Source organism: Kutzneria chonburiensis, assembly GCF_028622115.1.
Classification (GTDB): Bacteria; Actinomycetota; Actinomycetes; order Mycobacteriales; family Pseudonocardiaceae; genus Kutzneria; species Kutzneria chonburiensis.
In genome coordinates, this window is the sequence record NZ_CP097263.1 from 3,480,714 (window position 1) to 3,537,628 (window position 56,915).

General features: G+C 70.3%; 49 protein-coding genes and 3 pseudogenes (2 of these 52 cut by a window edge). 26 read left to right on the top strand and 26 right to left on the bottom strand.

Annotated features, from left to right (window positions below):
- The 3 genes in view from M3Q35_RS15545 to M3Q35_RS15555 are tightly spaced (at most 57 nt apart) and all read right to left on the bottom strand, a layout consistent with a single transcriptional unit that may run on beyond the window.
- On the bottom strand, nucleotides 1-1,889 hold the 5' portion of the coding sequence (locus M3Q35_RS15545) for an MMPL family transporter (RefSeq protein ID WP_273942485.1). 589 nt of this gene lie to the left of the window's left edge; the window shows 1,889 of its 2,478 coding nt (coding positions 1-1,889); it begins with the start codon at nucleotides 1,887-1,889; its stop codon lies beyond the left edge, outside the window.
- 31 nt (nucleotides 1,890-1,920) lie between these two features.
- Nucleotides 1,921-2,556, bottom strand: coding sequence for a TetR/AcrR family transcriptional regulator (locus M3Q35_RS15550; protein WP_273942486.1), 636 nt, complete (start codon nucleotides 2,554-2,556; stop codon nucleotides 1,921-1,923).
- Nucleotides 2,557-2,613: 57 nt separating this feature from the next.
- Nucleotides 2,614-3,897, bottom strand: coding sequence for an ArgE/DapE family deacylase (locus tag M3Q35_RS15555; RefSeq protein WP_273942487.1), 1,284 nt, complete (start codon nucleotides 3,895-3,897; stop codon nucleotides 2,614-2,616).
- A gap of 148 nt (nucleotides 3,898-4,045) precedes the next feature.
- Here M3Q35_RS15555 and M3Q35_RS15560 point away from each other — a divergent pair, with 148 nt between their 5' ends.
- The 5 genes and pseudogenes from M3Q35_RS15560 (at nucleotide 4,046) to M3Q35_RS15580 (ending at nucleotide 9,197) form a co-directional block, all read left to right on the top strand.
- Nucleotides 4,046-4,483 carry an Lrp/AsnC family transcriptional regulator gene (locus tag M3Q35_RS15560; protein ID WP_273942488.1) on the top strand — a complete coding sequence of 146 codons (438 nt, stop codon included), beginning with the start codon at nucleotides 4,046-4,048 and terminating at the stop codon, nucleotides 4,481-4,483.
- A 39-nt stretch (nucleotides 4,484-4,522) separates the two neighbouring features.
- A complete protein-coding gene (locus M3Q35_RS15565; protein ID WP_273942489.1) occupies nucleotides 4,523-5,065 on the top strand; it encodes a winged helix-turn-helix transcriptional regulator in 543 nt (180 codons plus the stop codon).
- Between the two features lie 397 nt (nucleotides 5,066-5,462).
- Nucleotides 5,463-7,001, top strand: a complete 1,539-nt coding sequence (locus M3Q35_RS15570) for a discoidin domain-containing protein (protein ID WP_273942490.1) — start codon at nucleotides 5,463-5,465, stop codon at nucleotides 6,999-7,001.
- A gap of 8 nt (nucleotides 7,002-7,009) precedes the next feature.
- Nucleotides 7,010-8,241 (top strand): annotated as a pseudogene (locus tag M3Q35_RS15575) (MFS transporter).
- A gap of 11 nt (nucleotides 8,242-8,252) precedes the next feature.
- Complete coding sequence (locus tag M3Q35_RS15580; RefSeq protein WP_273944359.1) at nucleotides 8,253-9,197, top strand: hypothetical protein; 945 nt, start codon at nucleotides 8,253-8,255, stop codon at nucleotides 9,195-9,197.
- Nucleotides 9,198-9,200: 3 nt separating this feature from the next.
- Here M3Q35_RS15580 and M3Q35_RS15585 read toward each other — a convergent pair whose 3' ends face one another.
- Nucleotides 9,201-10,244, bottom strand: coding sequence for an aldo/keto reductase (locus M3Q35_RS15585; RefSeq protein WP_273942492.1), 1,044 nt, complete (start codon nucleotides 10,242-10,244; stop codon nucleotides 9,201-9,203).
- 239 nt (nucleotides 10,245-10,483) lie between these two features.
- Between M3Q35_RS15585 and M3Q35_RS15590 the strand changes: the two genes are divergently transcribed.
- Together M3Q35_RS15590 and M3Q35_RS15595 are read left to right on the top strand one after the other, a co-directional pair.
- A complete protein-coding gene (locus M3Q35_RS15590; RefSeq protein ID WP_273942493.1) occupies nucleotides 10,484-12,202 on the top strand; it encodes a PHP domain-containing protein in 1,719 nt (572 codons plus the stop codon).
- Entirely contained in the window at nucleotides 12,199-12,723 is a 525-nt protein-coding gene (locus M3Q35_RS15595; RefSeq protein WP_273942494.1) for a hypothetical protein, read from the top strand. The genes M3Q35_RS15590 and M3Q35_RS15595 overlap by 4 nt, the downstream gene beginning before the upstream one ends.
- On the opposite strand, the gene M3Q35_RS15600 is transcribed toward M3Q35_RS15595, so the two are convergent.
- Nucleotides 12,717-13,355 carry a response regulator gene (locus tag M3Q35_RS15600; protein ID WP_273942495.1) on the bottom strand — a complete coding sequence of 213 codons (639 nt, stop codon included), beginning with the start codon at nucleotides 13,353-13,355 and terminating at the stop codon, nucleotides 12,717-12,719. The genes M3Q35_RS15595 and M3Q35_RS15600 overlap by 7 nt on opposite strands.
- Nucleotides 13,352-14,263: a sensor histidine kinase gene (locus M3Q35_RS15605; RefSeq protein ID WP_273942496.1), complete on the bottom strand. Its 912-nt coding sequence runs from the start codon at nucleotides 14,261-14,263 to the stop codon at nucleotides 13,352-13,354. Before M3Q35_RS15605 ends, M3Q35_RS15600 begins: the two co-directional genes overlap by 4 nt.
- 324 nt (nucleotides 14,264-14,587) lie before the next feature.
- Between M3Q35_RS15605 and M3Q35_RS15610 the strand changes: the two genes are divergently transcribed.
- Genes M3Q35_RS15610 through M3Q35_RS15620 form a run of 3 tightly spaced genes read left to right on the top strand, consistent with a single transcriptional unit; the run spans nucleotide 14,588 to nucleotide 16,158 of the window.
- A complete protein-coding gene (locus M3Q35_RS15610; RefSeq protein WP_273942497.1) occupies nucleotides 14,588-14,794 on the top strand; it encodes a hypothetical protein in 207 nt (68 codons plus the stop codon).
- Entirely contained in the window at nucleotides 14,791-15,198 is a 408-nt protein-coding gene (locus M3Q35_RS15615; RefSeq protein ID WP_273942498.1) for a hypothetical protein, read from the top strand. The genes M3Q35_RS15610 and M3Q35_RS15615 overlap by 4 nt, the downstream gene beginning before the upstream one ends.
- A gap of 36 nt (nucleotides 15,199-15,234) precedes the next feature.
- A complete protein-coding gene (locus M3Q35_RS15620) occupies nucleotides 15,235-16,158 on the top strand; it encodes an aldo/keto reductase (RefSeq protein ID WP_273942499.1) in 924 nt (307 codons plus the stop codon).
- 76 nt (nucleotides 16,159-16,234) lie between these two features.
- Here the strand turns inward: M3Q35_RS15620 and M3Q35_RS15625 are convergent, their stop codons facing one another.
- On the bottom strand, nucleotides 16,235-16,660 hold the full coding sequence (locus M3Q35_RS15625; protein WP_273942500.1) for an OsmC family peroxiredoxin: 426 nt from the start codon (nucleotides 16,658-16,660) through the stop codon (nucleotides 16,235-16,237).
- Between the two features lie 305 nt (nucleotides 16,661-16,965).
- Here M3Q35_RS15625 and M3Q35_RS15630 point away from each other — a divergent pair.
- Nucleotides 16,966-17,454: pseudogene (locus tag M3Q35_RS15630) on the top strand (YbhB/YbcL family Raf kinase inhibitor-like protein); the annotation flags it as partial.
- Here M3Q35_RS15630 and M3Q35_RS15635 read toward each other — a convergent pair.
- Nucleotides 17,451-17,711: a hypothetical protein gene (locus tag M3Q35_RS15635; protein WP_273942502.1), complete on the bottom strand. Its 261-nt coding sequence runs from the start codon at nucleotides 17,709-17,711 to the stop codon at nucleotides 17,451-17,453. The pseudogene M3Q35_RS15630 and the gene M3Q35_RS15635 overlap by 4 nt on opposite strands.
- A gap of 92 nt (nucleotides 17,712-17,803) precedes the next feature.
- Here M3Q35_RS15635 and M3Q35_RS15640 point away from each other — a divergent pair, with 92 nt between their 5' ends.
- Nucleotides 17,804-19,237, top strand: coding sequence for a serine/threonine-protein kinase (locus tag M3Q35_RS15640; protein WP_273942503.1), 1,434 nt, complete (start codon nucleotides 17,804-17,806; stop codon nucleotides 19,235-19,237).
- On the opposite strand, the gene M3Q35_RS15645 is transcribed toward M3Q35_RS15640, so the two are convergent.
- Nucleotides 19,238-21,718: a Xaa-Pro dipeptidyl-peptidase gene (locus tag M3Q35_RS15645; RefSeq protein ID WP_273942505.1), complete on the bottom strand. Its 2,481-nt coding sequence runs from the start codon at nucleotides 21,716-21,718 to the stop codon at nucleotides 19,238-19,240.
- 80 nt (nucleotides 21,719-21,798) lie between these two features.
- Nucleotides 21,799-25,443 (bottom strand): nSTAND1 domain-containing NTPase, encoded by a 3,645-nt coding sequence (locus M3Q35_RS15650; protein WP_273942506.1) that lies wholly within the window; start codon nucleotides 25,441-25,443, stop codon nucleotides 21,799-21,801.
- Nucleotides 25,444-25,602: 159 nt separating this feature from the next.
- Between M3Q35_RS15650 and M3Q35_RS15655 the strand changes: the two genes are divergently transcribed.
- From M3Q35_RS15655 to M3Q35_RS15665, 3 genes are all read left to right on the top strand, one after another.
- The gene (locus M3Q35_RS15655) at nucleotides 25,603-26,607 is read left to right on the top strand and encodes a hypothetical protein (RefSeq protein WP_273942507.1); all 1,005 of its coding nucleotides are present in this window, start codon (nucleotides 25,603-25,605) and stop codon (nucleotides 26,605-26,607) included.
- Nucleotides 26,604-27,935: a tachylectin-related carbohydrate-binding protein gene (locus M3Q35_RS15660; RefSeq protein ID WP_273942508.1), complete on the top strand. Its 1,332-nt coding sequence runs from the start codon at nucleotides 26,604-26,606 to the stop codon at nucleotides 27,933-27,935. The genes M3Q35_RS15655 and M3Q35_RS15660 overlap by 4 nt, the downstream gene beginning before the upstream one ends.
- 64 nt (nucleotides 27,936-27,999) lie before the next feature.
- The gene (locus tag M3Q35_RS15665) at nucleotides 28,000-29,319 is read left to right on the top strand and encodes a tachylectin-related carbohydrate-binding protein (RefSeq protein WP_273942509.1); all 1,320 of its coding nucleotides are present in this window, start codon (nucleotides 28,000-28,002) and stop codon (nucleotides 29,317-29,319) included.
- A gap of 3 nt (nucleotides 29,320-29,322) precedes the next feature.
- Here M3Q35_RS15665 and M3Q35_RS15670 read toward each other — a convergent pair whose 3' ends face one another.
- Together M3Q35_RS15670 and M3Q35_RS15675 are read right to left on the bottom strand one after the other, a co-directional pair.
- Nucleotides 29,323-30,150, bottom strand: coding sequence for an alpha/beta fold hydrolase (locus M3Q35_RS15670; RefSeq protein WP_273942510.1), 828 nt, complete (start codon nucleotides 30,148-30,150; stop codon nucleotides 29,323-29,325).
- Nucleotides 30,135-31,088, bottom strand: coding sequence for a patatin-like phospholipase family protein (locus M3Q35_RS15675; protein WP_273942511.1), 954 nt, complete (start codon nucleotides 31,086-31,088; stop codon nucleotides 30,135-30,137). Before M3Q35_RS15675 ends, M3Q35_RS15670 begins: the two co-directional genes overlap by 16 nt.
- Nucleotides 31,089-31,297: 209 nt before the next feature.
- Here M3Q35_RS15675 and M3Q35_RS15680 point away from each other — a divergent pair, with 209 nt between their 5' ends.
- Nucleotides 31,298-31,576: an ATP-binding protein gene (locus tag M3Q35_RS15680; RefSeq protein ID WP_273942512.1), complete on the top strand. Its 279-nt coding sequence runs from the start codon at nucleotides 31,298-31,300 to the stop codon at nucleotides 31,574-31,576.
- On the opposite strand, the gene M3Q35_RS15685 is transcribed toward M3Q35_RS15680, so the two are convergent.
- Both M3Q35_RS15685 and M3Q35_RS15690 read right to left on the bottom strand, forming a co-directional pair.
- Complete coding sequence (locus M3Q35_RS15685) at nucleotides 31,573-32,376, bottom strand: thioesterase family protein (protein WP_273942513.1); 804 nt, start codon at nucleotides 32,374-32,376, stop codon at nucleotides 31,573-31,575. The genes M3Q35_RS15680 and M3Q35_RS15685 overlap by 4 nt on opposite strands.
- Before the next feature lie 45 nt (nucleotides 32,377-32,421).
- Nucleotides 32,422-32,961 carry a VOC family protein gene (locus M3Q35_RS15690; RefSeq protein WP_273942515.1) on the bottom strand — a complete coding sequence of 180 codons (540 nt, stop codon included), beginning with the start codon at nucleotides 32,959-32,961 and terminating at the stop codon, nucleotides 32,422-32,424.
- 161 nt (nucleotides 32,962-33,122) lie between these two features.
- Between M3Q35_RS15690 and M3Q35_RS15695 the strand changes: the two genes are divergently transcribed.
- Nucleotides 33,123-34,412, top strand: a complete 1,290-nt coding sequence (locus tag M3Q35_RS15695) for an alkaline phosphatase family protein (protein WP_273942516.1) — start codon at nucleotides 33,123-33,125, stop codon at nucleotides 34,410-34,412.
- On the opposite strand, the gene M3Q35_RS15700 is transcribed toward M3Q35_RS15695, so the two are convergent.
- Genes M3Q35_RS15700 through M3Q35_RS15710 form a run of 3 tightly spaced genes read right to left on the bottom strand, consistent with a single transcriptional unit; the run spans nucleotide 34,383 to nucleotide 37,335 of the window.
- Nucleotides 34,383-35,549: a glycosyltransferase gene (locus M3Q35_RS15700; RefSeq protein ID WP_273942517.1), complete on the bottom strand. Its 1,167-nt coding sequence runs from the start codon at nucleotides 35,547-35,549 to the stop codon at nucleotides 34,383-34,385. The genes M3Q35_RS15695 and M3Q35_RS15700 overlap by 30 nt on opposite strands.
- 14 nt (nucleotides 35,550-35,563) lie before the next feature.
- Nucleotides 35,564-36,217, bottom strand: coding sequence for a response regulator (locus tag M3Q35_RS15705; RefSeq protein ID WP_273942518.1), 654 nt, complete (start codon nucleotides 36,215-36,217; stop codon nucleotides 35,564-35,566).
- Complete coding sequence (locus M3Q35_RS15710; protein ID WP_273942519.1) at nucleotides 36,214-37,335, bottom strand: sensor histidine kinase; 1,122 nt, start codon at nucleotides 37,333-37,335, stop codon at nucleotides 36,214-36,216. Before M3Q35_RS15710 ends, M3Q35_RS15705 begins: the two co-directional genes overlap by 4 nt.
- Before the next feature lie 99 nt (nucleotides 37,336-37,434).
- On the opposite strand from M3Q35_RS15710, the gene M3Q35_RS15715 reads away from it, so the two are divergent.
- Nucleotides 37,435-38,847 (top strand): alpha/beta fold hydrolase, encoded by a 1,413-nt coding sequence (locus M3Q35_RS15715; RefSeq protein ID WP_273942520.1) that lies wholly within the window; start codon nucleotides 37,435-37,437, stop codon nucleotides 38,845-38,847.
- 129 nt (nucleotides 38,848-38,976) lie between these two features.
- Here the strand turns inward: M3Q35_RS15715 and M3Q35_RS15720 are convergent.
- A pseudogene (locus tag M3Q35_RS15720) lies at nucleotides 38,977-39,105 on the bottom strand (Orn/Lys/Arg family decarboxylase); the annotation flags it as partial.
- A gap of 506 nt (nucleotides 39,106-39,611) precedes the next feature.
- Between M3Q35_RS15720 and M3Q35_RS15725 the strand changes: the two are divergent.
- Nucleotides 39,612-41,498, top strand: coding sequence for an RICIN domain-containing protein (locus M3Q35_RS15725; RefSeq protein WP_273942521.1), 1,887 nt, complete (start codon nucleotides 39,612-39,614; stop codon nucleotides 41,496-41,498).
- 60 nt (nucleotides 41,499-41,558) lie between these two features.
- On the opposite strand, the gene M3Q35_RS15730 is transcribed toward M3Q35_RS15725, so the two are convergent.
- Nucleotides 41,559-42,155 carry a TetR/AcrR family transcriptional regulator gene (locus M3Q35_RS15730; RefSeq protein ID WP_273942522.1) on the bottom strand — a complete coding sequence of 199 codons (597 nt, stop codon included), beginning with the start codon at nucleotides 42,153-42,155 and terminating at the stop codon, nucleotides 41,559-41,561.
- 85 nt (nucleotides 42,156-42,240) lie between these two features.
- Between M3Q35_RS15730 and M3Q35_RS15735 the strand changes: the two genes are divergently transcribed.
- On the top strand, nucleotides 42,241-43,212 hold the full coding sequence (locus tag M3Q35_RS15735) for an LLM class flavin-dependent oxidoreductase (protein WP_273942523.1): 972 nt from the start codon (nucleotides 42,241-42,243) through the stop codon (nucleotides 43,210-43,212).
- Here M3Q35_RS15735 and M3Q35_RS15740 read toward each other — a convergent pair.
- Both M3Q35_RS15740 and M3Q35_RS15745 read right to left on the bottom strand, forming a co-directional pair.
- A complete protein-coding gene (locus tag M3Q35_RS15740; RefSeq protein WP_273942524.1) occupies nucleotides 43,161-44,429 on the bottom strand; it encodes a helix-turn-helix domain-containing protein in 1,269 nt (422 codons plus the stop codon). The genes M3Q35_RS15735 and M3Q35_RS15740 overlap by 52 nt on opposite strands.
- A 44-nt stretch (nucleotides 44,430-44,473) precedes the next feature.
- Complete coding sequence (locus tag M3Q35_RS15745) at nucleotides 44,474-46,609, bottom strand: tetratricopeptide repeat protein (protein ID WP_273942525.1); 2,136 nt, start codon at nucleotides 46,607-46,609, stop codon at nucleotides 44,474-44,476.
- A 100-nt stretch (nucleotides 46,610-46,709) separates the two neighbouring features.
- On the opposite strand from M3Q35_RS15745, the gene M3Q35_RS15750 reads away from it, so the two are divergent.
- Nucleotides 46,710-47,162, top strand: coding sequence for a nuclear transport factor 2 family protein (locus tag M3Q35_RS15750; RefSeq protein ID WP_273942526.1), 453 nt, complete (start codon nucleotides 46,710-46,712; stop codon nucleotides 47,160-47,162).
- Nucleotides 47,163-47,167: 5 nt separating this feature from the next.
- Here the strand turns inward: M3Q35_RS15750 and M3Q35_RS15755 are convergent, their stop codons facing one another.
- Nucleotides 47,168-47,629 (bottom strand): DUF4913 domain-containing protein, encoded by a 462-nt coding sequence (locus M3Q35_RS15755; protein WP_273942527.1) that lies wholly within the window; start codon nucleotides 47,627-47,629, stop codon nucleotides 47,168-47,170.
- Nucleotides 47,630-49,738 (bottom strand): hypothetical protein, encoded by a 2,109-nt coding sequence (locus tag M3Q35_RS15760; protein ID WP_273942528.1) that lies wholly within the window; start codon nucleotides 49,736-49,738, stop codon nucleotides 47,630-47,632.
- A 325-nt stretch (nucleotides 49,739-50,063) separates the two neighbouring features.
- Here M3Q35_RS15760 and M3Q35_RS15765 point away from each other — a divergent pair, with 325 nt between their 5' ends.
- The gene (locus tag M3Q35_RS15765; RefSeq protein ID WP_273942529.1) at nucleotides 50,064-51,056 is read left to right on the top strand and encodes a LacI family DNA-binding transcriptional regulator; all 993 of its coding nucleotides are present in this window, start codon (nucleotides 50,064-50,066) and stop codon (nucleotides 51,054-51,056) included.
- Here M3Q35_RS15765 and M3Q35_RS15770 read toward each other — a convergent pair.
- On the bottom strand, nucleotides 51,053-51,490 hold the full coding sequence (locus M3Q35_RS15770) for a GNAT family N-acetyltransferase (protein WP_273942530.1): 438 nt from the start codon (nucleotides 51,488-51,490) through the stop codon (nucleotides 51,053-51,055). The genes M3Q35_RS15765 and M3Q35_RS15770 overlap by 4 nt on opposite strands.
- A 144-nt stretch (nucleotides 51,491-51,634) precedes the next feature.
- On the opposite strand from M3Q35_RS15770, the gene M3Q35_RS15775 reads away from it, so the two are divergent.
- Nucleotides 51,635-53,155 (top strand): alpha-L-arabinofuranosidase B, encoded by a 1,521-nt coding sequence (locus M3Q35_RS15775; RefSeq protein ID WP_273942531.1) that lies wholly within the window; start codon nucleotides 51,635-51,637, stop codon nucleotides 53,153-53,155.
- Between the two features lie 46 nt (nucleotides 53,156-53,201).
- On the opposite strand, the gene M3Q35_RS15780 is transcribed toward M3Q35_RS15775, so the two are convergent.
- Nucleotides 53,202-54,581, bottom strand: a complete 1,380-nt coding sequence (locus tag M3Q35_RS15780; RefSeq protein ID WP_273942532.1) for a polysaccharide lyase 6 family protein — start codon at nucleotides 54,579-54,581, stop codon at nucleotides 53,202-53,204.
- A 120-nt stretch (nucleotides 54,582-54,701) separates the two neighbouring features.
- Complete coding sequence (locus M3Q35_RS15785; protein WP_273942533.1) at nucleotides 54,702-54,932, bottom strand: winged helix-turn-helix transcriptional regulator; 231 nt, start codon at nucleotides 54,930-54,932, stop codon at nucleotides 54,702-54,704.
- On the opposite strand from M3Q35_RS15785, the gene M3Q35_RS15790 reads away from it, so the two are divergent.
- The 3 genes in view from M3Q35_RS15790 to M3Q35_RS15800 are tightly spaced (at most 37 nt apart) and all read left to right on the top strand, a layout consistent with a single transcriptional unit that may run on beyond the window.
- The gene (locus M3Q35_RS15790; RefSeq protein WP_273942534.1) at nucleotides 54,874-55,137 is read left to right on the top strand and encodes a Cif family virulence factor; all 264 of its coding nucleotides are present in this window, start codon (nucleotides 54,874-54,876) and stop codon (nucleotides 55,135-55,137) included. The genes M3Q35_RS15785 and M3Q35_RS15790 overlap by 59 nt on opposite strands.
- Before the next feature lie 37 nt (nucleotides 55,138-55,174).
- The gene (locus tag M3Q35_RS15795) at nucleotides 55,175-56,569 is read left to right on the top strand and encodes an MFS transporter (RefSeq protein ID WP_273942536.1); all 1,395 of its coding nucleotides are present in this window, start codon (nucleotides 55,175-55,177) and stop codon (nucleotides 56,567-56,569) included.
- A protein-coding gene (locus M3Q35_RS15800; RefSeq protein WP_273942537.1) for a winged helix-turn-helix transcriptional regulator crosses the window boundary here: on the top strand, nucleotides 56,566-56,915 show its 5' portion. It continues 112 nt past the right edge of the window; 350 of the gene's 462 nt are visible here — the first part of the coding sequence; its start codon is at nucleotides 56,566-56,568; its stop codon lies beyond the right edge, outside the window. The genes M3Q35_RS15795 and M3Q35_RS15800 overlap by 4 nt, the downstream gene beginning before the upstream one ends.

A 56,915-nucleotide genomic window follows, 5' to 3' on the forward strand; every position in this document is an offset into this window, starting at 1 on the left:
CGGAACACGACGATCATGATGAGCAGCGACAGCCCGACCACGACGATCAGGTACAGCGGCAGCACGTCGAGCAGCTTGTCGGAGACGTCGATGTTGGCGCTGGCCGAGCCGGCGACGCCGAGCGTGATGTCCCCGGACAGCGGCGGCAGCGCGCGGAGCCGGGTCACCAGGTCCGAAGTGGACACACTGGTCGGACCGCCGGCCGGAATGACCTGGAAGGCGAAGAAGTCCTTGCTGTCGGCGACGGCCGCCGGGGCGACCGCGACGACGTCGGGCTGCTTGCTCAGCTCGCCGGCGATGGCGACCTGGGTGGCCAGCACGTCGTCGACCGGCTTGGGGGTCTGCGCGGTGATCAGCAGCGGGCCGTTGACCCCGGTGCCGAACTCGGCCTCGACGGTCTTGAACGTCCGGTACGCGGTGGAATTCGTGGCCTGGGCCGAACCGTCGGGCAGACCGAGTCGCATGGACAGCGCGGGGGCGGCGATCACCAGCAGGGCGCCGATGGCCAGCGCGGCGGTGACCAGGGCGCGCCAGGTCGGCATCGGCTTCGGCGCGGTCTCGGTGTGCTCGTCCCGCCCGATGGTCGCACGGGCGCGCTTGGTCAGCAGGCGCGTCCCGACCAGCCGCATCAGGCCGGCCGGCAGGGTGATCGCGACCAGCACGGCGATGGCCACGCAGACCGCGCCGACGTCGCCCATCACGCCAAGGAACGGGATCCCGGTGACATTGAGCGCCAGCAGCGCGACGATGACCGTGGCGCCGGCGAACACGACCGCGCCGCCGGCGGTGCCGTTGGCCAGGCCGATCGACTCGTGCAGGTCCATGCCGGCCCGCAGCTGCCGGCGATGCCGGTTGATGATGAACAGCGAATAGTCGATGCCGACGGCCAGGCCGAGCATCAGGCCCAGCACCGGCGTCACCGAAGCCATGTCGACCACACCGGAGAAGGCCATCGCACCGGCCACACCGACACCGACGCCGATGAGCGAGGAGATCAACGGCAGCATGGTGGCCAGCAGCGTGCGCAGCATCAGCAGCAGCACGAGGGCGGCCACGATCAGACCGGTGATCTCGCCGGGACCGACGATGCCGTCGGTGGTCTGGGCGATCTCGGCCGAGTAGTCGACCCGCACGCCCGGGATCGACGCGGTGCCGAGCTTGTGGGCCACGGCGTCACGGGCCTCCTGCGGCAGCGAGAACTGGTCGTCGCTGAACATCACGACGCCGGTCGCGGTGGTGCCGTCGGTGGAAACCGTGCGGATCTTGGACGAGAAGTCGAGCAGCTGCTTGCCCTGCTCCAGCGGCTTGGACTTGGTGACGAGCTGGGCCTCGGCCGCGTCCAGCTGCTTGCTCTGCGCGTCCAGCTGGGCCTGCTGCTGGTTGATCTGCGCGAGTACCGCCGCGTTGCCGGCGGCCGCGGTCTTGGAGTCGGTCACGTGCTGCTGTGCCGTGGCGAGCTGTTGCCGGCCGGCGGCGATCTGGGCCTTGCCGTCGTCGACCTGCTTCTGCCCGTCGGCCAGCTGCTTGCGCTGGTCGGTCAGCTGCTGCTGCACGGTGAACGGGTCGACGACGTCGCGCACGTGGTCGTGGCCCTTGAGGCCGGCCAGCAGGTCGCTGACGCCCTTGCGCTGCTCGGGGGTGAACGGCTTGCCGTCCTCGGTCTGGAACGCGACCGTGCCGGCGACGCCGGCCAGGTTCGGCAGCTTCTGCGCCAGCTGCGCCGTGACCTCGGCGGTCTTGGTGCCGGGAATGCTGAAGCTGGAGGCCAGCGTGCCGCCCGCGGTGAAGAACGCGACCACCGCCAGCGCCAGCGCGACTAACCAGAAGGCCAGCACCCGCAACGGGTTTCGGGCCGCGAGGCGGCCGAGTTTGTACAACAACTGTGCCATGGAAGTTGCTCCGGTGTGGGTTGGGGTCGTCTCAGCCCAGGGCCGCGAATCCGTCGCGGAGCTGGACGATGAAGCGGTCGAACAGCTCGTCGAAGAGCTGCCGGGTCGCCGGGGTGTCGGCCAGCGCGGACCGCTCGCTCCAGCGCTTGTGCAGCACGATCAGCCCGCCGAGCAGGCTGGACACCAGGAGCTCGACGTCGAGCTCCGGCACGTTGGGATGCCGGCGGCGGGCCGTGGTCATCAGGTTGTCGCTGACGCTGAGCATCGTGTCGCGGACCACCGCCAGCACCCGCGCGTCCTGGTGGCCCATCGGGCCGAGGATGTGGGTCAGCCGGATCATGGTGTCCAGCAGGTCGATGGACCGCAGCATGGCGGCCAGGTCGTCGAGCAGGTCGGCGTGCGTGCCGTCGGCGACCGGCGGCCCGTCCACCTTCAGGCTGTCGATGGCCTCGCCGAGCAGCACGTTGCCCACCGCGATCAGCAGTTCCTCGGTGGAGTGGAAGTAGTTGAACACGGTCCGGCGGGACACCTCGGCCCGCACCGCCACCTCGTCCACCGACAGGCCCTCGACGCCGCGCTCGGCCAGCAGCTCCGTCGCCACGCGGACGATCCGCCGCCGTCGACGTTCCATGCTGGCCGCTTCGCGACCGTCCAGTGCCCTGGCCATACCTCTACACTAAGTGCAGTTTTGCACTCTGTGCAGTACTGGACGGCGTGGGTCCGGTCACACTCCGCGACCCTGGCTCCCACTATCGAGTGCCCTCAATACGGTGAGAACCAGCGTGCGGGTCACGGTGACGACCTCGGCCAGGGGGACCTGTTCGCGAGGGCCGTGAGCCAGCCGCACGTCACCCGGCCCGAACTGGAGCGTCGGGATGCCGGCGGCGGCGTAGAGCCGGAGATCGCTGCCGTACGGGGCGCCGCATTCCTCGGGCCGCGGCCGTCCGGTGGCGTCCGCACACGCGGTTTGCACCAGATCCCGCAAGGGATCGCCGTCGTTGAGTCGTCCGCTGGCAAACTGACCGCCGGTCCACGCCACCGTTGCCGGATGAGCACGCAACCACGGGTCGGCGGCACACGTCTCGGCGACGCACGACTCCAGCTGTTCCCGGGCCACCGCCGGGTCTTCGCCCAGCCGCACGCCGAGGCGTCCCTCGGCAACGAGCAGGTCCGGCACGCTGCTGGCCCAGTCACCGGCGCACACCTTGCCCACCGACAACGCATACGGCACGCCATAACGCGCCATCAGCGGATCGGGCGTTCGGTTCCGAACGGTTTCCAGTCGGGCCAACGCGGTGTGGATCGGCAGATAGGCGTCGACGGCGCTGACGCCGGCGTCTCGCGTGCTGGCGTGCGTGGCCTGCCCCGGCACCTCGATGCGGAAGGTCAGCGCGCCCGCGTTGGCGGTGATCAGGTTGCCGCTCGTGGGTTCCGTGATGACGCACGCGTCGCCGGTGTGCCCTCGTCGCAGCGTTCCGAACGCCCCCAGGCCGCCATCCTCTTCGCTCACAACACAATGCGCCGCGACCCGGCCCCGTAACCGAACGCCGCTGGCCTTGATCGCCGCGAGCGCGGCGAGATTGGCCACCAGCCCGGCCTTCATGTCGCAGGCGCCGCGTCCGTGCACGACGCCGCCGGCGGCCCGTGGCGTGAACGGATCACCTTCCCAGCGCCCGAGATCGCCGGGCGGCACGACGTCGACGTGCCCCTGGAGGATCATCGTCGGCCCGTCGTCGCCGGTCACGCCGACCAGACCCCAGGCCTCGTCCCTCGGTGCCTCGAAACCCGGGAACTCCGGATCTCCTTGCAGCGCCGGCAGATTCATCGACCAGAGATCGACGTCGAGCCCGAGGTCACGCAGCTTGCACGCCAGCCAGTGCTGCGCCTCCGACTCCGCCGCCGAGCCGGTCACGCTCGGGATCGCCAGCAACTCCAGCAGGGTGGTGGCGATCGCCGTCTCGTCGACCGCTGCCAGGGCGGCGGCTTCGGCTGAGGTGAGAGTGGTCAACGCGCCTCGCTCCGGTCGCACCGACGGGGACTTCAGGGATGCTAAGGCCACACCGGCGACGCAATCAATCACCATAAATTGCCTCTGACCTGCACTTTTTTGCATACCTTGCTACGCTGCGCAGGTTTTGCACCAGGAGAGGACGGTCGTGGACGCCATCGACGAGGGGATCCTCCGCTGCGTTTCGGTCAACGCCCGCAGCACCTACGCCGAGATCGGCGACATCGTCGGCCTCTCCCCCTCGGCGGCCAAGCGGCGCCTGGATCGCCTTGTCGCCGACGGGGTCGTGGCCGGCTTCACCGCCCTGATCAACACGGAGGTGCTCGGCTGGACCGCCGAGGCGTACGTCGAGGTGTACTGCACCGGCAATCCCACGCCGGCCACGCTGCGCCGTGAGCTGGAGGCGATCCCCGAGGTGATCGAGGCCTGCACGGTCTCCGGCGCCGCCGACGCGCTGGTCTACCTGCGCGCCGCCGACATCCCCCACCTCGAGCGGGCGATCCAGCGGCTCCGCGAATGCCGGGTGATCGACCGCACGGAGAGCCGGATCGTGCTTTCGCGACTGATCAACCGACCACGGACGTAACGCGGTTCAGTCAGCGAACCAACGAGGTAGACTGCCGTCATGGCCCTCCCGAGCACCTATGCCGAGCCCAACTGCTCGCTGGCCCGGGCGCTGGAGGTGGTCGGCGAGCGCTGGACGCTGCTGATCGTCCGCGACGCCTTCTTCGGCGTGCGCCGGTTCGGCGACTTCGCCACCCAGCTCAAGATCCCCCGCGCCGTGCTGACCAGCCGGCTGAAGTCCCTGGTGCAGGCGGGCGTGCTCAGCCGTGACGACTCCGACGGCACCGTCGAGTACCGGCTGACCGACCGCGGCCTGGCGCTGTGGCCGGTGATCCGCGCCCTGCTGCACTGGGGCGACGAGACCTACTCCCCCGACGGCGTGAAGCGGGCGCTCTTCCACGACGTCGACGACGGCGTGATCGACCAGGACAACCGCTGCCAGGCGTGCGGGGCAGTGGTGCCGGTGCCGGAGATCCGCATCGAGCCCGGCCCCGGCTACCAGCCGAGCGACGCGGAACTGGACGCGGTGTCGCAGCAGATCACCCAGCCGCGCCGGCTGCTCACCCCGATCACCGCCAGCCGCACACACACCACAAAGGACTGACCCACCCGCGCGAAGGCGGCTTTCCTCCACTCCGAGTGCAGGAAGGCCCCCTTCCCAGCCTGGCCGGCGCGGTATGAGTGTGACTCCGTTGCAGATCCTGCAACGGAAGGAACGCCTGGCCCACAAGGGTTTCTTTCCTCCTGACGCGAACTCGACTTGACCGATTCACGACCGAAAACGTGTCTTGTGCGCTCGATCACGTGTCGCTACAGTCACCGCTAGTTAGGAAAGTTTCTTTACCGTTTACCCGCCGTTCATCTTGGTCCGCCGCCCCGCCGCCGCCGTGCCACCGCCCAGGTCCCTGAAGGAGCGCGACGTGCCTTCCACCCGCCTGCGAAAATTAGGCCGGCTCAGCCCTGTCATCGCCGTCGGCCTGCTGATACCCACCGCGATCGCCGTGTCCGCCGCCCCACGGTTCGCCGATACCCTGCTGTCCCAGGGAAAACCGGTCGCCACCTCGACGGTCGAGAGTTCCTCGTACACCGGCTCGAAGGCGGTGGACGGCAGCGCCACCACCCGCTGGGCCAGCGTCGAGGGCGCGGATCCGCAGTGGCTGCGGATCGACCTCGGCGAAGCCGCGACCATCCATCGTGTCCTGCTCAACTGGGAAGCGGCCTACGCCAAGCAGTACCGCATCGAGATCTCCGACGACGGCACCACCTTCACCACTGTCACCGCCGTCGACAATGGCGACGGGGGAACCGACGACCTCACCAATCTCGACGCCCACGGCCGGTACGTGCGCGTCGTCGGCCTCGCCCGCGGCACCAGCTACGGCTATTCCCTTTGGGAGACCCAGGTTTTCGGCGTCACCGACGCCACGGGCGACACCCAGCCGCCGACCACGCCGACCGGTCTGCAGACCGGCGCCGTCACCGCCACCAGCGTCGACCTGACCTGGCAGCCCGCCACGGACAACGTCGCCGTCGCCGGCTACGACATCCTGCGTGACGGGAAAGTCGTGGCCAGCAGCGATGGTCCGGCCTACACCGACATCGGTCTGGCGGCCAACACCACCTACAGCTACACCGTGCGCAGCCGGGACACCGCCGGCAACATCTCCCCGGCGAGCACGGCCGTCACCGCGCAGACCAAGACCGGCGGCAGCGGCGCGTTCATCCTCGCCGCCGCCGGCGACATCGCCGAGCAGTGCACGTCCAGCGACTCGAACTGCGCGCACCCCAAGACGGCCAAGCAGGTCGCCGCGATGAACCCGGCCGCGGTGATCACCATGGGGGACAACCAGTACGACGACGCCCACCTGTCGGACTACCAGAAGTACTACGCCACGACGTGGGGCAAGTTCAAGGGCATCACCAAGCCCGTGCCGGGCAACCACGACACCTACGATTCGCCCAAGTACAACGGCTACGACACGTACTTCGGCAACGCGGCCAAGCCCAACGGCCAGCGCTACTACAGCTGGGACATGGGCAACTGGCACTTCATCGCGCTGGACTCCACCCAGTTCATGACGCACGACTTCGCCTCCGGCGACTCGGGCGGCGCGGACCAGCTGGCCTGGCTGAAGGACGACCTTGCCAAGAACACCAAGGGCTGTGTCGCCGCCTACTACCACCACCCCCGGTGGAGCTCCGGCGACCACGGCGACAACAAGGACAGCATCGCGCTGTGGACCGCCCTGGTGAACGCCAAGGCCGACCTTGTCCTCAATGGACACGACCACGACTACGAGCGGTTCGTGCCGCAGGACGCCAGCGGCAAGGCCAGCAGCGCCGGGCCGGTGGAGATCGTCGGCGGCTCCGGCGGCGCCGACCTGTACCCGTTGAGCGCCAAGCACGCCACCACGGCAAAGCTGCTCAAGACGTACGGCGTGCTGAAGCTGTCCATGACCGACAGCACCTTCCAGACGCAGCTCATCGGCGTCGACGGCAAGACCCTGGACAGCAGCCCGACCTACACCTGCCACAAGTAGGAGCCGGCATGTACATCGCGGCAAGCCGTACCTCGGACCTGGCCAATGGCACCGGTCGCAAGCCGGCGCTGCGGCGCGTCGCCGCCAACGTCGTGGCGCTCGGCGTGGTCAGCCTGGTCACCGACATCTCCTCGGAGATGGTGACCGCCGTCCTCCCGCTCTACCTGGTGCTCGGCCTCGGCCTGAACCCGTTGCAGTTCGGGCTGCTCGACGGGCTGTACGCCGGCGCGACCGCGGTCGTGCGGGTGCTCGGCGGGCATCTGGCCGACCGGTGGCGGCGACTCAAGGCGGTCGCCGGGTTCGGGTACGGCTTGTCCGCGGTGTGCAAGCTCGGGCTGATCGCCGCCGGCTCGTCGGTGGCGGCGATCGGCGTCGTGCTGGCCGCGGACCGTACGGGCAAGGACTTCGCACCGCCCCGCGGGACGCGTTGATCTCGCTCAGCAGCGAGCCGGGCACGCTCGGGCGGTCGTTCGGGGTGCACCGCGCCCTGGACACCGTCGGGGCGTTCCTCGGCCCGCTGGTGGCGATGGGGGTGCTCGCGCTCAGCGTCGGCAGCTACACCTCCGTGTTCTTCACGAGTTTCTGCATCGCGGCGCTGGCCGTGCTGCTGCTCGTGCTGTTCGTCCGCGACCATCCGGTTTCGGTGGCACGGGCCGGTGTGTCGTTGCGGGCCGCGGTGAACCTGTTGCGGTCCCAGGACTTCCGTCGGGTCACGATCTGGGCCGCGCTGCTGGGTCTGGTCACCGTCGGGGATTCGTTCATCTATCTGCTGCTGCAACGGCGCTGGGATGTCGCCGCCACGTACTTCCCGTTGCTGCCGTTGGGAACGGCCGGGGTCTACCTGTTGTTGGCCGTGCCGCTCGGCCGACTCGCGGATCGGATCGGCCGCTGGCCGGTGTTCCTCGGCGGGCACGCCGCGCTGTGCCTCGCCCTGGTGCTGATCTGCGGTCCACAGGCCGGATTCTGGCTGGCCGTCGTCGCGTTGGGTCTGCACGGCGTGTTCTACGCCGCCACCGACGGCGTGCTGATGGCCGCCGCCGGGCCGCTCGTGCCGTCGGGGCTGCGAGCGACCGGTCTGGCGGTCGTCCAGACCGGGCAGGCGGCGGCCCGGATGCTCTCCTCCGTCCTGTTCGGACTGGCGTGGACGCTGTGGGACCTGCGTCCGGCGGTGTTCGTCGCCGCCGGCTGCCTGGCCACCGTGGCCGTCGCCGCCGCGATCGTGAAACCGGTGCGCCCATGACGATTGTGCCCATGAAGAAGATCCTGCTGGCCATCGCCGGCACGGTGGTCCTGGTCGCCGCCGCCGTTGCGTACACGGTCAGCGCCCGCCCGGACACGGCCGACGCCGTGCCGGCGGCCAAGCTGACCCTCGGGCCTGGACAACTGTTGTACCGCAACGTGTCCACCGGGCGCATCGCCGCTGTCCCGCTGAACGACCCCAAGGCGAGCCCGGCGATCAGTGGCCTCAAGTGCGACCGTTTCGCCGTCGCCAAGCAGACGGCGGTCTGCCTGGCGGTCGAGCCCGGCACGCTGCCGGCGGTGACCGATGTCATTGTGCTGGACGAATACCTGCACGTCCGGCACACCGAGTCCGTGTCCGGCACGCCCAGCCGGGCCCGGGTCTCCCCCGACGGCATGCTGGTCTACTGGACGGTCTTCGTCACCGGGGATTCCTACGCCGCGACCGGATTCTCCACCCGCGCCGGCATCTACGAGGTGGGCACCGGCGCACTGGTCAAGACCGTCGAGGAACTGGCCGTGCAGGTCGACGGCAGCCCCTACACCGCGCCGGACGTCAACTACTGGGGCCTCACCTTCGCCGCCGACGGCAACCGCTTCTACAGCACCCTCGGCACCCAGGGCAAGACTTACCTGATCGAGGGCGACTACGCCAAGTACCGCGGCAAAGCCCTGCGGGAGAACGTCGAATGCCCCTCGCTGTCCCCCGACGGCACCCGGATCGCCTTCAAGAAGAAGATCTCCGACGGCGTCTGGCGGCTGTCCGTGCTCGATCTGGCCACCATGAAGGAGATCCCGCTGGCCGAGACGCGCAGCGTGGACGACCAGGCCCTGTGGCAGGACGACCACACCGTCCTCTACGGACTGGGCAACGCCGTCTGGGCCGTGCCGGCCGACGGCTCCGGCGCGCCACGGAAGCTGGTCGACGACGCCTCCTCGCCGGCGGTCACCGGCTGACGGTCACCGGCTGACGGTCATCTGCGGGATCCGGGCGGCGATGCGCTGGAGCTCGGCATCGCTGGAGATGCCCTGGAAGTCGTAGCGCGGCGTGTACGGGCGCTCCAGCTGGGCGATCTCGTCGTCGGTCAGCACGATGTCCAGCGAGGCCACGGCCTCGTCGATGTGCCGGGTCGAGTTCGCCCCGACCAGCGGGGCGACGACCACCGGGTTGGCCCGCAGCCAGGCCAGCGCGATCTGGGCCCGGCTGACGCCACGGGCATCGGCCACGGCCCCGACGGCGTCGACGATCTGCCGGTCGCTGTCCGGGGTGGAGTAGAGCAGGTCGGCGTAGCCGCCGTCGGTCTCGGACCGGGCGGTGGCGTTGTCGTCCCACGCCCGGGCCAGGCGGCCGCGCGCCAGCGGGCTCCACACGATGGTGCCGACTCCCTCGTCCGCGCACAGCGGGAGCATCTCGCGCTCCTCTTCACGGGCGAGCAGGTTGTAGTGGTCCTGCATCGACACGAACCGGGCCCAGCCGTTGGCCTTCTGCAGGTGCAGCGCCTTGCTGAACTCCCAGGCGTGCATGGACGACGCGCCCAGGTAGCGCACCTTGCCCGCCTTGACCAGGTCGTGCAGCGCCTCCAGGGTCTCCTCGAGCGGCGTGCTCGGATCGTTGCGGTGGATCTGGTAGAGGTCGACGTAGTCGGTCCCGAGCCGGCGCAGGCTGTGGTCGATCTCGGTCATGACCGCCTTGCGGGACAGGCCCTTGCCGTTGGGGCCGGGCCGCATCGGGTGCCGCAGCTTGGTGGCGATCACCACGTCGTCCCGGTCGGCGAAGTCGCGCAGCGCGCGGCCGAGGATCTCCTCGCTGGAGCCCAGCGAGTACAGGTTGGCCGAGTCGAAGAAGTTGATGCCCTGCTCGAGGGCGTGCTTGATCAGCGGGCGGGACTCCTCCTCGGGCAGCGACCAGGCCGGATGCCCCTGGTCGGGCCGGCCGTAGGTCATCGCGCCGATGGCGATCGGCGACACGTCCAGGCCGGTGCCGCCCAGTTTCACGTACTCCATGACTTGTCTCCCACAGGCTCAAGCGGAGAGCTCTCCGCATGCTTCCGACGTTAGCGGAGAGCTCTCCGGATAGCAACCCGATCACCAACCGCGTCCGCCCCGGAGCCGGGCGTGACCTCGCCGGCGGGCAGCGGGATGGCCATCTTCGGGACAGTTGTCGTTCACGTCCGGTTTGCCGGGGCAGGTGAGGCTTCGCCCGAAACGCCCGTGTCGGCGCGGCGGCGAAAGAGGGTTTCCAGGTGGGACACGATCACGGTCACGACCACAACCACGATCATGGGCACGACCATGGGCACGACCATGGGCACGACCACGAGCACGGCGGCGAGGGCCTGTCGGCGGCGGCCGACCTGTCCGTGCCCGACCAGGAGCTGAGCCCGGACGCGCTGTCGCGCAGATCGATGTTCCGCCGGGCCGGGTTGCTCGGCGCCGGCCTGGCTTCGGCCAGCGTGCTGGCCACGGCCGGCACCGCGGCGGCCGGCCCCGAGCGCAACCGGTCGCGGGGCGGCCTGCTGTGGCTGGCCGGCGACCACCACATCCACACCCAGTACAGCTCGGACGGCAAGTACCGGGTGCTCGACCACGTCCGGCACGCCAACGCGTACGGCCTCGACTGGATGGTCATCACCGACCACGGCAGCAACGAGCACGCCAAGATCGGCGTGGACAAGGTCAACCCGGACATCGTGGCGGCCCGCGACAAGGTCAAGGACACGCTGGTGTTCCAGGGCCTGGAGTGGAACATCCCGGCGGCCGAGCACGGCACCGTGTTCGTGCACCCGGGCCGCAACGAGCTGCCGCTGCTCAAGGAGTTCGAGAACACCTACGACGGCTCGGTCAAGGGCGCGACCGCCGGCACGCCGGCCAACGAGGCGCTGGCCATCGCCGGCGTCAACTTCCTGGCCGACGCCGTGCGCCGCCACCGCGTGCAGGACGCGCTGTTCCTGGCCAACCACCCGGCCCGCAAGGGCATCGACTCGCCGCACGAGATCCGCGCGTGGCGGGACGCGGCCCCGAACATCGCCGTCGGCATGGAGGGCGCGCCGGGCCACCAGGGCGCGGGCATCCCCGCGCCGCACGGCCCGGGCAGCGGCCGCGGCGGCTACGACAACAGCCCCAGCGCCGACTCGTTCCCCGGCTACCCGCTGGAGAGCTACCGCACGTGGGGCGGCTTCGACTGGATGACCGCGACGGTCGGCGGCCTGTGGGACAGCCTGCTGGCCGAGGGCAAGCCGTGGTGGATCACCGCCAACTCGGACTCGCACAACGTGTACGCGGACAACGCGGTGCGCGGCCCGGGCTCGGACTTCACCAAGAACGGCAAGTACAACGACCCGGTCTACGGCGGCGACCTCAACCTGGGCGACAGCGACTTCTGGCCCGGCTACTACTCCCGGACCCACGTCGGCGCGTGCGACTTCTCCTACGCGGCGGTGATGGACGGCATCCGCGCCGGCCGGGTGTGGGTCGACCACGGCGGCCTGATCAGCGGTCTCGACGTGCGGCTGCGGGCCCGCAACGGCCGGGACGAGGTGCCGCTGGGCGGCATGCTGCACGTGCGGCGCGGCGCCGAGGTCGATCTGGTGATCTCCATCGACCTGGCCAACGGGCCGAACTGGGCGCAGTTCGTGCCGACGCTGGCCAGGGTCGACGTGATCGCCGGCGACGTGACCGGCAAGGCGGCCGACCGTGACGGCTTCGTCGCGCCGACCGCCAAGGTGGTGAAGTCCTTCGAGGTCAACAAGTCCACCGGCACGGTCAGCTTCACCTACCCGCTGGGCCGGGTCTCGAAGCCGCAGTACCTGCGGCTGCGTGGCACCGACGGCAACCGCGGCGCGGTCGGCCTGCACGGCGCGGGCGTCGACCCGGTCGGGCCGGCGATGGACGTGCTGGGCTCGGCCGACCCGTGGAAGGACCTCTGGTTCTACAGCAACCCCCTGTGGGTCCTGCCGTCGTGACGGTCTTCGGCGTCGACACCGGCAGCCGGTCGCTGCGGGAGGCGGACCACCTGATCCATGATCTGGTGGCCCGCCTCCCGGGGCCGGTTGTCGCCGGCACGCATCTGATCCGCGGCGAGCGCCCGCACATCGCGGTGTCGCTGGAGTCCGATGTGGAGAGTCTTCCGGTTGATCCGGAGATGAGCGTCGTCTCGGTCGTCTTCCGGGCCGGCCCTGACGGCCTGGCCGCCGCGGAAGCGTTTGCGCAGCACGGTGTTTCGGGCCGAGCCGTGGTGTTCCCCGGCTCGGAGCTCACCGGTGCCGTGCGGGTCGGCGATCTGCTGGCCGGCTCGTCGATCGACCGGTTGCACGTCGTCGGCGGCTCGGAACAGCCTGGGGCGGACGACTTCCTGGACACGCGTGATCACCTTCGGCCGGAATGGCAGGGCGGCGAGCTCGTGCTGGCCGTCACGCCGGCCGGCGCGGGCCGGTTCGCGCCGTTCGAGGTGCCCAACCCGACGCCCTGCTGCGCCGATCACTGAACGGTCAGCCCGGCTCGCACGGCCAGCACGACAAGCTGGGCCCGAGACCGGGCGTTGAGCTTGCCCATCGCCCGGGTCACGTGGGTGCGGACGGTGGCCGGCGACAGGAACAGCGCGTCGGCGATCTCGCCGTTGGACCGCCCGGTCGCCACCCAGGCGGCGATCTCCCGCTCCCGCCCGGTGAGCGTGTCGAGGCCGTCGACCGCGGTCGGCGCGGTCCAGCGCCGGGCGAAGGTGGACACCATCAGCCGGGTCACCGACGGGGACAGCCACGCCTCGCCGTTGGCCACGACCCTGATGGCGGGCACCAGTTCCGTGGGGGCGCTGTCCTTGAGGACGAAGCCGCCGGCCCCGGCGCCGAGCGCCTCGAACACGTAGCGGTCGATCTCGAACGTCGTGACGACGATGACCTTCACCTGGTGGTCCAGGCGTTTGAGCACGTCAAGGCCGTCCATACCCGGCATGCGGATGTCCAGCAGCAGCACGTCGGCCGGGATCCGGCTCAGCTGGGTCAGCGCCTGCCGGCCGTTGTCCGCCTCGCCGACCACCCGCATGTCGTCCTCACGGTCGACCAGCACGCGCAGGCCCATCCGGACCAGCTGGTGATCGTCGGCCAGCAGCACCCGGATCATCGGCTCACCGGCAGCCAGGCCACGACCTGGAACCCGCCGCCCGCACGGGGTCCGGCCTCCAATCGTCCGTCCAGCTCTTCGACCCTTCGCCGCATGCCGGCCAATCCCCGACCGGCCGGCGCTGCCGCTCCGACGCCGCGATCACTCACCCGGACCCGCACGTGCCGCTCGCCGCGGTCGACGGCCACCTCGGCCGTGGTCGGGCCGGCGTGTCGGAGGATGTTGGTCAACGCTTCCTGAACCACCCGGTACACCGTGCCGTTCACCGGCTCCGGCAGCTCGCCGTCCATGGTGAAGTCGACCGCCAGGCCACCGGCCCGGACCTGCCGGATCAGGTCGTGGATGCCGGCCGGGTGGACGGCGTCCAGCATCCGCCGCAGGTCGGCCAGTGCGGCGGCGGACGTCTCCTTGATCGCCTCCACGAAGAGCCGGGCCTGGGCCGGCTGCTCGTCGAAGACGAGCAGCGCCACGCCGGCCTGCATGCTCACGACGGCGAAACCGTGGCCGGCGATGTCGTGCACCTCGCCGGCCAGCCGCATCCTTTCCTCCAACGCCGAGCGGGCGATCAGGTTGCGGCGCGCGGCCTTCATCACGTGGATCAAGGCGCCGAGCGACCAGGGCAGCACGATCCAACCCGTCCAGGCCAGCGCCAGCAGCGTCGGCGTGTGCCCGTCGCCGAGCAGCCGCAGCAGGATGGTCGCCGAGGAGATCACCGCTGCCACCGCGCCGGCCGGGGCCGATTCCCGTAGCGGTCGCTGGCGGGCGAGCTCGAACACCGCGACCACCAGGCACAGCAACACCGGCCCGTTTACCAGCAACACCGCGCCGCCAACACCAGCAGCGACAGACCAGACCCGTTCCAGCGGGCGGGGTCGTTCCGCGCCAACGGCAATCGTGCCCGCGACCACGGCAGCACGATTCAGCCCGTCCAGGCCGGCGACAGCGACCTCGGCGCGTGCCCGTCGCCGAGAAGAACACGGCTGCCAAACCCAGGATCGGCTCGGCCCCGCCGATGCTTCGCCCGGTTGGCGGATTTCGCCCGCCGCCACCCGACGCCACCACCCACCCGAGCCGATGCGGCGGGCTAAATCCGGCAAGGGCGAAGCATCGGCCCCATAGGGGCCGAGCCCGCGACGCCGAAGGCGGCGCCGACAAGCACAGCCGCCATCGCCGACGAGGCGACCGGCTACGACGGCCCGGGCCCGTTCATCTACCCCGCGTTCGCACTGCTCGTGGCGCTGGCCCCGTGGCGCTACACGCCCCTGTCAGCCACGCTGATGAGCGCTTTCTTCCTGTACGGCGGCCTTGTGTCCTCGGAGTTCACCGCCAAGCTCATCCGGCCCGACGCCGTGCTCGACTTCGCCGCCGGTTGGGTGCAGATGCTCAGTTTCGCTGTTGCCGCAGTCCTTTCCATCGCCGCAGTCGTCAGGAGTGCATGATGTTCCGTCGTCTCAACCGTGGCACCGTCGTCTCGCTGGCCGGGCTGCTGGTCGGCATCGGCGGTCTGCTCGTTCAGTGGGCCGCCGACCCGTCGATGTTCTCGGCCGGCGAGCAGCCGTTCGGCATCGCCTTCCCGCCGGGCATCCTGTTCATCCTCGGCGCCGGCCTGCTCACGCTGGGCACCGCCCGCTGGTGGTGGCATCCGGTGTTCGCCGTGCTGATCTCGTTCTGGATCGTGGTCGTCGGCGGCCTGGCCGGTCAGCTCACGCCGAACCTGTTCTCCCCCAACCTCGGCACCGTCGCCGGCAATGTGATCATGACCGTCGGCCTGGCGCTGGCCGGCATCGCCGGGGTGGTGGGCATGATCCGGGCCCGTCGCTCGGGCACACCTTCCCGGGCATGACCGTAATTGTGTGGCGGGCCGTGGTTCGATGGGGACGTGACTGTCCTGCCCCAGCGCCGCATCGGCCGTGACGGCCAGACCACCGGCATCCTCGCGCTCGGCTCGTGGCACACCTACGACCGTATGCACTTCCCGGACGCGGTGCGGATGCTGCGCCGGGCCGTCGATGCCGGGATCACCCTGTTCGACGTGGGCGTATACGGGACCGCCGACCGGCCGCCGGTGTTCACCGACGTGCTGTTCTCGGCCATGGTCCGCGCGGCCGGCCTGCGCCGGGACGACTACCTGTTCTCGGCCAAGCTGTGGCTGGAGGACTACTTCGGCGACAACCTCCGCGAACAGCTGGAGAACGCGTTGTTGCGCGGCGGCGTCGAGCACGCCGACCTGGTGATCGTCAGCGCGCACCCGGCCGACACCGATCTCCACGCCCTGGTCACGGAACTGGCCGAGCTGCACCGGGCCGGGTTGATCCGGCAGTGGGGCGTGAACAACTGGTCGCCGGCGTCGATCCGGGCCGCGCACGACTTCGCCGCCGCCGACGGCGTTCCCGGGCCGTCAATGGCCCAGCTGGTGTACAGCGTGGCCCGCCGGTCCACTGTGGAGGGCCCGGAGTTCGGCGCGGTGTTCGGCGACCTCGGCGTCACGTTGCAGTCGTCGGCGGTGTTCGAGTGCGGGCGGCTGCTGGGCAAGAGCCGCACCGGCGCCGAGCCGCACGACGACGCGCAGCGGCGTATCGCCGACAACGTGGATGCCCTGGCCAAGGCCGCCGAGAGCATCGGTGCCACGGCGGCCCAGCTGTGCCTGGCCTTCACGCTCACCCATCCGGCCAACACCACCACGTTGTTCGGCTCGACCAGCGTGCGGCAGCTGGAGGACAACCTCGCGGCCGCCGACCTGCTCACCAGCGTCGGCGCGGCCGAGCTGCGGGCGCTGGCCGAGCCGTTCCGGGTCGACCGCTGACCAGTACCGGAACAGGTCCGGCCAGCTGGTGGACAGCCGGCGCTGCCCGGCCCGCCGAGGCGGGCCGGGCCCGCGATCAGGCCAGGGTGGCCTCGAGGGTGATCTCCGGCACGGCGGCCAGCGCGCGGCTGACCGGGCAGCCCGCCTTGGCGCCCTCGGCGAACTCGCGGAACTGGTCGGCGTCCACGCCGGGCACGTCACCCTTGGTGACCAGCTCGATCTTGATGATGGTCGGCACGCCGTCGACCGGGCGCAGCGTCACCGAGGCGTCGGTCTCGATGGACGTGGCGGTGAAGCCGGCCTTGGCCAGCGCGCTGGCCAGCGCCATCGAGTAGCAGGACGCGTGGGCGGCGGCGATGAGCTGCTCCGGGTTGGAGCCGGGGCCGTCCTCGAAGCGCGACTTGTAGGTGACGCCACCGGTGATGTTGTTGCCCGCGTTGAACTGGCCCGACCCGGTGGGGATGTCCCCGTTCCAGCTGGCGTGGGCCTTCGAGACCGGCATGTTCTCGTCCTCCTGGGTTGGTCCGTTGATCACCGCGAGTATGCCCCACCGGCGACAATCCGCAGGTTGTCCACCCCATGAGGACCGGCTGCATTATCGGTGAAATCGAACACGTGACCGCGTCGTCCTTATCCGGAAAGCGCTTTCTTGACAGTACTGTCCGAATCCTTGTAGAAGTGGATTCCCCGCCGCCGCGCCACCGTCGAAGGACGAACTGGGAGGACGCAGTGGCGAAGCGAATGGCCGTGCTCGTGGCGACGGCGATGGCCGTGACCTTGACGGCGACACCGGCAATGGCCGCCCCGGGCCTGGCCCTGACCAGCACGGCGTTCGCGGACAACGCGAAGGTCCCCGACCATTACACCTGCGTCTTCGACCACAAGGCCGGCCGGGATGTGTCGCCACCGCTGGCCTGGACCGGCGGCGCCGCCGGCGTGAAGGGCTACGCGATCGTGCTGGCGGACGTGGCCAACGGCGGCGACAAGGTGCACTGGGCGATCTGGAACATCCCGGCCGCAACGGCGTCGCTGCCCGAGGGCCTCGGCTCGGGCTACGACGTGCCGGGGCAGGGCGGCGCGAAACAGAAGGCGATGGGCAGCGGCGCCACGGCACTCCAGTACTTCGGCCCCTGCCCGGGCGGCAAGGAACACCCGTACACGTTCACCCTCTACGCCCTGAAATCGTTGCCGGCATTGAGCGCTTCGTCGACCATGAGCCAGATCGAATCGGCGATCAAGAAGGCCAGCAGCGCCACCGCCGTGCTGCGTGGGAAATCCGCCGCGGCGGCGAACTAACGCCGCAGCCCGGGCCACTTGCGACGGGCACCCTGCCTGGTCATGCCGGCCGCGGCGCCGATATCGGGATAGTCGGCGCCGTGTTCGGCGGCCCTCCGCGCGGCCGTGGCGGCCAGCTGCTCGGCGCTGTCCCGCACGGCCAGCAGCGTGGTCAGCACGGCCAGCCAGTGCTCCCGCTGATCACCGTCCGCGTCGTCGGCTCGAGACAGCCGGTCAATGGCGGCGGTCAGCTCGGCGCGTTGCTCGTCGGACAGCACCCCAGCATGCTCCCGCCGACAACATCTGTTGTCAACAGCACCGTTATGTACTGTCCCCTCCACACGATCGTCAGCGCGGAGGGATCTCGCCCGTGGCCACCACCCCGGACACACAGCGGCTGGTAGCCGGCCGATACGCCCTGCTGGCCGAGTTGGGCCGGGGCGGCATGGGCGTGGTGTGGCGGGCCGAGGACCGCGTGATCGGCCGGCCGGTGGCGGTCAAGGAGCTGCGCCTGCCCGACGACCTGCACGGCGAGCGGCGCGACATCCTGGAGGAGCGGGTGCTGCGCGAGGCCCGCAGCGCCGGCCGGCTCAGCGATCCGACCGTGGTCACGGTGTTCGACGTGGTCAGCGACAACGGCCGGTTGTTCCTGGTGATGGAGCTGGTCGAGGGGCCGACGCTGACGCAGTGGGTGGCGGCCAACGGCCCGATGCCGCCGGCCGCCGTGGCGGCTCTCGGCAAGCAGGTGCTGTCGGCGCTGGAGAACGCGCACTCGGCCGGCATCGTGCACCGGGACGTCAAGCCCAGCAACATCATGGTGCTGCCGTCGGGCCGGGCCAAGCTGGCCGACTTCGGCATCGCCCGCATCGACGACGACCCCCGCCTGACCAACACCGGCGCGGTGATCGGCTCCCCCGGCTACCTTGCGCCGGAACGCATCCAGCACGCCGTGGCGACACCGGCCACCGATCTGTGGGCGCTCGGCGCGACCCTGTTCTTCGCCGTGGAGGGCTACGCGGCGTTCGAGCGGGCCAACACCGCGGCCACGCTCTACGCCGTCACGAACGAGGTGCCCTATCTCAGCCGCTGCCAGGGCCCGCTGGCCTCGGCGATCATGGGCCTGCTGATCACCTCGCCCGAGGCGCGGCTGTCCCACCAGCAGGCCATGCACCTGCTGGAGCTGGCCGGCAACCAGACCCCGGGCAACACCACGACCGCCCTCGCCACCGCGCCGCTCACGAAACCCAAGCGCGGCAAGCAGATTGCCGCCTTGATCGGCGCGGCGGTGGTGCTGGCCGCGGCGGCCTTCGGCGGCGGCTGGCTGACCGGACGGTTCAACGAGCCCGACACGGCGGTGGCCTCGCCGGCCATCCAGACCACCTGGAGCTACGGCCCGGGCGCGGAGATCCCCCAGTTCAAGCTGTACACCGGCAGCTGCGCCGGCGGGGCCATGGTGGCCGGACACGCCTACACGGCCTCGATGTCGTGCGACGAGCCGCACGACGTCCAGGTCTACGGCACGACAACTCCGTTGGACACCAACTACAAGGGCGACTATCCGGGCGAGGACGTGTTGGCCCGCAGCGCCGAGGGCTACTGCGCGCTGCTGTTCGAGAGCAACAAGATCGCCCCCAAGGACAAGGACACCACGCTGCGCTTCCGTGCCCTTGTGCCGGGCGAGCAGGCGTGGAACCACGTCAAGACCGAGGACGAGCCGGACGGCGGCGCGCGCGACGCCTTCTGCCTGGTGTACTCGGCCAACGGCAGTCAGCTCAAGGACACCGTGATCGCCAAGACCTCCTGATCAGCAGCCGAGTTCGTCGGCGAGGCGGGTGGCCGCGTCGCCGCGCAGGGTCCGAACCGGCCAGCACGCATCCCAGCCGCTGACCACCAACTGGCCGACGGCCGCGACGGTTCGCCGGTCCCCGGTGCTCGCAAGGTCGAGCAGGTCCTGCTCGGCCACCTGCCGTGAAGCGTGCGTCCAGGCCTGACCGACCCGCTCGGGCGTCACCCATGATCCGACCTTGCCGGCATCGAAACACCCTTGCCGCACGGAGATCTGGTTGGCCGCCAGCAGCACCGAAGCCTGGTCCACGGTCAGCCGGCCGGCGCCGACCCGGTCGAACACCGTGCGCAGGAAACCGTCGAGGGTCTGACAACGGTTGTTGTCAAGGTGGAGGCCGGCGGCGGCCGCTGCCTGCTGCACGGCGGCAAGGTCGGTGCCACCGGTCGCCGAAGCGAACGCTTGCGGGCCACCGACAATCGGCAGACTGACCGTGCTGCGGGCGAGATCAACGGACAGCTTGGTGCCCGGCGACGTGCGGATCGTCGCCTCCTGGTCGCTGGCCAGCACCATCAGCCCGAGCCGGTGCCCGGCCACCACGACGGCATCCTTCGGTTGCAGGTCAAGGCGAAGCCGGTAGGACTGGCCGGGCGTGACCGGCTCCGTGGCGGCCGCCGAGGTTCGGTTCTGCGGGTCCAGCCAGCCCCGGGTAAGGATGGTGCCGTTGCCGGTCGGCGGGTAGTCGACCAGCGCCACGGTCAGGTTGGCCCGCGGCGCGGAGGACGCCACCCACAGCGAAGCCCATGGCGTACCGGAGATCCGCACGTTCGTGGCCAGCGCCGGCGTCTGGTAGAGCAGCCGGGTACCGGACGTGGCGGCATTGGCCGAGGTCACCGCCGGCACGGACGCGTCGTCGGTCAGGGTCTCGGTCACGGCGCTGGCCGGGCGCAGGGTCAGGCCGCCGATGCCCGGCGCACCCGCGGTGAGGTTTGCCGTGACCAGACCCGTTGCCGGGTCAGGCCATTCGGCGTACGGCGTGGGGTTCGCGCTGCTGCACGGCAGGCCGATCACCGCCCCGGAGACGACACGTTCGCCCGGCTTTGCCGCCACCGCAACGGAGAGCGTGATGTGCGTGCGGTCGGGGATCTTGGTGATGACGGCGTTGGTGTTCTTGACCGTGCCGTCGGCCGCGGTGACGGGAATCGCCGGCGTGAAACCGAGGGTCAGTCGACTTGAGTCCGCGACCGCGAGAGTCGTGACGTTGGACTGGTCGCCGACCGACGTCGTCTGCCTTGTCGGGCAAGCGTTTGCCTCTCGTACCACCCAGGCCTTCGGTTGCTGCTCAACGCCGTTGTGCACGCCGAACAGGTAACGCGTGAACCAGCGGTTGACCAGCACGTCCGGCGGCGCACCGCCGTGGCCGCCCTGGTGGAAGTACAGCATGTGCGGCACACCCTGCGCCTTGACGGCGTCGTAGAACTGGGCCATGTTCTTGGTCATCACGTTGAAGTCGTTGTCGCCATGGGCCATCAGCACCGCGGCGTGCACGTTCCGCACGTCCCGCATGGTGTTCCGGTCGTTCCAGAAGGCGCTGAAGTCGCCGGTGACCCGGTCCTCGTGCGCCGCCAGCCCGGCGATCACCGGTTGGCACACCTTGCGGTCGGCCCGCGAGTACACCGCGTCGGCCAGCACGTCCAGGTCCTCACCCTGGAAGGTGAACGGGGCGCGGACCATGCCGTTGGCACGGTAGTAGTCGTACCAGTCGGAGATGGCCGAGATCGGCACGATCGCCGCCAGGCCGTCGACGCCGGTGCTGGCCACCGCTTCCGGCAGCGTGCCGTTGTAGGAGGTGCCGATCATCGCCACCTTGCCGGTGGCCCAGTCCGCGTCGACCCGGTCGGTCGAGGTGGCGCTGGTGAACGCCGGCACGCGGCCGTTGAGCCAGTCGACCACGGCCTTGCCGCCGTTGGTCTCGTTCGGTCCGCCCGAGGTCGGGCAGCCCGTCGACAGGCCAGTGCCCGGCGATTCCGCGTGCACGACGGCGAATCCGCGCGGCAGCCACGTCGTCTCGTAACCACGGCTCACGATCGGGCTCGTGTTCGTCGCCGGCCAGCTCGGCGTCACCGGGCGTGGCGGCGGTTGTGTGCCCAGGTCGTGGTCGACCTGCCAGTTCTCCGCCGGGCCGATGCCCGCGTAATACGGGCTGTCCTCGAATACCACCGGCGCGCGGTAGTGGCAGCTCGGGTCCGCTGTCTGTGCCGGGCGCGTGATGTCGACGTGCACGCGGTCCGGCACCCCGTCGTGATCGCTGTCGTCGGGCGTCTGCACCCAGGCCTCGCCGCGCAGCCACGTCGTCTGGTCGGTCGGGAACACGCTCTGCGCCAGGCCGTCCGCGAACTGCGGCGTCACGCAGGCGCTCGTCGTCGGGGCGGCCACCGCCACCTGCGGCACCGCCAGCCCGAGCGTGACCACGGCGACGGCGACCGGCAACAGAAGGCGCATCAGGGCTCCTGATCATCGCAGGGACACCTCCGATGCTTCCCGACCGCCACCGGCCCGGACAACCGACGAACGGCGGTAGCTCACGCTCGGCAGGGCGGGTCGTAGGGCAACGTGGGCAGGTACCGCCACCACTGGCCCTCGGTGACCGAATCCGTGGTCCCGCAGATCCGCGACACCGCGTGCTGCACGTCGAGGTCGAGCAGCCGCACGGTGTCGGCATCGTCGGACACGGCCAGGTACTGGCCACCAGGGCTGTAGGTCAACCCGGCGCCACGGCTGGTCAACGCGGCCATCGGAGCGCCGAAAGCGGTGCGCCGGCCGACGTCCCAGAAGCGAATGGTCTGATCGGTGCTCCCACTGACCAAGGTCCGGCCGTCGGGACTGAAGGCGACGGTCGACACGGAACGAGTGTGCCCGGGCATCACGGCGGCGGCCCGGGCGGCGACGTCCCACAGCCGCACGGTCTGGTCGGACCCGGCGGAGGCGAGGGTCCGGCCGTCGGGCGAGAAGGCGATGGTCACGACGTTGCTGGAGTTGCCCCTGAGCTGCCCGGCGGCCCGAGGGGAAGACCGGACGGAGACGTCCCAGAGCCGAATGCTGTGATCACTGTCCACAGTGGCCAACGTCCGGCCGTCGGGACTGAAGACGACGGCGTTCCCGCCGATCTCGCCGGTGATCCGACCGACGACGACCGGGGTTCGAGGATCGGTGACGTCCCACAGCTGAATGCCGTGCTGGTCGTCGGGCAACGCCATGGTCCGCCCGTCGGGGCTCAAAGCGAAGGCGGCGCGGTACGGAGTCCTGGTCCTCAGGCCGTCACCGAGCGGCGCGGGCTGCTCAGGGTTGCCGATGTCCCAGAACCGCAACACCTTGGCCTGACTCAAGACGGCCAGCGTGCGACCGTCGGGACTGATCTCGATGTCGGTGCAGCTGGCGCTGCACGAAGCGACCTCGCCGGCCGGCGGCGGAATCTCGGCCAGGAGGGAGGAATCCTCGACCCGCCACAAACGCACGACACCGTCAAGACCGCCGGTGGCGACGAGCTTCCCGTCGGCCCGAAAAGCGATGGCGTCAACAGTAGTGCGATGCCCGAGCAACACCCGACCGGGCAACGACCACAGCCTCACCACGCCGTCGGAACTGCCGGTGACCACACGATTGTCGTCGGGCGCAAAGGACACCGTATAGACGTCGCCGCCGGCGTTGGCCCGCGACAACAACGCCGGGTGCGCCACATCGGCGACGTTCCACAGCCCGGCGGTGCCGTCGGCGCTGCCGGTGGCCAGCATGGAGCCGTCGTGGCTGAACTCCACCGACCACACGCCGGAACTGTGCTCGGTGAGCGGTGCCCCGACCGCAGCCCCGGTGCCGACGTCCCAGATCCGCACGGCGCCGTCCTGCCCGCCGGACACGACATAGCGGCTGTCGGGACTGAACGTCACGGAATGGACGAGCAAGTTGTTGCCGGTCAAGGGATTCCCGACGGCGACGGGATGCTCGACGTCCTGGATGTTCCACACCCGCACGGTCTTGTCCTCGCCACCGGACGCGAGCAACCGCCCGTCACCGCTGAAGGCCACCGACCGCACGGCCTGGGTGTGCCCGCGAAGCACGCCGAGCGACCGGGGATGCGCGGGGTCCGCGACGTTCCACAGCCCCACGGTGCCGTCGTTGTCGGCGGTGGCCAGCAGCCGGCCGTCGGGACTGAACGCCAGCAGGGACACGCTGCCGCCGACGGCGGGGATGGCCGCCCCGAAACGCTTGGGCGCCCGGGCATCGGCGACGTTCCACAGCTGCACGCTGCCGGCCTGCCCGCTCGTCGCCAGCACCCGGCCGACCGGGCTGAACACGGCGGCGCTGACCCAGCCGTGCTGGTCGCCGGGCATGGACGCCAGCAGCGCGGGCCGAGCCGGATCCCACAGCCGGAACGTGTCGTCGTTGCCGGCGGTGGCCAACACCTCGCCGTCCGGACTGAACGACGTCCAGTAGACGTTGCCGTTGTGGTTGCCGATGGTCTGCGCCAGGTTGGCGGTCTGCGTGCTGAGCAGCCGGGTGCGCACGGAGTCGTCCCCGGGCCGCATTCGCCACGCGACCATGGCCAGCTGCGCCGACAACGCTGGATCCCGGTCGCGCAGCCAGTCCGACTCGGCCAGTACCTGCTGGAACTGCGCGTCGTCCCGTTGTTTCAACGCCGTGGTGCGTTCATTGCCGGCAACCACGGCGGCGACGGCGGCGACGATCGCGAACACGACAACGGCAGCCATCAGGACCCGCAGCCGCTTGGTCCGCCGCCGGGCCGCCGCCAGCTCGGCTTCCCGGCCGAGCTCGCTGGCGTCCAGGAACTCGCCTTCCCGTGCCGACGGCGAGGCCGCGGCCCGCCACAGCAGCGCCTGCTCCAGCCGGGCCCCGCGGTAGAGCGCCGAGGGATCACGGTCCATGGCCTCCCACGCGGCGGTCGCCTCGGTCAGCGCCCGGTGGATCCGCAGGCCCTCACGGTCCTCGGACAGCCACCGCCGCAGCCGCGGCCAGCTGCGGATCAGCGCCTCGTGAGTGATCTCCACCGACTCCCGGTCGGCCACCACCAGCCGCGCGTCGACCAGCTGCGTGATCACGTCGTCGACGCCGGGATCGAGCTCGGACCGCGGCACCCGCCGCCGCGTGTCCTCTGTGCCCTCGCCCAGCACGCACAGCCGTACGAACAGGTCCCGAGCGGTCAGCTGCTGTGGCTCGGTGAACCCGTCGAACACCGTGTCGGCCGTCCGCGCCAGGGCATGCGCGATGCCGCCGGCGCTCTGATAGCCGGCCAGCGTGAGCTTGGCACCGGCCCGGCGGCGCCACGTCTCCAGGAGCGCGTGCGACAGCAGCGGCAGGATCCCGGGCCGTCCCGACGCCTCGGACATCAACGTGGCTAGCAGCGCCCCCTCGACGGCACAGTTGGCCCGCGCGGCCGGCGCGACGATGGCGCGGCGCAACTCGTCCATCGTCATCGGCCCCACGGTGACCTGCGCGTCCTGCATGGCAGCGACCAGACCTGGGTGCTGCGCACAGTGCGGGTAGAAGTCCGCCCGGACGCCGATCACCACGCGGTACGGGGCGTCGAGCAGCGCGGCGATGAACCGCTCCCGCTCGGCCTCGTCGCCGCAGAGCGTGAACAGCTCCTCGAACTGGTCGACGACAACCACATCCGCGGCGACGCCGTCGAGCGCGGCCATCGGCCGGCCGCCGGGCGTGATCAGGGCGGTTCGGCCGGACAACGCCGGGATCAGGCCGGCCCGCAGCGCCGACGACTTGCCCGACCCGGACGGGCCGAACACGGCGGTGAAGCGCTGTCGCCGGACCCGCTCGGCGAGGTCGGCGACAAGGTGCTCGCGGCCGACGAACCGGTCGGCGTCGGCGATGTCGTAGCTGGCCAGCCCGACGTACGGGGCGTTGGCGTCGTCCGGTATTTCCGGAGAGATCTCCGCTGCCGCCCGCACGGCATGCCAGCGTTGTTCCCACTCCTCGACGTTGCCGTCACACCCCCGGACATAGGCCAGGGTCACGGCCAGGCTGGGAAGGCGCTTTCCGCCGGCCGCGTCGGACAACGTGGTTGACGAGAAATGCGCCCGCGCGGCCAGTTCCCGATAGGTCGGGCGACCGGCCAGCTCACGGAGTTTCCGCAGCTCGGCCGCGAATTCGGACAGCGCGGAGCCGTCCAGGTCGAGCGGTTGTTCAGCACGCGGCATGTAGCCCCCAGACCTTGGCCGGCGCGACGCCGGCCATTGTCCGGTTGTTGTTGTCCGGCGTCCACTGCCCCGGCGCCGGACAAACCCGGCGCGCTAGACAGGCCGCAGCCCCGGTCGAAATGAGGGGAACCGGGGGCTTTCACAAGGGGGCCAGTCACCATGCACAAACGCGTTGCTGTGCTCGCGACCGCCATGCTCGCGCTGGGGGTCGGTACCGCGGTTCCCGCCGCGGCCGCAGCCCAAACCTGCACCTGGCAGGTGTCCAAGGTGTCGACACCGGCCGGCTATCTCGAGCGGTCGACCACCGTCACCGGCACCGACAGCCACGGCAACTACTCCGGCACGACCGGGAGCGTGGCCACCGACGCGGCGATCCCGCTGGTGTGGACCAACGGCCGGCCGCGGGTCGCCGACGAGCTGAGCGACTTCACGTATCCGCAGGTCGTGGACGAGAATTCGCACGGCACCATCCTGGTGTCCGGCACGCAGCGCGGCACCGGCCGCAGCGGCGCGTTCCTGTTCACCAACGCCCACAGCGGCCACGGCACGCTCACCAACCTGCCGACGCCGGCCGGCTACGCGACCGACTACGCGGTCGCGCTCAACGAGCGTGGCGACGTGCTGGCCCGCGGCCACGCCGTGAAGGACGGCCACGAGGTCTCGCTGTACTGGTCCACGCTGGCCGCCGCACCGATCGTCATCGACACCCCGTACGGCAGCGGCGTCGACCTGGACGACGACGGCACCGTGCTGCTCTACGACGGCGCGGACAACCCGGCGCACCTGTGGCGCCACGGCCAGATCGTCCCGGTGGCCGCCGACTTCCCGACGCTGTTCCGGGCCATCCGCAACGGCACGGTCATCGGCACCAAGGTCGAGTCGCCGTGGCCCGAGTCGCAATCCCTGCTGTGGCGTGAACCCGGCACCGCCCGGGCCATCGACAACGGCGGCACCGCGCAGGCGATCAACGCCCGCGGCCTGATCGCCGGCAGCAAGGGCGCGCTGGTCGGCCCGCCGGCCGTCTGGTCCGGCACCACCTACCTGGCCGACCTGCCGCTGCCGGCCGGCATCACCGACGACAGCGACGTCTACGTCATCGGCGACGACAACACGATCTTCGGCCGGGTCTCCGACTACGGCCCGCTCCAGTGGAACTGCGCATGAAAGGCACAAGCATGCCCGCACTGCTGCGACGGATGCGAGCGGCGACCGTCGCACTCGCCCTCGCGCTCGGCTGTGTCACGGCGGTCGCCGTGCCGGCCGGCCCGGTCGCCCACGCCGACGCGACCTGCACCGCCAACGTCTCGGTATACGGCGTGCTCGCCGACAACCGGCTGACGTACACGTCCATCGATCCGGACAGCGGCAACATCCTGCACATCATCAGCTCGGCCGCGGCACTGCCGTTCACGGCCAGGGCGATGGCGACGCTGAACGGCAACACCGTGCTCGTCACGTCCACTGCCGGCGATCTGTACCGGGTCGACGTGATCACGAACAACACCAGCCTCACCTTCGCCACCGCGAAGCTGCAGAGCGGCTGGACCCACAACCTGCTGACCTACGACGGCCACGGCCACATCTACGGCACGACCACCGGCGGGCAGCTGCTCCAGTACCTGATGTCGGCCAAGGACGGCAAGCCGGGCGAGCTCCAGGTCGGCCAGCGGGTGGAGATCGGCAGCGGCGGCTTCTCCCTGAAGACGCTGGCCGCCGCGGCCGACGACCGGCTGATCGCCACCACGTCGGACGGCCAGCTGCTCAGCTACGCGGTCAACGCCTCCGCCGGCTACACGCGGGCCCAGCTGGACAACGCCGGCTGGCAGAGCTTTGCGAACCTGGTCTCGCCGGGCGGCGGCCTGTACTACGGCAAGAACCCCGACGGTGCCATGTACTGGTACGAGGACGCCGACCCGACCGACGGCCGTGGCAACGACATCACGTACCACCTGGACGACCCGGTGGCGTCCCGCGGCTGGACCCAGGTGCTGCTGTCGGCCGACCCGACCACGTGCACGACGAAGCCGGTGGTCAACCCGCTGCGCGGCAAGATCGTCGCCGCGGCGACCGGCGAGGTCGGCACCCTGGAGAAGGACTGCGACCGGTACAACACCGCCTGCAACGGCGGTGCCACCCCGTGGTGCGCCATGTTCGCGACCTGGGCGTGGTGGAAGGCCGGCGTCGCCGACGTGCCGCGCGGCACCCTGGCCGCCCGTGGCCTCGGCGAGTGGGGCGTCAACCACCACCTGTTCAAGTCCCGTTCCAGCAGCACACACGGCAGCCCGAAGCCCGGTGACTGGGCCATCTACGGCCCGCCGGACGGCGTTTCCGGCGGCCATGTGGACGTCGTGACGGCGGTGCACCCGGACGGGACGCTGACCGTGGTCGGCGGCAACGTCAGCAACGCGGTGAAGCAGCGCGTCATCGACCCCGACACCGCCGTCCAGAACGGCCATTCGATCTCGGGCTACGTCTCCCCGCCCGGGGCCTGAAGCCAACTCTCCTGACGGCGTCGCGTCCCCAGGCGCGGCGCCGTCCCCCAACCTGGAGTCCTCAGTGCGTTTCGCAGCAAGAACAATCGCCATCGCCGCGGCCGCCGTGACCGTGCTGACCGCCGGCGCCGCCCAGGCCGCCACCGATTCCGACGACGCCGTCCGGGCCCGGGTCGCGCAGGTCGCCGCGTACGAGAAGGCCCCGTGCAACGGCGCGCCGACCTCGGCCGACAGCGCCGACGCGACCAAGCTCAACGGCGTGCTCACCCAGGGCCTGAAGGACTCGATGACCGCCTACCGCGTGTCGTGCGCCCGGGCCGTCATCGACGCCGTGCAGAAGCGCGGGCTGGACGAGCGGGCCGCGGTCATCGCGATCACCACCACCATCGTCGAGTCGACCATCGAGAACATCAGCGAGAAGGTCGACCACAGCAGCCTCGGCCTGTTCCAGCAGCTCGACGACTATGGCACCGCGGCACAGCGGCTCAATCCGAGCTGGGCCACCAACGAGTTCCTCAACAGGATGGAGACCCGCTTCCCCAACGGGAGTTGGCGCACCGCCGACATCGGCGAAGTCTGCCAGCGGGTGCAGGTCTCGGCCTACCCCGACCGCTACGACAAGCAGACGTTGGACGCCCAGCGCATCGTGGACGAGCTGAGCGGGCCCGGCGCGGTCACCGTGCAGATCTACGGCGCGCTGTCCGACGGCCGGCTGACCTACTCCACGATCAACTCGCAGACCGGCGACCGCACCAAGACGCTGGCCTCATCGGCCTCGATCGGTTTCGTGCCGAAGACGTTGGCCGCGTTGAACTCCAACACGCTGCTGGTCACCTCGCCGGCCGGTCAGCTATACCGAGTGGACATCGTTACCAACAAGAACTCGCTGACATTCTCCACGCTGACCCCGTTGGGCGGCGGCTGGACGCACGACATGCTGACCTACGACGGGCACGGGCATCTGTACGGCATCGCCGACGGCAAGCTGATCTCGTACGTGGTCTCCCGGCCCAAGCCGGCCGAGAGCCAGATCGGCGGGCGGGTCGAGATCGGCGCCGGCTTCACCATGCGCACCATCGCCGGCACCGGTGACGACTGGGTCCTCGGCATCAGCACCACCGGCGTGCTGCGGTCCTATCACGTCGCCGCCGACTACAGCTGGACCGGCGTGACGTTGGCCGACCGGTGGAGCACCTTCGACCGCATTGTCTCGCCCGGTTACGGCCTGTACTACGCGCAGACCCGTGACGGCGCGCTGTACCGGTACTTCGACCACAACCCGTACGACCTCAACGGTTCCGACATCGAGGGCTTCGGAACCGACCCCGTCGACACCCACGGCTGGACCCAGATCCAGCTCTCCGCCGTGCCGCTCGTCGGCTGATCTTCATCGCGCGAATTCGACGACCAGCCGGGCCAGTTGGTCCGGCTGGTCTTCGGACACGAAGGTCCACGAGTCGGCGACGTCGACCAGCCGGGCGTCCGGCAGGATCGTGGTCAGCCGCTCGAACAGCTCCGCTTTGAACACCTTGTCCTCGGTTGCCCGCACCAGCAGCACCGGCTTCTCGAAGCCCGGCAGCCTTTCCGCCGCAGCGAGCGTATGCCGGTTGTCCACCCCGACCAGGAACCGCTTGAGGTCACGGCGAATCGCCGCACTGTCCCGGCAGGGTCGCACGTACGACGCCATGATCTCGTCCGGGATACCCCGTTTGGCCAGCCAGCCAAAGGAATTCGGCTGCTGTTGCACCGCCTTCAGTTGCAGCGCCCGACTCAGCAGCCACGGCACCCCCGGCTTGCGGATCAGCCGCGTCAGCGCGTCGAACGGCTTGGGAAAGAAGTCTTCGAACGCATCACACGGCGTCAGCACCACACGGCCGACGTGCTCCGGGTGGTTGACCATCAGGACCTGGGTCAGCGCACCACCGCTGTCGTTCGCCACGATCGTCACATCGTCGAGGTCCAGCGCTTCCAGGAAGTCCGCGATCAGCTTCGCCAGGCCCGGCGGCGTCAGATCAGCGTCCGGCATCGCCTTCTGGTGCGCCCCCAGCGGCAGAGTCGGCGCCACGCAGCGAAATCCGGCATCCGCGACCAGCGGGATCACCTTGCGCCACAGGTTGGCGTTGACCAGCAGGCCGTGAATGAACACCACCGCCCGGCCAGCACCCTGCTCGGTATAGGCGATCTCGCCGCCCGGCAGCGTCACGGTGTCGACCATGCTGACCTCCTCGGTGGCTCGTCGACGCAGCCCGCGAGCACGTCGGAGGCGGCCTGCCGACCGGCGTCGACGGCCGCGCGCAGGCGGCTGAGGCGGCGGTCGGTGCGGCCGATGCGGGCGCTACCAAGCGGCGGGCGGATCTGCAGGGTCGCGGGATGCTCGGCCAGCAGCCGTTCCTCCTCCGCCCGCAGCATGTCGCCGCGAAGCCACAGCTCCAGCGCACCGGGGGCGCGGCGGGCGAACCACCGGGAGGCCACCAGGCGTTCGGCCAGCGGCGGCGGCCCCGACTTCTCGTCCTCGCGCACCGTGCGCAGGGCGACGATGTGCGTGGCCTGCTGGGCCAGCGCCGATCGCACCGGCACCGATTCGGCCAGGCCGGCGTCGATGAGCTGCCGGCCGTCGATCTCCACCGGGCCGCCGGCCAGGATCGGCATCCTCGTCGACGCCCGCAGCGCCTCCTGCACGCCGGCCTGGCTGTGGATCAGGCCGTGCAGGTCGACCGCCTCGCCGGTACGCGCGTCGGTGGCGATGGGGTGGAACTCGACCGGGTTGTCGACGATCTCCTGGAAGCCCATCGGCATGATCGTGGTGTAGACCGTGTCGACCAGGAACCCGGTGTCCACCACCGGCTTGCCCCGCAGGGCGTTGCCGAGATTGATGGTCGTCCGCATGATCAGCGGGCTCCACCAGGCATGCTGCGTCTTCTCGGCCCGCCCGCACAGCAGCCACGCCGCGTTCAGCGAGCCGGCCGAGCTCCCGTAGACGGCATCGAAGGCCGGCAGCAGCCCCAGCTGCTCGATGGCGATCGTCATGCCGCTGGAGTACGCGCCACGGGAGCTCCCGCCCTCCACCAGCAGCGCCAGCCGCGCGCCGTCGTTCCGCCGCCCGGGGACGCTTCCCTCGCGCATGCGGTCGCGGAGCAACTGGAGAACGGTCACCCCGCCTTTATACCGCATCCGCGCCGGTCAGGCGGCATTCGTGACCGTGCTAACAGCGTTCCGTATCATCGTTCCGTAACGACTGTCGATCCCGATAGGACGCTGCGCCCAAGCACCGAACGCCGACCACAGGTCGCTGCTGCATGGCTACTGCATAGCTACTGCTTGGCCGCTGCACGGCTATTGCTTGACTGCTGCACGGCTGCTGTTTGCCTGCTGCATGGCTGCTGCTCCGGCAGCCGCCGACCGAGCCGTTCTACCGGCCCGCTGGCCGCACCGGCCGTCGTGGGCACAGTCTCGGTCTGGCCCTAGCCTCGGCGACTGCGCAGGCGCACGGCAGTCGGCTCGCCATCACCACCAACCCGAACGGCTGGCTGACCACCACCACCAACCCGAACGGGGGCCTGACCATCACCACCAGCGCAAGCGGCGGCCTGGCCATCACCGCCAGCGCGAGCGCCGGCCTGGCCGGGACGGCCGCGCTCTAGCTCGGCAGCCGGAGCGCGCAGATCTGGGTGGCCTGCACGACCAGGCGGTCCTTGCTGTCCCACGCCCGCACCACGTGGTCGACCTGCCCACCGCCAACTTCGGTCGCGGTGACGCGGATCCGGATCGGTCCGGGCGCGGGCAGCCGGCGGACGTACGCGCTGAGCTGCACGGTCGGAGCCCAACCGGGCGCGCCGAGGTCGTAGCCGATGGGCGGCATCGCGTCCACCGCCACGACCAGGCTCAGCGGATCCCAGTCGGCGCCGTCGGCCAGCCGCAGCCAGCCGGCGAACTCGCCCCTGCCGGTCGGCTCGCCGCGCTTGAAGCCGCTGACCGCGGGGTCGAGACGCTGCTCGACGACGTCGAGGATGTGGATCCGGAACGCGCCGCCCGGGGCCTCGGTGCTGGAGCGCGGGCAATCGGCCAGCGGCGGCAGGTCGACCGGTGTCGTGCCGGACCACCAGGGTTCGGCGTCGTCGAGCACGCCCTGCGTGATCAGCGCCTCGACGCGGGGCAGGCCGTCCTGGGTGAGCCGCGCTCGCAACTGCGTCGCACCGCGACCGGCGCGCAGCAGCTCCGCCGTCACCACCGCCGGCCCCGGTTTCGGCGACTGGACGAACGATCCGCTGATGGCCGTCAGATGCGGGTGCGTCGACAGCGACCCCGCAACCCGGCCCAGCACCGCAAGCAGGTAGCCGCCGTTGGGCTTGTCCTCCAACGCCCACTGCGGGTCAAGGTCGACATCGAACTCGCCGGCCGTCGCGCGCGGCACGAACGCCGTCGCCCCCTCGAAATTCGCCACGGGCGCGACGCTACCGGGAGCCGCCGGTCCGGCTCAGGTTCCGCCTCAAAGGGCACCCAGTCGGACCCGCTCCCCCACCGGCTCGGTGGGCTCGACCCGCAGCAACTCCAGCCACTGCCCCCGTGGCGACCGCAGCGCCACGACCTCGTCCCGTCGCACCTCGACCGGCCAACCCGTGGCCAGCGCCCAGTCGTCAGCCACCGCGGCCGGGTCGGCCGTCTCGACCAGGATCGCCGCGACGGGACCGGCGTCGTAGCGGGGATGCGGGTCGAGCACGCAGAATTCGTTCCCCTCGCGGTCGGCCAGCACCACCCAGGGCACGTCCCCCTGCCCCAGGTCGAGGTGCCGAGCGCCAAGAGCCAGGGCGTGCCGGACGATCTCCCTCTGGTGCTCGGGCGATCGGCTGGCCAGCTCCAGATGAATCCGGTTCTTGACCGTTTTCGGCACGTCGACCTGGGCGAACACCAGCTCGAAGTCCCAGCCGCCCTCGGCTCGGACGCGGTCGTCGGCGCACGCCCAGCCGAGCAGCGCGGCCCAGAACTTCGCCTGCCGGTGCGGGTCCAGCGCCTCGATGACGACGTCCATCGGACCAGGATGAGCCTTTGACACCTTTCCGTGCGCATCCTGAGCAAGGGTGGGCAGCCGGTCACCGTCCGGCTGTCACGCCTTAGCTGTCAACTGTTGGCCATCAGCTCATCTCGCCGGTGGATACTCGGCCGCGGCCCGGCGACCGAACGGAGACGGCGATGAGCGATGTGACCCGGCGGGAGTTCCTGGCCGGCACGGCCGGTGCAGTGGCCCTGGCGGCGGTCGGATCCACGGTGGGGTCCACGGTGGCGGAGGCGGCGACACTGCCGGCGCCCGAGCAGTCGGGGATCGACCACATCGTCGTGGTGATGATGGAGAACCGCTCGTTCGACCACTACCTGGGCTGGCTGCCCGGCGCGGACGGCCGGCAGGCCGGGCTGACCTTCACCGACAAGGACGGCGTTGCCCACCAGACCCACCACCTGACCGTGCCGCACGGCTGCGGGTTCAGCGACCCCGACCACTCCTACGACGGCGGTCGTGTCGAGTTCAACAACGGGGCCTGTGACGGCTGGTTACGGGCCGGCAACAACGACGCGCTGTCCATCGGCTACTTCGAGGCCGACGACCTGGGCTTCTACGGCAGTGCCGCCCGTGACTGGACGGTCTGCGACCGCTACTTCGCTGCGATGATGGCTCCCACCTTTCCGAATCGGTTCTTCCTGCACGCCGCGCAGACCGACCGCACGACCACGTCCGTCGACAAGCTGGCCACCATGCCGGCCATCTGGGACCGGCTGGCCGCGGCCGGCGTCAGCGGGCGCTACTACTTCAGCGACGTGCCGTACACGGCGCTGTGGGGCGTGCGGCACCTTGGGATCAGCCGACTCATCGGCGAGTTCTACGCCGACGCGGCGGCCGGCCGGCTGCCGGCGGTGTCGTTCGTGGAGCCCGGTTTCCTCGGCGAGGCGGTCGCCGGGCTGGCCCAGGACGAGCACCCGCTGGCCGACATCCGGCTGGGCCAGCACTTCCTGGCCGGCGTCTACAACGCCGTGGTGTCCAGTCCCAACTGGCCGCGGACCGCGCTCGTGATCACCTACGACGAGTGGGGCGGCTTCTTCGACCACGTGCCGCCGCCGGTCGGCCCGGACCCGAACCCCGACCTCGGCGCCGGCCTGCGCGGTTTCCGCGTGCCGTGCCTGGTCGTCTCACCGCGGTCGCCGCGTGCCACCGTCGCGCACGGCCTGTACGACCACACCTCCATTCTCAAGATGATCGAGTGGCGGTTCGGGCTGCCGCCGCTGACCGTGCGCGACGCCGCCGCCAACAACCTGGCCGAGGTACTCGACTTCGCCAACCCTCCTCAGCTGGCCGCACCCCGTTACCACGTCCCGTTCCCCATCACGCTGGGCTGCCTGCTCAACTCCGACGACCATCCGCACGCCGGCGAGGACTGGCCCGAGCTGGCCGCCCGCGCGCTAGCGCTGGGCTTCCCGCACCAGAGCTGACACCAGCTCGTCCATCCCCGGCAGGCCGAGGATCCGCCGCTGGAAACCGTGTGCGGCGTAACGGAAAGCCGGGTCGCCCAGCACCTCCTCACAGGCCAGCAGGATGCCGGCCGGCGTCGCGTCGGCCGGCACCGTGACGCCGAGGCCGAGCTCGGTCAGCCGCTGCGCGTTGGCCGGGGCCTCGGCGAACAGCGGCATGGCCACCATCGGCACACCAGCGGCCAGCGCCTCCCGCACACCGTTGTAGCCCGCGTGCGTGATGAACAGGTCGCAGGCCGGCAGCAGCAGTTGCTGCTGCACGAACGGCACCAGGTGCACGTTGCCCGGGCTCGGCCCGTCCCACCGCCGATCCAGTGCCACCACCGCCGTGCAGTCCAGCTGTCCCAGGGCTTCGACGATCGGCGGCAGCGGCGAGTCGGTGAACATGTGGGCGGCGTTGGAGCCGAGCGTGACCAGCACGAGCGGCCGGTCCGAGCGCAACGCAGCGATCTCCGGATCCAGCGTGCCGGTTGCCGCCGGGGCCCGGAAGTGCTGGTGCGACGACAGGTTCTCGGCCCACCACTGACTGGGCAGCCAGCCGATCCACGCATCCCGGGCCAGCTCGTTGATGTGTGGCAACGCCTTCATCCCCAGCGTCGCCCGGGTCTGGTTCAGCGCCGGCAGCAGGCCCGGGTGGCGGACCGGGGCCAGCGGCGAGGAATCCAGCGTCACACAGCGCACCCCCAGCTGCTCGGCCACCAGGAAGCCGGCGAGCTCCGTGCCCTCGCGGACGATCAGGTCCGGCCCGAACTCCTCGGCCACCGCGAGCAGATCCACCGCGTTGCGCGCCGCCCCCACTCCGGCGAACAACCGGCCGAACCCCGCCCCCGGCGGCATCTCGTTCAGCTCCGGCAACGGCACCCCGTCGGCACTCAGGCCGATCGCCTTGGCCAACTCCGGATCGGCCCGGAACTCCTGGCCCACCAGCATCCTGGGCAGCGGCCGGTGGTCCAGACCCTGCCGGGCCAGCTCGGCGGCCGGCGGCTGCCCGGTGGCCACCGCCACCTCGTGACCGGCCGCTTGCAGAGCCTTGGCCACCGGCACCAACATCGGCACCAGGTGGGAGTACACCGGCATGCCGGTCAGCAACACACGCACGCATCGACGCTACCTCAGCTCACTGCCGGCCGGACCAAACCGGACTCGTAGGCCGCGATTACCAGCTGGGCGCGATCGCGGGCGCCGAGTTTCATCAGCAGGCGGCTGACGTGGGTCTTGGTGGTGGTGATGCCGACGTGCAGATGGTCGGAGATCTCGGCATTGGACAGGCCACGGGCGACCAGCAGCAGGATCTCGCGTTCGCGGGCGGTGATCTGGTGGTCGAGTGTGGCCGGCGGGACCGGTGGCACGCTGACGAACGCGCGGATGAGGCGGCTGGTGACGCTCGGGGCAAGCAACGCCTCGCCGGCGGCGACGACCCGGACCGCGGCCAGGAGCTCCGGCGGCCGGCCGTCCTTGAGCATGAAGCCGCTGGCCCCGGCGCGGAGTGCGGCGTAGACGTACTCGTCGAGGTCATAGGTGGTGAGGATGAGCACCTTGGCCCCGGACGTGGCCACGATCTGCCGGGTGGCCTCGATGCCGTCCATCTCCGGCATCCGGACATCCATGAGCACCACATCGGGCTTCACCTCCGGGACGAGTTCCACGGCCTCGCGGCCGTTGCCGGCCTCACCGACCACCAGCAGGTCGGTCGTGCTTTCGAGCAGCACTCGGAAACTGCCGCGAACCAGCGCCTGGTCGTCGGCGAGCAGCACCCGGGTGGTCATGCCACACCATCCGTCGGCAGCACGGCGCGAACGGTGAAGCCGCCTTCGGGGCGGGGCCCGGCGGTGAGCGTGCCGCCGTGCAGGGCGGCTCGTTCGCGCATGCCGAGCAGACCATGGCCACCGGGGCGCACGGCGCCACCGGGCCCGTCATCGTCAATCTCGATGACCAGTGCCTCGGTGGTGTGCCTCAGTAGTACGCGGGTCGGCGATGACCCGCCATGCTTGATCACGTTGGTGATCGCCTCCTGGACGATGCGGTAGGCCGACAATTCGAGGCCTACCGGCAACGCCCCCTGCCCGTCAAACGACACAGTCACGTCGATGCCGGACTCCGCACGTACCCGCCGCGCCAGGATCTCCAGGTCGGCGAGCCCGGGCGTGGCCTCGGCCGGCACCGCGGAACGATCTTCGGAGCGAAGCCACCACAGTGACTTTCGTAGCACGGCCAGTCCGGACCGGCCGGTCTCCTCAATGGACGCCAGCGCGCGACGGGCCTCCTCGGGCCGGCTGTCCAGCACGTAACCGGCCACGCCGGCCTGAAGGGTGATCAGGCTCATCCCGTTGGCCACCACGTCGTGCAACTCGCGGGCGATGTGCAGCCGCTCGCGCATGACAGCGGCTTGTATCTCTTGTTCTTGTTGTGCCGCAACGTAACTTCGATGCTCACGGAGTACGGTCCCCAGACCCCACGCGGCGATCACCATGGCGGCGTCGGTCACGGACTGACCACCCAGGGACCCGAAGGCCCCAGCTAGGAACACGGCCAGCGCGGCCACCAGCCCGATCACGGCCGTTCGACGCGACCGCGACACCGCGACCGAGTATGCGGCCACCGCGACCGTCACGAAGGGCGCGCCGATAATGGGCAGCAGCACCAGCGTCGAACACGCCGCCAGCACCACCCAGTACACCGCCACCGGCCAGATCCGCCGGACGGCTATCGGCGTCGTCGCGGCCAGCGTGATCACGAATCCCACTGCCGCCGGCAGGTTGTACTGTTCGATCCGGGGCGAGGCCGGCACGACCAACGCGACCAGCGCCAGAGCCAGCACGGCGTCGAGGGCGAGCCAGTGCTCGCGGCGCAACCGGCTGGTGAGCGGCACTCGGAGTTCGGACACGCGCCGATCGTATCGAGGCGGCGCGGCCGTCACGTCCTTCTCGAGAATGACCCACCCGAGCCGGACGACATGGCCTCGCCCCGGCCGCAGAATCGCCGCATGCACCGAATCATCGCGCTGGCAGCCGCAGTGTCCTTCTTCGCCGGGCCCTTGCTCGCCGGCCCCGGGTTTCGTCCGTCCGCAGTGGACTGGACGGACTGCGGCAAGGGCGTGCTGTGCGCCACCATGACCGTACCGGCGGACTGGCACCATCCCGGCGGTCCGACCACGCTGGTGAACCTGGCCAAGATACCGGCCAAGGGCGCCGGCGAGGGCACTCTCATCGTCAACCTGGGCAGCGGTGTCGGCACCGCCACCACGCACGCCACCCCGCGTATGCCCGTGTACGACGAGCTGACCGCACATTTCGACGTCGTGGTCATGGACTCACGGGGCGTCGGCCAACCCGACAACGGCACGCTGATCCCGTGCCCGGTGCCGCAGCCCGCACCGACCGATCTGGTGAAAGCCACCTCCGAGGCCGACTGGGACGCCCACGCGCGCAAGGTCGCGGCCTACGACGCCAGTTGCCGCAAGGCCGCCGGCCTCCTGTACGACGGCCTCACCAGTTGGCAGACCGCGCACGACCTCGAGGCCCTCCGGGTGGCGGTAGGCGCGCCGAAACTGCACTATATCGGCAATTCCTATGGCGCTACCTACGGCCAGGCCTACGCCGAACTGTTCCCGACGCACGTGCGGAGCATGGTCCTGGACAGCACGCCCGACCACACCCGGCCTCGTCTGGAAGACTGGCTGCGCGACCGAGCCATCACCCAGGAGCAGCAGCTGTTCCGGTTTCGCGACTGGTGTGACGCCCGCGCCTCGTGTCCGTTACGCGGGCAGGATGCGGTGCGGATCTGGGACGATCTCGTGGCCCATCCCCCGGTGTCCGTCGGCGTGCTCGACGCCGGCCTGCTCACCAGCCTGCTGACGCCGCCGACCTGGCCCAAGCTGGCCTCCGCCCTGGCCAAGGCTCGTGACGGTGACCCCGGCGGCTTCCTCACCACCATCGCTCCCCCGCCACCCGAGTCCGCCGGCTACCTGATGAATGAGACCTTGTGTCACGACTACCTGCCCGAAGTGCCGAGCTATCAGCAATTCCAGCCGATCGAACGGCGTCTCAAAGCCATCGCCCCGCACATCGGCTGGACCGAGGGCCGCCTCGAACTGGGTCGCTGCCTCGGTTTATCGCACGGACCGTCCTATCCGCCCGCACTGCTCAAGGCCACCGGGATGCCGCCCGCCCTGGTCGTCGTCGGCCGGCTCGACAGCAATTCCCCCAGTCTCGGCGCCGCCAACGTCGCCGCCCAACTGCCGGGTGCCCGCGCGCTGTGGCACGGCGACGGCCACGCCGCCTACTTCCTGCACGGCAACACCTGCGTCAATGGCTACGTGATCAGGTACCTGGCCGACGACACGCTGCCGCCACCCGGCGTGACGTGTCCGGCGGAGATGATGAGCCATGTCGGATGACGCGCTACCGTCACAGGCAGGTGATCCAGTAGTCGCCGTCGGAGTCGCGGTGGACACCGTGGGTCTCGCTGGGAAACCCGGGAAGTGGCGGTCGAAGTCCTCGAGGGCCCGCAGGTAGCGCAGGGTGGGCTCGTCGTGGTGGCCGGCGTTCTCGCCGGGCATGAGGTCGGGGATGCCAGGTGGGGTGGTGACGACCTGGGTCGCCACGGTGCGGTCGGCCAGCTCGGCGAGGCGGACGAATTCGGTGCCGCCGCGCAGCGGACGCTGGTAGGTCTGGGCCCGACTTGCCCTTGGTGATGCCCATGGAGAACAGGATCAGACAGGTGTAGGCGTCGGTCTTCTCGACGACGGTGCAACCGGGTGAACCGGTTCATCAGCGCGGTCAGCACCGACTCGGCCGACCGTTCCAGTACCCAGTCGGCGTCGTGCAGGTCCCAGCTCACCAGGGCCGCCGTCAGATCGCCGCCACACAGGTATAGAGGGCATTCGGCCGCAGCGCCGATCGCCCGGACGACTGGATGCACCCGTCAGCCGATCGGTCCATCGTCCACTGCGGACACTTGTTGACCTGTCAAGGGAGGTCGCGCGCCGCGCACCACACCGCTGTCCACAAACGACTGTTGTTTCATTTGTTCCAGGCGCTTTTCGATACATGTTCCTTTGTGTGCCAGCGATGTTGACATACGTGAAATCCGGTGCTGCACTCTCCGCACCCTGTTACAGCAGTGTTACATTTGTTTCAAGACAAGGGAGGGTGTCCCTGCATGACCTCCACCAAATCCCGTCACCGGCTGCTGGCCGGCTGTGCCGCGGCGGCGCTGGTCGCCTCTGCGGCCGCCTACGCGGTCACCCAGGCCCCGCCGGCGTTCGCGGCGACCACTGCCAACGTGTGGCTGACCACGCCGGACCAGAGCAACAAGCTGACCCAGAAGACGCCGGTGTCGTTCGGCTCGCCGGGCAGCGGCCCGGTGATCACCATCGATCCGAACACCACCTACCAGTCCATGGTCGGCTTCGGTGCCTCGCTGACCGACGCGGCCGCCTGGAACATCGCCAACTCCTCGGCCCGCAACAGCATCATGACCTCGCTGTTCAGCCCGACCGGCGGCATCGGCCTGAGCTGGCTGCGCCAGCCGCTCGGCGCGAGCGACTTCTCGCGCAGCTTCTACAGCTACGACGACGGGTCGGCCGACCCGAGCCTGTCGCGCTTTTCGGTCGCGCATGACCAGTCCTACATCCTGCCGCTGGTCACGCAGGCCAAGCAGCTCAACCCGGCCGCGTCGGTGATGGTCGTGCCGTGGAGCGCGCCGGGCTGGATGAAGACCAACAACAACCTGGTCGGCGGCTCGCTGTCGACCAACTACGAGAGCACCTTCGCCGACTACCTGGTCAAGTCGGTGCAGGCCTACCAGTCGGCCGGCGTGCCGGTGCAGTACCTGGCCGTGCAGAACGAGCCGCAGAACCAGCCCGGCGGCTATCCCGGCATGCTGATGGACGCCAACCAGCAGGCCCGCATCATCAACAACCTGGCGCCGAAGCTGTCGCAGGCCGGCCTGAGTACGAAGATCCTGGCCTGGGACCACAACTGGGACAACCCGGGCTACGCCACGTCGGTGCTGTCCCAGACCGGCAGCAACACCGCGGGCTCGGCCTGGCACTGCTACGGCGGCGACCCCAGCGCCCAGACCGGTGTGCACAACCAGTTCCCCGGCAAGGACATCTTCTTCACCGAGTGCTCGGGCACCGAGTCGGGCAACACCTTCGCCGACTCTCTCGTGTGGCAGGGCCGCAATCTGGCCGTCGGCGCGACCCGCAACTGGGCCCGCTCGGTCAGCCTGTGGAACATGGCGCTGGACGCCGACCACGGCCCGGTGATCGGCTCCTGCGGCAACTGCATGGGCCTGGTGACGGTGAACGGCGGCAGCGTCACCTACAACGCCGACTACTACGTGCTGGGACACCTGGCCAAGTTCGTCAAGCCGGGGGCGGTGCGGATCAACTCCACCGCGCAGAGCCAGGGCGGCATCGAGAACGTGGCGTTCAAGAACCCGGACGGCACCATCGCTCTGGTGGCGGTGAATTCCGGCGGCACGCAGAACTTCCAGGTCTCCTACAACGGCCAGTCGTTCGGCTACAGCCTGCCCGGCGGCTCGATGGCCACCTTCACCTGGCCGGGCACCGGCGGCACCACCCCGCCGCCGACCGGGATCGACTCGTCCAAGTGGTACTCGGTGACCGCCCAGGTCAGCAGCAAGTGCCTGGACGCGGCCAACCGCGGCACCGCCGACGGCACCGCGTTGCAGCAGTGGTCCTGCACCGCGGCGACCAACCAGCAGTGGCAGTTCCGGTCCACCGGTGACGGCTACTACCAGGTGGTGAACCGGAATGCGGCCAACCTGGCCTGGGACGTCAGCGGTGGCGCTGGCGCGACGGGCGATGGCGTGACCGTGCAGCTGTGGAGCTACGTCGGGGGCTCCAACCAGCAGTGGCAGGCCGTCGACAACGGCAACGGGTCGTACCGATTCGTGGCCAGGAACAGCACCAAGTGTCTCGATGTGCGGGATCAGTCCACTTCGGACGGTGGGCTGCTCCAGCAGTGGACGTGCAGCGGTGGGCCGGCGCAGTCGTTCCAGCTGACCGCTCAGTCGTAGGTTCGCCCGTTCGGGCGCGCTCCGGTCAGGCTGCGCGCCCGAACCCCGCTCCCAGCGTCCTCAGCCCCGCAGGTCCCCGATCCCGGCCGGGCGACCGGGCAGCTCCGACTCCACGAGCAGTCCGTCCAGGTACACCTGCAATCCCCGGTGCGCGAACACCTCGATGTCGGCCCAACTCTGCCCGGCGCCGGGCCGGGTCAGTTGTGCCAGGGCCATCAGCACGTCGCCGAACCCGACGTCGCGGCGGATCTCTCCGGTGTCCTGGGCCGCGGTCACCAACTCGTCCACCGCGTCGATCACTCGCTGCTTCAGCTCGGACAGGCCGTCGTGGTCGTCGGCGGCGAGCAACGGGCACAGGATGGTGATCCGCAGGTCGGCGACGGCGTGCACGAAACGGGCCAGGGCGTCGAAGGGCTCGGTCTCGGCCAGCAGGGCCCGCTCGGCCTCCTCGGCGGTCCGGGTCATCACCTGCCGCACGACCTCGTGCAGCAGCACTCCGCGGTCGGCGAAGTGCCGGTACACGGTCGCGTTGCCGATCGCCGCACGCTTGGCGATGTCGTCGAGGGCGGCCTCCGGCCCCTGCTCGGCGAACACATCGACGGCGGCGGCCAGTATCCGCGCCCGGTTGCGGAGCGCATCGGCCCGAACTGCCGGCATAACCTCCCCTCTCATCAAGTGGGGATCCTATCCCCACTTATGCTACGGTCAAAGCGGGGAACAAGTCCCCACTTAGGGAGGGATCATGCGTTTCGGACTCATCATCGACTTCCGCGGCTCACCCCAGGAGACCCGAAGTCCGGCCCGGCTCTACGCCGACACCGTCGAGCACCTGACCCACGCCGAGGAGCTGGGCTTCGGCCACGCCCTGATCGGCGAGCACCACTTCACCGACGACCACTTCGTGCCGTCGCCGCTGGTCGCGGCCACCGCCATCGCCGCCCGCACGACGACGATGCGCGTCGCCACCAACGTCGCCCTGCTGCCGCTCTACCACCCGGTCCGCCTGGCCGAAGACGTCGCCGTGCTGGACGTCCTGTCCAACGGCCGCGTCGACCTCGGTGTCGGGGTCGGCTACCGCGCCGCCGAGTTCGCCGGGTACGGCGTCGCCCGGGAAAACGTTGGCAGCACGGCAAACGAGACCCTCAACACGGTCCGCCGCCTGCTGAGCGGCGACACCGTCGACGGCGCGCGGATCACCCCACGACCCGTACAGGACCCACACCCGCCGATCTGGGTCGGCGGCACCAGCCGCGCCGCCGTGCGCCGCGCGGCGCTCTACGGCGACGCCTACACCGGCCCCGCCGACCCGACGGTGTGGCGCATGTACCTGGACGAGTTAGCCACGACCGGCAAGCAGCCGCGGCTCAATCTGACCGGCAGCCCGTGGCTGTTCGTCTCCGACGACCCCGAGCGCACGCTCGCGCAGGTCGGCCCCGGCCTGCTGCACTGGTTCGCCGAAGCCGCCCGCCTAACGCAAGCCAACAACGTCAGCCACAGCGGCATCCGCGCCGTCACCACGATCGACGATCTCCGCGGCCTGGTCTCGATCCTCACGCCGGACGACATGGTGGCCAAGATCCGGTCCATGGTCGGCGATCTCCCGGTCGACACCTTCGGCCTTCGACTGGCCGCCCCCGGCATGCCGGCTCGTGACGTCGCCGATCACCTGGAGCTGTTCGCCGGCAAGGTGTTGCCGCGCTTCTCCGGCAGCTGAGGGGCCTCGCCGCAGAAGTCGATCAACCCTCGCGCATCACCCACGCTGTAGGCGGCGAAGCAGCGGAGCAAGTGGTGCATGACGTAGCGGCCGTTGGCCTGACGGCGCAGCAGCGAGGCGTCTTCCAACTCCCGCAACACCTTCGTCACCTGGGGCTGTGACAGCCCGGTCGCCCCGGCAATCGCCGCGACCTCGACGTCGACGGTCCCCAGCACCCCGAAGACCTTCCGCTGCCCATCGGTCAGTCCCCGCAGCGACCAGGACAGCACCGCCGGCAGGCTGGCCGTCGGGTCGGCGTCGTCCAGCGCGTCGAGGCCCAGCTCGGCCAGCTCGGCGGCGAACTCCGACAGCGGGATGTCCGGATGGGCATGGGCCCGGCCGGCGACAATGGCCAGCGCCAACGGATATCCCCCGCACAGCCGGATCAGCTCACGCACGACGTCGGCCTCGGCGGCAAGCCGCCAGTCGCCGATCCGACGGGCCAGCAAGCCATAAGCTTCATTGTCCCCCAACACATCCAGCCGAACGTGCCGGGCACCGTTGCGGTGCAGCAAGGCGGTCAGCGTCGTCCGGCTGGTGATCAACACCGTGCACGACGACGAGCCGGGCAGCAGCGGCGCAACCTGATCCGCGCTGGCCGCGTTGTCCAGCACGATCAGTATCCGCCGATCGGCGACGTGGCTCCGGTACAGGGCCGCGTGCTCGGCCACCCCACCGCGAAGATCCTGTACTCCCAACGCATCCAGGAATCCCCGCAGCGCGGTCAGCGGATCGACGGGCTCCCCGTCCGGGCCGTGACCGCGAAGGTCGACGAACAGGTGCCCGTCCGGGAACTCCTCGGCGTGCTCGTGGGCCCAGTGCAGCGCCAGCCACGTCTTGCCGATCCCGCCCGGCCCGACCAGCACGGTCGGCGCGTCCACGACCAGGTCGGACCGCCCGGCGAACCCGTGCGGCGCGGCCGACAGCTGGCGGGGCCGGGTGGACCGCTCGGTCGGCTGGAGATCGTGCTCCGCCAACAGGTCCTCGTACTCGACCGGCGCGAGGCCGAGCACGTCGGCCAGCTGCCGCAGGGTGTCCGGGCGGGGGTTGACGCGGGTGCCGTTCTCCATGCCGCGGATGGTGCTGACCGACACCCCGGAACGGTCGGCCAGCGCCTCCTGCGTGAGCGCGGTTCGCATCCGAAGTTCACGCAACGTGGAACGGCGTCGGTCCGCCATTGCTCATCGCCCCCTCGCCGCATGGTAACCCGGGCGAAGGTGATTCAACCGGCAGTCGTGTGATCCAGGGCATCGAGTTGCCGCCGGACTCGGTCGGCGTCGGCGTCCCGGCCCTGCTCCTGGAACAGCAGCAACGCCTCGCCCCAGGCCGCACGGGCGTCATCGAGCCGGCCGATGGCGGCGAAGGGATGCCCGATGCCGTCCAGCGCGACCGCCGCGTACATGGTGTTGCCGACGTCACGGAAGATCGCCAAGGACTGCTCGTAATAGTCGACGGACGCCGCGTGGCGGCCGGTGCGGTGGGCGATCAGACCGAGGCTGTCCAGCGCCGCGGCCTCACCGTCGCGATAGCCGTTGCGGCGCTGCATCGCCAGGGCCTGCTCGCAGTGGCGGCGGGCGTCGTCGAAGTCGCCCAGCCGGGCCGCGTACCAACCCATGGAGTTGACGGCGTCGGCCTCCCAGACCGGCTGATCGAGCGTTCGGTACAGGGCCAGTGCCTGGCCGGTGTGCTCCAGTGCCACGCGGTCGTCGCCACGCTGCTCCCACGCCGCCGCGAGCATGCGATGAGTGTTGGCCTGCTGTAAGGCGTCGCCGCCGGCCAGCGCCTGCTCGAAGTGCTCGGTGGCGTCCTCGAACCGGCCCAGCGCGCCGTAGGCCCGGCCGAGCAGACCGTGGGCGCTGGCCCGGGCCGCATCCGGCAGATCGGCCGCCAGCGCGGTCTGCCACACCGCGAGCCGGTCGTGGTGGCGGCCTCGCCGGTACAGGAAGCTGTTCACGGTCCGAGCCAGCTGCCAGACCTCGACGCCAGCGGCAACACGTTGCGCGGCAAGGAGATTCGGCAGCTCGGCGTCGAACCAGGACAGTGCCGTCGGCACGTCCGGGATCGGCTGCGGCTCAACGCTCGTCGGGGCCAGGTCCAACGGCTGCGGATCGATCTGCTGGGCGGCGGCATTGGCGGTGTGCAGGTAGAAGTCCAGCACCCGGCGTAGCGCCGCGGCCCGGTTCGGCACCTCCTGCCGTGCGGCGAAACCGCGGATCAGGTCGTGCATCGCGTAGCGGCCGTTGGCCAGCCGGGTCAGCAGCGACGCCTCGGTCAACGCGCGCAGGATCCCTGTCAGCTGCGGCTTCGACCGACCGGTGAGGCTTACGGCCGCCGGCAGGCCGATGTCGGCCCCCGGCGCGCTGCCGAGCAGAGCGAACACCGTCCGCTGCTCGTCGGTCAGCGCCCGCAGCGACCAGGACAGTACGTTGGTCAGCGCGTCCAGCCCGTGTTCTCGCAGCTCAGCGGCCAATTCCAGGGAGTTCCGATGGCGGGCCCGACCGACCATCACCGCCAGCGCAAGCGGGTACCGCCCACACGCCTCGATCAACTCCGCCGCGGCCGCCGGCTCGGCCGCGACCCGGTCCGCGCCGAGCGCGTTGACCAGGAACTCGTGCGCCTCGGCTTCGTCCAGCGCAGCCAGCGGCAGGTGCTGGGCGTTGTGGCGGTGCAGCAGCGTCGACAGGGTCCGCCGGCTGGTCACCAGAACCTTGCAGGTCGGCGTGCCCGGCAGCAGCGGCACGACCTGGTCGGCGGTCGCTGCGTTGTCCAGCACGATCAGCAGCCGCTTGTTCGCCACCTCGCTGCGATACCGGGCCGCGTGCTCGTGGACATCGCCGGTGACGCGGGCCGTGTCGACGCCGAGGGCGTCCAGGAAGCCGCGCAGCGCGGTCAGCGGGTCGAGGGGATCGCTGTCCGGGCTGAATCCGCGCAGGTCGACGAACAGCTGCCCGTCCGGAAACCGATCGATCCGCCGATGCCCCCAGCGCGCCGCCAGCCACGTCTTGCCGATGCCGCCCGCGCCGGCAATCGCGCTGATCACGACCGTCGAGGACGCCACGTCGAGCTGGGCCAGCTCTGCCTCACGCCCGGTGAATCCCGCCGGCACGGCCGGCAGCTGCCGCGGCACCGACGGCACGCCCAGCACCGACGCCATCAGCTCGTCGCGGTCCTCCGGCGACAGGCTCATCGCGTCGGCCAGCTGCCGTAACGAGCCCAGCTGCGGGTTCGGCCGATCCCCCGTCTCAAGACCGCGGATCGTACGGGTCGACACCCCCGAGCGCTCCGCCAGCGCCTCCTGGGTCAGGCCCGCCCGCTGCCGGAACCGCCGCACCACCGAATCGCCCACGCCATCGGACATTAGCCCACCAACCGGTCAGCCCACCGCCGATGCTCGAGAACCGCTCAAGGCCGGCTCGAACCGCGCCTGGATCCGGCCGCAGCCGTGGCAGGCTCGGGCCGTGCTCACGCTCGAGGAAGCCGCCGACCGGCTGGCGATTCGCGAACTGGTCGACGCCTACGCGCACTGCGCCGACCGCCGGGACGCGGCCGGACAGCAGGCTCTGTTCACTGTGGACACCAGGTTCCTGGTGTTCATGGACCGCACCGACGACCGGCCGACGCAGGAACTGCACGGCCGGGATTCGCTGGCGCCGGTCTTCGCCAACCTCAACACCTATGACGTCACAACGCATTTCAACGGCCAGAGCACGATCGCGGTGCACGGTGACCGGGCCACCGGCGAGTCGTACTGCATCGCCCACCACCTGTGCGAGGTGGACGGCCGCCGGATGCTGATGAAGGCGGCCATTCGCTATCTGGACGAGTTCGCCCGGCAGCCGGACGGCAGGTGGCTGTTCGCCGAGCGGCGACTGATGGTGGACTGGACCGAGACCCGCCCGTCGACGCCCTAGATCTGTCAACCGAGGTCGAACGGATTGCTGGTCTGCAGCCACTTCGACCGCTGGTCGTTGAAGAGGCCGGCCGGCGGCTCGGCCAGCGGCAGCGGCACTTCGGGTTGATGACCGTCGACGCAGCGGGCGAACGGCCCGTTGACCGGGTCGGTCAGCGCCCGCACGTGCGGGTCGACATGGTGCAGCCACCAGTTCGACATGCCCAACGCGGGATCGAAGCGCAGGAACTCCCACGCCCGCCACACCGAGTCCACCCGGGACAGTGCCTCGGGGTGCCGGAACCACGACGGGCACCAGACGCGTCCCGATTCAGGACCGGGCGCCTGGACGAAGTAGCGGAACCGGTCGGCGACGAACTCGAGGACGTTCGAGTAGAACAGCTGGCCCTGGTTCGCGGTGCCCAGCTCGTCCTGCTGGATGTCGGTGGGCGACTCGCCGCCCTCCTCGCCGGGGAGTTGTGCTGCCATTCAGGGTCTGCTCCTCATCAGATGGGTTGCGTCGACCACGTCGCTGTGGCGGCCGAGCCGTTCGAGTACGGTGGCGAGGGTAGCCACCGCCGACCGCAGATCGGTGTGGAAGTCGACATCCTCGACGACCAGCCGCCGATACGCGTTGAGCGCCGCCCGGGCCGGCCCTTCCGCACGCGCGGCCCGGCGCACGTCGCGCCGCCCGCACAGGCTCAGCACGTCGGCCAGCGCCTGTTGCCGCCATGCGACCGCCGCCGGGTCGTCGTCCGCCGCGGCCTGGCCGAGTTTCTCCAGCTCAAGGGCAGTGCGCCAGGCAGATGCGGCGTCGCCCACCATCTCCTGCCCACGCGCCAAGCGCGCGAGCGCCTGAAACAGGCCGGCGTCCGGATCCGAACGCCGCAGACGCACCTCGTGCTCGGCGATCCGGACGGACTCGCGGAACCTGCTCGTGCTCTGCAACGCACGGCCCAGCGCCGCGCACGTGTCGGCCAGCGGAGGCACCAGGTCCTCATCGGTGGCAGCGAGTTCCACCCGTAGCTCATAGGCCTGCCACAGCGCGGCGGCCGCCCGATCCCAGACCCTGGAGTCCAGGTAGCTGACACCGATGTGATGCAGGCAGCCGGCCTGCCGGCGGCGCTGCTTCAGCCGCCGGTAGAGCGGAAGGGCCTGACGCAGCAGGATCCGCTCGGCCACCCGCCGGTCGTGGTGCCAGTACCACTCGGACAGGTCGTAGAGCGTGTCGGCGCGCAGGCGGAGGAACTCGTCCAGCGAATCCGCGGAGACGTCGAGCGCGTGGGATCGCAGCGTGTCGAGGTGGCGGATCAACTCCTCGCCGAGGTCACGCTGCCACTTCCCCCGGTCCTCGGCCGCGACGTGCAGCAGGCCGGCCGCGCTGACGAGCGTGGCGAGGAGGTCGTGGCCGGCACGGTCGCGGATGGCGCGCTGGGTCAGCCGGTGCATGACCACCACGGTGTTGCCCGTACCGGCGAACTCGATCAGCGACGCGTCACGCAGGGCGGCGAGTGCGTCGTCGGCATTCGGCCGCAGGGCCAACAGGTCGCGGGACACACCGTCGGGTGACAGCACGCTGAGCAGATCGAGCAGCTCCGCCGGCGTCCGGTCGGTCTCGTCGGCGGTGAAGGGCTCGACCGCGAGCAGGATCGCCTTCGCCGCACCGTACGGATAAGGGTCGCCGGGCAACGCGGTGAGCAGCCGGTCCGCGGCGGCGCTCTGGTAACGACGCAGATAGGTGGCGTAGTCGTGGTCGATCCGCACGATCCGGGCGGCCGCCTGGGCCAGGGCCAGCGGCAGGCAGCCCAGCTCACGGGCGAGCGTGCGGGCGCCCGACGGGTCCGGCAACCCGGTGCTGTCGGCGAGGAACCGCACGGCGGTGTCCAGGCTGAACAGCTCCACCGGCACCCTGGTGCCCAACTGGTCGATCGTGTGGCTCGCGCTGGTCAGCACGATCTGCGCGCTGCCGGTCGCGGGCAGGTGCGGCATGACGTGCGCGGGATCGGTCACGTTGTCGAACACGAGCAACGCGGGCCGGCGCAGCGTCTGGAGGTGGTTGCGGACCCGCGCGACGGTCATCGCGGTGCTGTCCCCGGCGTGGCGCAGGTCCAGCGCGTCGGCGAGTTCCGCCAGCCCGGCCACGACCAGCTCCTCGGACTGGGCCGGGAACCACGCCACCAGCCAGCCGTCCGCGATCCGCTGACGCGCGTAGGCGCCGGCGGCCTGGGTCTTCCCGACCCCACGCAGGCCGGTCACCGTGCACACCACGGCAATCGAGCCGTCGACGATGCCGGCGAGAGCGCGCACCACGTCGACCGGAGGTTGGAAGTGCTGTGGCGCCCGCGGCACGGGTCCCACCACGACCTGGTCGCCGTGCTCTTCCGGGGGCAGCTGTACCTCGATGACCCGCGGCGGCGCCGGGGCCTCACGGCCGGCCCACCAGCCCAGCGGCGACATGATCAGCGCGCTGGGCAGGGCCGCGACGCCGAGCGCGTTGCCGGTCTCCATGCCCAACGGGAAGTCGCAGAGCCACCACCCGAATGCGAACACCGCGGCGCCGACGACCAGCGTGATGGCCCACTTGATCGCTCTCGGCATGCACCAACCCATCGACCGGTATCGACGGCAGAGACAGTACCGCAGCGGGGCCGGGGCCGTGGTGCACGTCTGACAGGACGCGCACCCCGTTGTCAGCGCTGGGAATCGCCTTGCCGACGCATTCCCGCGTCGGGTCGCGAAGTCCACTTCGGACAGCGGGCAGACCCAGCCCTCGGCACGGTCACCGGCGCGCACTGCGCCGGCTTCGCGCCGTCGGTCGCCGGGAACGGGCAGGCTGCCCGGCTGAGCTGCTGGTTCACGTAGCGGGACAAGAGATCCGGGACGGCCGCGGCTGGTCCGGACGGCGGAGCGCTATCGTCGACCCATGGCCGTGACGCTCAGGGACGTGGCCCGCATGGCCGGGGTGTCGATCAAGACCGCGTCCAACGTGGTCAACGGCTACTCCTTCGTCAAGCCGGAGAACCGGCGGCGGGTCGAGGAGGCGCTGGCCGCGACCGGCTACCGGCCCAACATCGGCGCCCGCAACCTGCGGCGGGGGCGGACCGGGTTCATCGCCCTGGTCGTGCCCGAACTCGGTATTCCGTACTTCGGCGAGCTGGCCGGGTTGGTCATCACCGCCGGGCGGGAGCTGGGCTGGAACGTGCTCATCGAGCAGACCCAGGCCAGCCGTGAGGGTGAGCGGGCCGTGTTGTCGGCCCTCGGGCCGCACCTCATCGACGCCGCCGTGATCAGTCCCGAGGCCCTGCACGCCGCCGACTTCGCCGAGCTCGACCCCGGCGTGCCGCTCGTCATGATCGGCGAGCACTCCGTCGACGTGCGGATCGACCGGGTCGCCATCGACAACGTGCTCGCCGCGCGGCTGGCCGTCGGGCACCTCGTGGAGATCGGGCGGCGGCGGATCGCGGCCATCGGCGCCCATCCCACCCGTGGCACCTCCGAGCTGCGGCTCGCCGGCTACCGCCAGGCGCTGGCCGACGCCGGGCTGCCCGAGCTCGTCCGCCCCGCCTTGTCCTACCACCGCCAGAACGGCGCCGCCGCCATGGCGTCCCTGCTCGACCTGCCCGAGCCCCCCGACGCCGTCTTCTGTTTCAACGACCTGTTGGCCATCGGCGCCATGCGGGCCATCGCCGACCGTGGGCTCCGGGTGCCTGAGGACATCGCCGTCGTCGGCTTCGACAACACCGAGGAGGGCGCTTACAGCCGGCCCACCCTCACCAGCATCGCCCCCGACAAGCTGGCCATCGCCCGCACCGCCGTAGAGCTGGCCCGCCGCCGCATCGAGGCCGAGGAGCCCTTCGAGCCCGAGGACATCCAGACCCCGTTCACCTTGGCCGTCCGCGAAAGCACAGCCGGCTAACTCGGGTTTTCGGTACGCCCGTCCAGCTGCCACCAGTAGCCGGCGTCGTCATGGGCCGACGGCCGGCCGCCGGTGGCCTCGTACAACGCCTTCGCCGGGTCGTTGTCCTCGTCCGTGAACAGCCACATCCGGCGGTGGCCTTCCCTGATCGCCAGGTCGCGGAAGGCGGTCAGCAGGGCTCGGCCGACGCCGCGCCGGCGCATCGAAGCCACGACGCCGATCTCGTACAGCTGAACCTGCGAGTAGCCGCCGACATGCCGCTGCCGCAGGCCCCACACCCACCCGACCAGCTGCTCCCGCTCCAACGCGACGAAGGCGATCGAGGCGGGATCGCGGAGGAAGGGCCCGTGGTCGGCGACCGCGATACCCCGGAATTCCAGCACAGCGGCGTCGAGCAGGCGGTGATCGTCGGCGGTCAAGCGGTGTACCAGCACCGCGCGATTCTCGCGCAGGTCACCGCCCGATTTGTCGGCTGTTCACTGTCCTGAACCGGACATACCCATTTACAACGTTGTATCGGCGGTGCCAAGCTGAATCGCCACGTGGTGTCCGCAGTCCCTGCTAACCCGGGAGACCCAGTGCCACGACGACTACTGTCCATCGCCGGGATCGTCTGCCTGGTGGTGGCCTGCCTGACGGCCATCGGCGCGAACACGGCGCAAGCGGCCACGTCGCTGCCGTGCGACATATACGGCTCGGCCGGCACGCCGTGCGTGGGGGCGCACAGCACGGTCCGGGCCCTGTACGCGAACTACAACGGACCGCTGTACCAGGTGAAGCGCGCGGACGGCGCGCTGGCCGACATCGGCCTGCTCGCGCCGGGCGGCATCGCCAACGCGGCGGCGCAGGATTCCTTCTGTGCCAACACGACGTGCATCATCAACGAGATCTTCGACCAGTCGCCGCGGCACAACGACCTGACCGTCGAAGGTGAGGGTGGCGCGGGTCGGGCGGACGTCGGGGCGCCGGCGGACGCGCTGCCGGTGAGCATCGGCGGCCACACGGCGTACGGCCTGGAGATCTCCGCGGGCATGGGCTACCGCGACAACACGACCAGCGGCGTCGCGGTGAACGGCCAGCCGGAAGGCATGTACATGGTCGCATCGGCCACGCACGTCAACGGCGGCTGCTGCTTCGACTACGGCAACGCGGAAACCAACAACCAGGACACCGGAAACGGCCACATGGACGCGGTCTACCTGGGCCTGCGCTGCGAATTCGGCGGCTGCAACGGATCCGGCGGCCCGTGGGTGGAGGCCGACCTGGAGAACGGCCTGTACCAGTCGAACACCGGCACGAACGTGAACGACGCCGGCCCGGGCCTGATCCCCTTCGTCACGGCGATGCTGTCCAACAACGGACAGGACCACTTCGCCCTCAAACGCGGCAACGCCCAGACCGGCGGCCTGACGACCACGTACTCGGGCTCCGAACCGACGGTCAAGAGCGGCTACTCCCCCATGCACCAGGAGGGCGCGATCGTCCTCGGCACGGGCGGCGACAACAGCAACGCCGATGTCGGCTCGTTCTTCGAGGGCGTGATGACGGCCGGCGTGCCGAGCAACGCGGCCGACAGCGCCGTGCAGGCCAACATCGTGTCCGTCGGCTACGGCGGCTCGAACGGCGTGCCGGGCGGGCAGCTCACGCCGGGCTCGTCCGTCTCTTTAAGGGCCACCACGGCCTGCTGCACCACCCGCTACCTTCGGCACAGTAACGGTGAAGCCGTTACTTCGGTGATCAGCACGGCACTGGACAAGGCCGATGCCACCTGGATCGTCCGACGGGGCCTGGCCAACCAGTCCTGCCTGTCCTTCGAGTCGAAGAACTATCCCGGCGACTACTTACGGCATGCCAACTACATCGTGCACCGGCAGCCGTTCGACGGCAGCGATCTCATGCGGCAGGACGCCACGTTCTGCCCGGCCCCCGGCAACTCCGGGTCCTTCACGTCATTCCAGTCGAACAACTACCCCGGCTACTACATCCGGCACTACAACGCCACCGTCTACATCGCCCACAACGGCGGCGCGAATCCGTGGGACACCACGAACCTCTGGGCCGAGGACACCACCTGGGAGGTCACCGCGCCCTGGGCGTGACGGTGTGGTCCCGGCCGGCTCTGGGGGCCGGCCGGGACCGCGCCGGTCAGGGCGCCTTGGGGCCGACGTCAGCCGTGGTCAGCGGCCGCGCCGGGGCCGAGGCGTTGTACTGGTCCGCGCCGACGTCCTTGGCCGACGGCCGGGTCTGCTTGTCGATGTCCAGCGTCACCTGCGGGTACGAGCCCGTCGCCGCGCCGATGGCCGGGCTGTTCGCGCTGGGGCGCAACAGGTTGTGCGCGTCCCGCACCAGCTTCGGGTCCACGGTTCGGTACGCCCCCGATGGCAGCGAGCCGGCACCGGAGCCGAACAGGATGTTGCCGGTGAAGTGCAGCGACGTGCCGGTGCCCTTGGCCGCCGCCGGCCCGTGCCCGAGCAGGATGTTGTCGGCCAGGGTGTCGTCCAGCGGCGCGTACTTCTTGCTGCTCTCGTACCAGATCAGCGAGTCGCTGCCGGACAGCGTGTTGAAGGCGACCAGGCAATGGTCGGAGGACTCGTGGTCGGTGCCGTTGGTGGTGTCGTCGCGCACCTCGCCGCCGCCGAACTCCATGGCCGGCCCGGAGGTGTCCTCGACCAGGTTGTCGACGATCACGTGGTTGTTGCCGAAGAACCGGATGCCGGTGCTGCCGCCGATCAGGATGTTGCCCTCGACCCGCGTGTTCCAGCCGTGCCGCAGGGACAGCGTGCCCCTGCTGTTGACGATGGTGTTGTACTGCACCACGTTGTTCGAGGACTTCACCGAGATCGCCTCGGAGTCGCCGTCGGCCTTGTCGAACAGGTTGTCCTCGATGAGCCCGTCGGCCTCGGCGTGCTGACGGCCGGAGAGGCCGAAGCGGATGGACTCGCCGCCGTTGGCCCCGTGGTACTGGTGGTTGTAGAAGTAGTTGTGGTGCACGTGGACCCGCTTGGCCATGTCGTGCGCGCCCGGCCCGACCACCTGGAGGTACACGCCCTGGGCGGTCCGATTGGAAAAGGTGTTGTGGTCGACCTCGGTGTCGTCGGCCTGCACGGTCAGGTCCGCGCCGCCTTTGTTGCCGTCGAACGTGTTCCGCGTGACCCGGTTGGCCTTCGCGTCCCCCGGCACGGTCAGGCCGCCGCCGTCGGCGAACACAAACCCTTGCACCACAACGTGTGACGCGCCGGTCAGGTCGAAACCGCCGCTGCCGGTGAACCGCACTCCGCCCACCGACGCCGCCATGATGGTGATCGGCGCCTGCGAGGTGCCCGACCGGCTGACCCGGATCAGCACGTTGTCATACGTGCCAGGGCCGACGACCACGCGATCCCCGGGCTCCGCCCGGGCCAGCACGGCCGACAGTTCGGACGGTGAGGACACGACCAGCGCCTTCGCGCCGGCCAGCTGCGTGCCGCCTACGGCCAGCAATCCGGCCAGCCCGACGGCGATCGCCAGTTTTCGAGTATGCCTCATCTACGCGCTCCTGGTTCGGTTGCAGGGTAACCGGACGGCCGGCGCGCGGCGGTGAGGCCAGGGAACCACCAGAGGTCGGATGAGTCAAGCCATGATCGGCCGAGCCGATCGCGGCATCAATCACCGCAAGGCTTGCAGCGTCTCGCCCGTGCGGTAGAGCTCGATCAGCAGCGGGCGCAGGCTGAGGCCGGCCGGGGTGAGGCTGTATTCGGTCCGCGCCGGGAATCCGCCACGGCGCCGGCGGCGCCGCAGGCCCTGCCGCTCAAGGCCGGTCAGGCGTTCGGTCAGAACCTTGTCGCTCAGGGTCGGCAAACCCGCCGCCAGCTCCGTGAACGAGCGCGGCCCGTGCATCAGATCCCGCAGCACGAGCGTCGCCCACCGACCGCTGATCGCCGCGAGCGCCGCCGTCGAGGCCGTCTACGAGCCCGACGGCCTCCTCGTGCCCACCCCCGGCGCGCCCGTCCAGGTCGAAGGCACCGCCACCGACGTTGCCCGCCGCGGCCCCGACGGCTGCTGGCGCTACGTCATCGACAACGCCCTAGGCACCAGCACCTGACTTGTGTTTACTGAAGTCAGCCCGTACCGTGCTGGCTATGGTAAGCACTAGCCAGGTGGAGAGACGGGTCGGCCGGACGCTGCTCGTGCTGAGCGGGGCGCCGTTTCTGGCCGGCCTGGACCTGTTCGTGGTGAACGTGGCGTTCACGGCGATCGGGCGCGACTTCACGGGGCACACGCTGGCCGACCTGAGCTGGATCCTGAACGGGTACCCGATCATCTACGCGGCGCTGCTGGTCCCCTGTGGACGGTGGGCCGACCGGGTGGGGCACAAGCGGGTGTTCCTGCTGGGACTGGCCCTGTTCACGCTGGCCAGCGCGGCCGCGGCGGCGAGCCCGAGCCTGGCGGCGCTGATCGGGTGCCGGCTGGTGCAGGCGGCCGGTGCGGCGGCGCTGACGCCGACGAGCCTGGGACTGCTGATCCACGCGGTGCCGGCGGAGCAACGGGCCCGCTCGGTGCGGATCTGGGCGTCGATCGGCGCCCTGGCCTCGGCGCTGGGGCCGGTGGTGGGCGGCTTCCTGGTCGAGCTGTCCTGGCGCTGGGTGTTCCTGATCAACGTGCCGATCGGGATCGCCTTGCTGGTGCTGGGAATCCGGGTGATCAGGGACTACCGGGCTGAGGACACCGAGCCGGAGGTGGACGTCGTCGGGGCGGTCCTGCTGACCGTGGGCATCGGGGCGTTGGCGCTGGCCCTGGTGGAGGGGTCGGCGTGGGGATGGACGAGTGCGGGCATCATCACCAGTCTGGCCGTGGCGGTCGCGGCACTCATTGCCTTTGCCGCCAACAACTGGCGGCACCGCTCGCCGATCATCCCGCCGAGCCTGCTCAAGGTCCGCACGTTCGCGTGGTCGACGATCGCGGTGACGTTCTTCAGCGCCACCTTCGGCGCCGGCCTGCTGTCCCGGGTCTTCTGGCTCCAGGACGTCTGGGGCTACTCGGCGATCCAGACCGGCCTGGCCATCGCGCCGGGGCCGCTGATGGTGCCGGTGTTCGCGATGGCCGGCCAAGCCATGACCAGACGGGTGAGCACGGGCGTCATCGCGGCCACGGGCTGCCTGCTGTGGGCGGCCGGCACCGTGTACATGCTGCTGGCGGTCGGCCCGGAACCGCACTACTTCACCGAAATGCTGCCGGCCTGGCTGATCACCGGTATGGGCGTCGGTCTGGCCATGCCGACGATGCTGTCCTCGGCCACGGCCGAGCTCCCGCCGGCCCGCTCGGGCACCGGCAGCGCCGTGGTGAACATGGCCCGCCAGGTCGGCACGGTGTTCGGCATCGCCTTGCTGGTGGCGATCCTCGGCTCCCCCACCGGTTACGCCGAGCAGCACCGGGCCTTCACCAACGTGTTCTGGATGGTGACGGTGATCGGAGTCGTCGCGGCGGTGGCGAGCCTCGGCCTCACGCAGCGGCGAAAGGCTAGGCTGGCGGCATGAGACGAGAGGGCGCGCTGGCCGACCTGGGCTCGTGGCAGCCGACCCGGTGCTCCCTCGCGCTGGCCATGGACGTGATCGGCACCAAGTCGGCGTTCCTGTTGCTGCGCGAGGCAATCTATGGCACCACGCGGTTCGACGACTTCGTCCGCCGGGTGGGCATCACCGAGGCGGTGGCGGCGGGACGGCTCAAGGAGCTGGTCGAGGCCGGCATCCTGGCCAAGCAGCCGTACCGCGAGCCCGGGCAGCGCACGCGCAGCGAGTACGTGCTGACGGAGAAGGGCGAGGCGCTGTTCCCGGCGATGCTGGCCCTGATCCAGTGGGGCGACGAGTACCTGCAACCGGACGG

Excerpts from the sequence above, each read along its gene's own strand:
- M3Q35_RS15760 (WP_273942528.1), bottom strand. The coding sequence starts at position 49,738 with ATGCCGAGAGCGATCAAGTGGGCCATCACGCTGGTCGTCGGCGCCGCG.
- M3Q35_RS15690 (WP_273942515.1), bottom strand. The coding sequence starts at position 32,961 with ATGGACGTCGTCATCGAGGCGCTGGACCCGCACCGGCAGGCGAAGTTC.
- M3Q35_RS15785 (WP_273942533.1), bottom strand. The coding sequence starts at position 54,932 with ATGCACGGGCCGCGCTCGTTCACGGAGCTGGCGGCGGGTTTGCCGACC.
- M3Q35_RS15740 (WP_273942524.1), bottom strand. The coding sequence starts at position 44,429 with ATGGCGGACCGACGCCGTTCCACGTTGCGTGAACTTCGGATGCGAACC.
- M3Q35_RS15625 (WP_273942500.1), bottom strand. The coding sequence starts at position 16,660 with ATGCCGGTCTCGAAGGCCCACGCCAGCTGGAACGGGGACATCCCCACC.
- M3Q35_RS15600 (WP_273942495.1), bottom strand. The coding sequence starts at position 13,355 with ATGATCCGGGTGCTGCTGGCCGACGATCACCAGCTGGTCCGGATGGGC.
- M3Q35_RS15580 (WP_273944359.1), top strand. The coding sequence starts at position 8,253 with ATGAAGAAGATCCTGCTGGCCATCGCCGGCACGGTGGTCCTGGTCGCC.
- M3Q35_RS15715 (WP_273942520.1), top strand. The coding sequence starts at position 37,435 with ATGCACCGAATCATCGCGCTGGCAGCCGCAGTGTCCTTCTTCGCCGGG.
- M3Q35_RS15645 (WP_273942505.1), bottom strand. The coding sequence starts at position 21,718 with ATGCGCCTTCTGTTGCCGGTCGCCGTCGCCGTGGTCACGCTCGGGCTG.
- M3Q35_RS15655 (WP_273942507.1), top strand. The coding sequence starts at position 25,603 with ATGCACAAACGCGTTGCTGTGCTCGCGACCGCCATGCTCGCGCTGGGG.
- M3Q35_RS15705 (WP_273942518.1), bottom strand. The coding sequence starts at position 36,217 with ATGACCACCCGGGTGCTGCTCGCCGACGACCAGGCGCTGGTTCGCGGC.
- M3Q35_RS15725 (WP_273942521.1), top strand. The coding sequence starts at position 39,612 with ATGACCTCCACCAAATCCCGTCACCGGCTGCTGGCCGGCTGTGCCGCG.
- M3Q35_RS15780 (WP_273942532.1), bottom strand. The coding sequence starts at position 54,581 with ATGAGGCATACTCGAAAACTGGCGATCGCCGTCGGGCTGGCCGGATTG.
- M3Q35_RS15730 (WP_273942522.1), bottom strand. The coding sequence starts at position 42,155 with ATGCCGGCAGTTCGGGCCGATGCGCTCCGCAACCGGGCGCGGATACTG.
- M3Q35_RS15695 (WP_273942516.1), top strand. The coding sequence starts at position 33,123 with ATGAGCGATGTGACCCGGCGGGAGTTCCTGGCCGGCACGGCCGGTGCA.
- M3Q35_RS15650 (WP_273942506.1), bottom strand. The coding sequence starts at position 25,443 with ATGCCGCGTGCTGAACAACCGCTCGACCTGGACGGCTCCGCGCTGTCC.
- M3Q35_RS15765 (WP_273942529.1), top strand. The coding sequence starts at position 50,064 with ATGGCCGTGACGCTCAGGGACGTGGCCCGCATGGCCGGGGTGTCGATC.
- M3Q35_RS15795 (WP_273942536.1), top strand. The coding sequence starts at position 55,175 with ATGGTAAGCACTAGCCAGGTGGAGAGACGGGTCGGCCGGACGCTGCTC.
- M3Q35_RS15660 (WP_273942508.1), top strand. The coding sequence starts at position 26,604 with ATGAAAGGCACAAGCATGCCCGCACTGCTGCGACGGATGCGAGCGGCG.
- M3Q35_RS15670 (WP_273942510.1), bottom strand. The coding sequence starts at position 30,150 with ATGGTCGACACCGTGACGCTGCCGGGCGGCGAGATCGCCTATACCGAG.
- M3Q35_RS15735 (WP_273942523.1), top strand. The coding sequence starts at position 42,241 with ATGCGTTTCGGACTCATCATCGACTTCCGCGGCTCACCCCAGGAGACC.
- M3Q35_RS15615 (WP_273942498.1), top strand. The coding sequence starts at position 14,791 with ATGATGTTCCGTCGTCTCAACCGTGGCACCGTCGTCTCGCTGGCCGGG.
- M3Q35_RS15565 (WP_273942489.1), top strand. The coding sequence starts at position 4,523 with ATGGCCCTCCCGAGCACCTATGCCGAGCCCAACTGCTCGCTGGCCCGG.
- M3Q35_RS15745 (WP_273942525.1), bottom strand. The coding sequence starts at position 46,609 with ATGTCCGATGGCGTGGGCGATTCGGTGGTGCGGCGGTTCCGGCAGCGG.
- M3Q35_RS15755 (WP_273942527.1), bottom strand. The coding sequence starts at position 47,629 with ATGGCAGCACAACTCCCCGGCGAGGAGGGCGGCGAGTCGCCCACCGAC.
- M3Q35_RS15550 (WP_273942486.1), bottom strand. The coding sequence starts at position 2,556 with ATGGCCAGGGCACTGGACGGTCGCGAAGCGGCCAGCATGGAACGTCGA.
- M3Q35_RS15585 (WP_273942492.1), bottom strand. The coding sequence starts at position 10,244 with ATGGAGTACGTGAAACTGGGCGGCACCGGCCTGGACGTGTCGCCGATC.